This is a genomic window from Paenibacillus sp. PAMC21692 (genome assembly GCF_014303795.1).
Taxonomy (GTDB): domain Bacteria; phylum Bacillota; class Bacilli; order Paenibacillales; family Paenibacillaceae; genus Pristimantibacillus; species Pristimantibacillus agaridevorans.
The window spans coordinates 1733014-1790000 of the sequence record NZ_CP060293.1; the positions used below are offsets into that span (position 1 = coordinate 1733014).

Below are 56987 nucleotides of genomic sequence, written 5' to 3' on the forward strand. Positions count from 1 at the left end.
GAGTAGACATGTTCTTCGGACCTGAGATATCGCAGGGGCGACCGTTCAAGAGCGGTCTATAGTCCGCACGCAAGAAGAGCCGCTTCCTTCACGGGAGCGGCTCTTCTTGCGATTGTTGCGGATATTATGCATGCTGTTATAATTGAATCAAAGTTTCGATTTTTGAATTCACAATAGAACAGGATGGGATCCTTTGGATAAAAATGAAGTGGAAAATGAGTTGCCTCCCAATTATGATCAATTAAAAACATCTGCGAACCGGACGTCCAATTGGAGAGAACGACTAGATGCGGTTGAAGAATTAGGCAAGTGGAAAACGAAACAAACCATTGATGTACTATTGCACAGAATGAACAACGATAGCGTGTATAGGGTTCGAGAAGCTGCCTTTGGCAAGCTCAAACAATTCGGTGAGGATGTCCAGCTTCCGCCAAGAAAAAAAGGCGACTTAAGCAGAGAGGTTTCCAAAATTCTGGTGAGAATAAAGAAAAGCTTGCCGAACGGTCATGCTTATCAGGATTTCAAAGAGAAGTTCAAAAAGATGAGACTTGATATATATGATACCTGCGAGGGCGAAAAAGGCGACGACTTCGATAAGTGGCTTGAAGACGCGTGGGCTTCGTTAGCGACAAGGTAGTCCGGAACTGGTGTGATATACATGGATATGATCCTGCAGCAGAATGAACATCTTGGACTATGGTCGCATGCGTTTATTCGAATATCTCATATGGAGAAGTTGTCGCTTCGGCCGGGGGCGCAAGGTGTCAGCGTTGCTTTCCCGGCAAGCGGCTTCTTCTGCATAAGCGGCGGCAGCGCGCTGATGCTGCTCAACAATCGGGTATATTCGCCGAACGGCATGCATATTTTCCATGTGCCGCCCCATAGCAGGATGGAGCTGAATGCCGGAGCCGACGGGCTCGATTGCAGTATTGTCCTCTACGAAGCGGAGCTGGACTCTCGTACGCCCGCGGACTTGAAGGAAGAGATGCAGAAGTGCAATCCGTTCCACGCCGCTTATCATTACGCGCCTGCCCAACAAGGAATGGTGTTCACGTTATTGGAACAAATGTTTGAATTATGGGGAGACGTGCAGCCGCAAGCCGGCATGCGGTTGAAGGGATTGGCTTATCAGTGGATCTCTTATGTCGTAGAGCAGTATCATACCGGGCAGGAGCCGCAGAAGACGATTAGTCCCGTGCAGTTGGTGACGATGGCGATGGAGTATATGCTGGATCATTACGCCAACCCGCTGACGCTGGAAACATTGGCCGCCGCCGTGGGGCTGAGTCCGGGCCATCTATCCAACCGCTTCAAGCAGGTGCTCAATCGCGGCCCCATCGATTGTCTGATTCGTCTGCGGATGGAGAAGGCATGCAGACTGCTGGAAGAGACGAAGCTGCCGCTGAAGCCCATCGCGGCTTCGGTCGGATATCAGGACGTGTATTACTTCAGCAACGCATTCAAGAAGCATGTCGGCTGCTCGCCTACCAGATACCGGCAGCAATGGACTGCGCGCGATCTGCATAGCGCACAGGACAATGTTACATCCGAAGGAGGAAGATATCCCATTGTTGAGGCCCACCCACGGGACTATACTGATAACAATTATTATTATCAATTAGTTGACGGAGGGTCAGAAGAGATGTTTAAGAATACAAAAATGGTGCCCGCAAGCCTCTTGATCGCGTTTGGTCTGCTGCTGGGCGCTTGCGGCAACGGCAGCACGGAAGTAACGACAGGCGGAGCAGGCAATGGCGCTCAGACACAAGCGGAGGCTACAGCCCCGGCCAAGGAAACGGGGGGGAGCACGGGGGCCGCTACAAGGGTCGTATCGACAGCCAAGGGCGATGTCGAGGTTCCGGCCAATCCAGAGCGCGTAGTAACCGACTTCTACTTGGGATACCTGCTTGCGCTGGACGTGAAGCCGGTGGGCACAAATAAAATGTTTTTGGAGAATCCGTATCTGATTGATCAGGTCGAAGGCATTGTCGATGTATCCGATAATCTGGAGGCGATTCTGGAGCTTGAGCCGGACTTGATCGTTACAGGAAGCGCCGACCAATATGAGGCTTATACCAAAATCGCGCCGACCGTATTTATCGAGAATGGTGATGATGTACGGGAGCAGACGAAGCAGCTGAGCATTATTCTGGGCAAGGAGGCAAAGGCAGAGGCCTGGCTTCAAGAGTTCGAGGAACAGCTTGCGGAAGCCAAAGAGCGAGTAGGCAAAATCATTAAAGAGGGCGAAAAGGTGACCGTATTCGACGGAGGCATCGCCAAGAATAATTCGCTCTACGGCAGTGCTTACACGGGGCGAACGTTCCATGGCCATTTGGGTTTGCCGATGAATGAAAAGGTAGCGCGCGATATCGACCCAGCTGTCGGCTGGTTAAGCCTGTCGAACGAGATGATTACCCAGTATGCGGGAGATTACATTTTCATGGCTGTCAGCGCGGATAAGGAAACCTTCGATTACGCAGGCGATCCGATTTGGAGCACGCTTGAAGCCGTCCAGGAGAATCGATTGTACGAAATCGACGGTTATCGCTTCTACTTCTCCGACCCGATCTCCGTTACGGGACAAATCCGGGATATTACAGAAATGCTGGAAGCAAGAGCGGCGGAGTAATAAAAAGTGCAAATAGCGGTGCAGGGATTTTCAATCCTGCACCGCTATTTGCATGTAGGCGAGAGGTTTGAACAATCAGGGTCCTCTCCGATCTTACCTCAGATCAGTCTCTTATCTTGACCTTTAAACTCCCAGCGTTCTTCACCGGAAAATATGCAGTACATATTACATATCGCTAGTCTATTATTAAGATTTCGTTTGTTTTAGCCAGTTAAGCAAAGGATTTGCGGCTGACGGGTTGAATTACATTGTCTTACCGGGAGGCATGGTTAAAACAACAGGTAATAGTGAGGGGGAGAGATAAAACTATGCTATCGAATAGACGAAAAAAATTTAATCGCATGAATGTCTTCGCAACGTTAATGATCTCTTATATCCTGGTGCTGCTAATTCCGCTCAGCATAGGGGGAGGTTTATACAGCCAAGTAGAAGGAATTATGATCGAGAATGCCAATAATGCCAACTCGGCATTAATTGAACAGGTTAAACAAGTGGTGGATGGCAGGCTGGAGGAGATGGGGCAGTTGGCTAGACATATCTACACGCACCCACAGTTGCCAAGTCTGCTCAGGCATCCATCTCCGCTTGCAGGAAAGCAGTCCTATGATTTTATACAGTTCAAGGATGAGCTGGAACGCTTCAGTAGCATAAGCACTTTCATCAGCGACTTTTATGTTTATTTCCATAATAGCGACACGGTTCTTACGCCTGCCATGAAAACCAACAGCCGCCTGTTCTATTCCAACATTTATGGATATGAACAGATGAGCTACGAGCAATGGCTGGAGACACTGCAAGAGGGGCAATTCAATCGCTTTTTGCCATCCGCGAGCATAGGACAAGGCATCTCCCAAAGAAATGTGGTGACCTATATTCAATCTTTGCCGCTGGGAGAACGTACAGCCCCTGCCGGCGCGCTGGTTTTCCTTATTAATGAACAGGAGATCCAACAGTTGATGGCGGAAATCATCAAAGCCAATAACGGAGCGCTGTTTATCAAGGATGCTACCGGCCAAGTGTTGCTGAGAACAGGAGATCCCGGCATTGAACTGGCGGAGGACGCGGCGAAGCAAAAAAATACGATGACCGTATCCACCCTTTCGCTGCAGAGCGGCTGGGAGTATATATCCGTTGTTCCCAACGATGTATTCTGGGACAAGGTCAATATAGTCAAGATGAAGGCGTTTAGCATGTTGATCCTATGCCTTGTTGCAGGAGGATTTGTATGCAGTCTGATGAGCTATCGCGCTTACCGGCCGGTGAAGGAAATCATACAGTCCATCGGCAGCCGCAAGCCGCATGAAGAGAAACAATACCTGGATGAATATGATTACATCAAATCGTCCGTCATTCACTCCATGGAAAAACATCAAGAGCTGGAGGGACAGTTGTTAAAACAGACCCCGGTCATTCGGACCAACTTTCTTATCAGACTACTCAAGGGATACGTAGAATGGGACCAGTTGACTCCGGAGACGCTGACTTTTATGGGCATCTCGTTCCCCCACCCCTATTTCGGCATTATTCTAATCCGATTGGATGACGCCAGCGGGTTCAGACGCGGTGACACGGAGAGCGAATGGGCTTTGATTCGTTTTGTCGCCGGCAAGATCTCGGAAGAGATGACTTCGCTGCCCTCCTATTCCGTGGAGATGGACAAGCATACCATTGCCGTCATTACGAATCTGCCCCTGGAGCACAGCAGACAGGAATATTACGAATGGGCGGAGCGGTTGAACTCCATTCTTGAAGAACGGTTTAGGACCCTTACTACGCTTGCGGTCAGCGAAGTCCACACGGGGGCGCATTCCATCCCAACCGGTTTGAAAGAATGTACGAAGGCATTGGATTACTCCATCTTTGCCAACCACAAATCCGTTCTTCTATATGAGGAAGTGAAAAATACAAAAGGCGTCTATTATAATTTCCCACTCGAAACCGAGGTAAAGCTTATCAATGCCACCAAAAGCGGCGATGCGGCCAAAGCCATCGAGGTTATCCGGAATTTGTATACCAGCAACTTCGAGGGTAACCAATTGACGCCTGAACTGGGCAAACTGCTATTCTCCAATCTTATCAGCACCTTGTTCAAGCTGCTCAACACATTAAGTTTGCAATACGAGGATATTTTCGGACAGACTCGCAGCCCAATGAGCAAGCTTTGGGAGGTTGGCTCGATAGAGGAGCTCTATCAGGATGTGGTCGCCATGTATGAGCAAGTATGCATGCATGTCAACACCCATCGCGGAGATCCGGCGATCCTGATGCTGGAGCGAATGAAGACTTACATTAACGAGCAATATGCTAACCCGATGCTGAGTCTCGCATATATGGCGGAGCAATTTCAAATTACTCCGCAATATCTATCGACCTTCTTCAAGAAAAACGCCGGTGTAACACTTACCGATTATTTGGCTCAGGTGCGATTGAAACATGCCAAAGCTCTGCTCCGGAATGATGATCACACGATTGCGGCGATCGCTATGAAGGTCGGTTACTCCAGCGATATTGGATTCACCCGGATGTTCAAAAAGTATGAAGGTATTACTCCCGGAAGATATAAAGAAATGCATAAATCTTAAGCATGGCCTGCGCCCATTAACATTGTCCTGTACCCGCAACTTTTCCGGCGCCGAGAGTAGTGCTGTCGCGGTTTATAGCACTTCCGGACTTGGTTAACCTTAACATGCGCCTGCCGACCATTAATATGTACTATGTACGAATAGGACGGACTCTACGTACAATTGGCCCAGAGCAATCACCCTGCGACAGCATGGTAACGGCAGCGCATGGTAGACAACGCTCTGTTCATTTCGTACACAAAAAAAGGAGGAGTCTGAAAGTGACAACAAAAAACAAGTCGAAACTGAATGGGTTTATCGCATCCGCACTACTGGCAACACTTCTAACCGGCTGTGCTAGCGGCAACGGAAATAACGCCGCGCCCGAAGCATCAGCCGAGCCGGGAGCAAGTGCTGCTTCTGACAGCGCCCAGGTTGCTTATCCCAGCCAATTGACCTACTGGGTAGCGCTAAATCCCAACGTGTCGGCAACGATGAAAAATGCCGGCGAAATTGCCCTCTATCAGGAGATTGAGAAAGCTACGGGTACGAAAGTGACCTTCCAGCACCCGCCGCAAGGACAGGAGATCGATGCCTTTAATCTGATGGTGTCCTCGGGTAATGTGCCGGATATTATTCAACATACCTGGTCAGGCGTTGCAGGAGGCTCGGACAGAGCAATTGCGGATGGCACGATTCTTCGTCTAAATGAGTTGATTGATGCGCATGCGCCTAATCTGACCAAGTTGCTGAACGACAATCCGGAATACCGGAAACTCATTACGACGGATGACGGCAATATCTATGCGTTCCCGTTTATCAGGGGCGACGACTACCTGCTCACCTACAACGGGTTGGTCATCCGTCAGGACTGGCTGGATGCGCTGAATCTGCCCATGCCCGAAACCATTGACGAGTGGTACGAGACCTTGAAGGCATTCAAAACCGGAGATCCGAACAAGAATGGACAACCGGACGAGATCCCGTTTCTCCTCGACATTCCCATGACTACCTTGAATCAGGCTTTTCTCGGGGCATGGGGAATTACGGACGCTTTTTATCAATTAGACGGCCAGGTCCACTATGGACCGATCCAGCCGGGATTCAAGGAATATTTGACGACGATGAACAAGTGGTATCAAGAAGGGCTGATCGATGCGGATTATGCGGCAACGGACGGCACATTAAAGGATGCGAAAGTAACGAATAATCAACTGGGCGCATTCGTCGGCTACTCTGGCAGCAGCCTTGGCCGATATACGGACTTGATGAAGGAAAGCAACCCGTCCTTCAAGCTGGCAGGCGCTCCCAATGCCGTTCTGAACAAGGGCGACAAGCCGCTACTGGGACAGAAGGAAGCCCCGTACGCCGGAATCGGCGCAGCGATTACCAAGAACCATCCGAAGCCTGAAGAGGTGGTGAAATGGCTTGACTACAACTATGGAGAAGAAGGCCATATGCTATTTAACTTCGGCATTGAGGGCGTCAGCTATGAAGTTGTTGACGGGTATCCTACTTATACAGATGAAGTCATGAAAAACCCTGATCTGCCGGTTACTCAGGCAATGGCCAAATACATGATGGCCAATTATTCCGGTCCATTCGTGCAGGATCGCAGGTACATGGAGCAATATGCCGTTCTGCCAACGCAGAAGGAAGCTATCTCCACGTGGATGAATGCAGAGAACGACCGCTGGATACCGACCCTCTCGCTGACATCCGAGGAGAGCTCCAAGTACGCCTCGATTATGAATGACGTCAAAACCTACTACGATGAAATGGTCAATAAATTTATAATGGGCGTCACCCCGCTTGATCAGTTCGATCAGTTTGTCAACATCATTCAATCGATGGGCATTGAAGATGCGATACAGATTCAGCAAGCAGGACTGGACCGCTTCAATATTCGGGATTAACTAGGAATAGAGCGTGTCGGTAGATCTTGGACGGTTTGCCGGCACGTCCGTTCAAATACTGAAGAGGAGAGCTGAACATGCAGCCGCTACACACAACCGCAGCCAAAGATGCGTGGAATAGGCCGTCCTTTCGTCGGCGTGCGGCAAAGGACTTTCGCAGAAATACCATGATTTATTTTATGCTGCTGCCTGTTATTGCGTTTTACGGCATTTTTCATTATGGGCCGATGTATGGCATCCAAATAGCATTCAAAAACTTCTCTGCCGGACTCGGAATTACAGGCAGTCCCTGGATCGGCTTCGCGCATTTCGAGAGTTTTTTCTCCAGCTTTTTTTTCGAACGCATTATCGTAAATACGATTTTACTCGGCTTGTACGATCTTATTTTTGTGTTCCCGTCCTCTATTCTATTGGCTTTGCTGCTTAACGAAGTCAGAAACCGCATGTTCAAACGAACCGTCCAGTCCATCACCTATTTGCCGCATTTTATTTCAATTGTGGTTGTGATCGGCATGTTGGCGGATTTCCTGTCCATGGACGGTTGGATCAATCAGCTTATCCAATTTTTTGGCGGCAATCCCACGCCTTTCCTGCGCTTGCCGGAGTGGTTCCGATTCTTGTACACCTCGTCTGCCGTCTGGCAGGGCATCGGCTGGGGCTCGATCATCTACCTGGCTGCCATCTCCAACATTGACCCTTCGCTCTATGAAGCCGCCAAGGTTGACGGGGCAGGACGTTTGCGGCAGGTATTGAGCATTACGATTCCCAGCATTATGCCGACGATTATTATTCTTTTTATTTTGCGGATCGGTTCGCTGATGGCCCTCCAGGATGAGAAGATTCTTCTGATGTACAATCCGATGACCTACGAAACAGCTGATGTTATCGGCACGTACGTTTACCGCAAAGGGGTGCTGGAAGCCAGTTACAGCTTTAGTGCCGCCGTTGGCTTGTTCAATTCCCTGATTAATTTTGCATTGCTGTTCTCGGCTAATTATATGAGCAAGCGTTTCAGCGACACCAAGCTGATGTAGGAGGACAGAATAAACGATGAACTATTCGAAATCATTGGGCGAACGAACGTTCGATCTGTCCAATGTCGTCATTTTAATTTTATTATCCATCGTCACCATGTATCCGTTTATCTATGTCCTGTTCGCTTCCGTCAGCGAATCTGCCGCTTTTGTCCAGCATCGGGGCATTTTGTTATGGCCTAAAGGATTTTCGCTGGAGTCGTATAAGATGGTGCTCCAGAATCCCAATATCGTGACCAGTTACATCAATACAATCTTTTATGTGCTGGTCGGTACATCGCTGAATCTCGTGATGACGGCGCTAGGCGCTTACGGATTGTCTCGCCGCAATGTCATGTGGGGTACGACCATCATGGTCCTGATTGTATTAACGATGTTTTTCGACGGCGGCTTGATTCCCAAGTACATGCTTATGCTGGACCTGGGCTTGCTGGACACCCGTTGGGCGCTGATTCTTCCCAGCGCCATGACGACCTGGAACCTGATCATTATGCGCACCTCCTTCCAAGCGGTACCGCCTGCACTGGAGGAATCGGCGCGAATCGACGGTGCAAACGACTTCTCCATTTTGATTCGCGTCATTATTCCTCTTTCGCTGCCTGTCATTGCCGTCATGGTTCTGTTCTACGGCGTATGGCACTGGAACAAATGGTTCGACGCCTTGCTGTACCTTCGGAACCGGGATCTGTTTCCGCTGCAGCTAATTCTGCGCGAGATTCTGATCCAGAATAATACGGACAGCATGATGACTGGCGTAGGTGGGGGCGACAGAATGCCGGTGGCGGAGACGATCAAATATGCGACCATTATGGTAGCTACATTGCCGATTTTGTTCTTATACCCTTTCCTGCAAAAGTACTTTGTCAAGGGCGTAATGATTGGCGCGATTAAAGAATAGAGGTGTTTACGGATGTGGCAGCAAGCGATTGAAGATGCGGTCAGGAAGACAAGACAGAATATCGAGCAGTTTGGTCTTCGTTTCCCTCACATTACCACGGAGAACCGTTACGACTGGGGGGAGAACAACGACTGGATTGAAGGCTTCTACACCGGCATGATCTGGCTCTGTTACGAATATACCGGCGATGCCTTCTTTAAGGAGACAGGTCTCAAGCATCTGGACAGCTACCGGGAACGGCTCTCTGCCAAGCGGGAGCTGGACCATCATGATATCGGCTTTCTCTATCTGCCGTCGGCATTGGCTGCATGGATCGTAAGCGGATCGGATAAGGGCAGACAGCTGGCGCTGGATGCCGCCGATCATCTGATGATGAGATGGCGCCCGGATGGCGGTTTTTTGCAGGCCTGGGGGCCAGCCGGTCATCCGGAGAACGGCGGCCGCATCATTATCGACTGTATGATGAACATTCCCTTGCTCTACTGGGCGTACGAGCAATCCGGGAATGAAGCCTATCGAGAAGCGGCGATTTGTCATGCGGACAAAAGCAGGCGTTATCTCATGCGGGGGGATGACTCCACTTATCATACCTTTTATTTCGACCCGGAGAGCGGTAAACCAATCAGGGGCGGGACTCACCAGGGATTCCATGACGGTTCCACATGGACCCGCGGTCAGGCATGGGCGATTTATGGCTTTGCGTTGTCTTACCGCTACACCGGCAACAAGCCATATCTGGAGACGGCGAAGCGGGCTGCCCGCTTCTTCATCGCCCATCTGCCCGAGGATGAGGTTGCGTATTGGGATTTCGACGTGCCCGCGCAACCCGGCACGCCCCGAGACAGCTCCGCTTCGGCGATTGCGACTTGCGGCCTGCTGGAAATCATAAGTCATCTGAGAGAGGGAGATGACGAAAAACAAACGTTCAAGAATGCTGTAGAAGGCACTATGTCCTCTCTGGTCAAGCATTATGCAACCATCGGCAAGCCGGACGAAGAAGGATTGCTGCAGCATGGCTCCTACTACGTTCGCGGGGGACTGGGACCGGATGATTACATGATTTGGGGCGACTATTACTACCTGGAGGCGCTCCTCCGCATGACCAGCAACATTCCCGGATATTGGTATGAGCGTGTTCGGGAGCAAGCAAGATAGGAAGGAATGGAGACGCAACGATGAAACTGGGAATAAGCACTTACAGTTTATTTCAAGCGACGAAGACGGGGGAGATGTCCTTACTGGATGTCATTGATTTTATTGCTGACATTGGCGGCGATCATGTCGAAGTCGCACCGCTCGGAATCGATTTGACAGACGAGCCAGAAATGGTGCAAGCTATTTGCCAACGAGCTGCGGATAAGAAGCTGGAGATATCCAATTATTCCATTGTGGCTGAATTCGGGAACAAGCAACCGGAGGAGTTGGAAGAGGAGATTCGCAGAGTGAAGCGCCATGTAGACATTGCGGCTGCGCTTGGCGTGAAGCATATGCGACATGATGTCGCCTCGTCCCGTGATACATCCATCAGGAACTTCTGTTCGTTGCTACCTAAGCTGGCGGATGCCTGTCGCCAGATAGCTGACTACGCGGCACCGCTGGGCATCACGACAAGTGTAGAGAATCACAGCAACTTGATTCAGGCAAGCGACCGCGTTCAAATGTTGGTACAGGAGACAGGTCGGGGGAACTTCAAAACGACGCTTGATATTGGCAACTTCATGTGTGCGGACGAAGACCCAGTAGTAGCTGTGGCTAGCAATCTTCCATTTGCATCGATGATTCATCTTAAGGATTTCTACCTGCGGCCGTCCAGCCACAATAAGGGCGAAGGCTGGTTTCCGACTATACATGGCAACTATTTGAGAGGCTCCATCCTCGGCGATGGGGATATCAACATGAGAGAAGTACTGCGTTTGATTAAGAAATCCGGCTATAATGGCTATTTCTCCATTGAGTTCGAGGGCATGGAGGAGTGTAAGCGCGCAACTGGAATTTGTTTGGATAATGCACGCCGCATATGGGATGAAGTATAGTGGGCGAAATAGATTTAGCAGAGTTCCAAGTAAGAGTGTTGAAGGAGTACCAGGGGAGCAGAGCTGTTAAAAAGGCGGTGTTCTTCCCTTAAGGTACTGTTCCCCCAGCGATATAGGGAGCGGTACCTTTATCTAACCACAATAGGGTTTAGTTCGATTGTGTGAATGGTGACGCCCGGATATGATTACAATTTAAGGAGGAATTAGCATGATAAAATGGAAGCGCTTCACAAACGAGCTGCGGAAATCATTTATCGTTTTGCTGGCAGCGATATTGTTGAGTCCCAATGTATCTTTTCTTTCCGGGGACGGGAGCAAGGGGGTGGCATTTGCCGACGCGGCAACCGTCATAACAAACGGAGGATTCGAACTCGGCAGCCTGGAAGGCTGGTCCAAATTCGATTTTACGGGAACGGCCGACATCGCTTCGGATCAAACGGTATCGCGCAACGGAGCGCACGCGATGCGCATTCATGCCGATCAGCAGTATCGAGGCACCGTGCATCAGAAATTCCCGATTGGCATGCAGGAGCAAGGGAAACCAGCCGTCTTGCAGCAATGGGTTCGCACCGACAACTTTACAGGGGATGCCTATTTTCGCTTTCAATTTTACAGCGGCAATACGGCCCTGGGGACAGCGATCTATTCCAATATCGTGAAATCCGCGAATCATTGGACGGTGCTGGAGAGGCAGGCGCAAATCCCTGCGAACGCTACGCATATCAAGTGGGAATCCTTCTATGAGAATGGCACGGGCACCGTCTGGTATGATGACAGCAGCCTGGTCATCGTCGCGGATGAGGCTGGCCCGAACAACTCCATTTTGGCCAATGGCAGCTTTGAGAGAGTCACGGGCGCGAAAGCAGACAACTGGGAAAGCTATACGTTCAGCGGCAGTCCCGCATATGTCGTCGACCAGTCCGAGGCTCGGACAGGATACCGCTCCTATCAGATCAGCGCATCCGATAACAGTCGGGGCGCGATGATTCAGCGGGGACAATTTACCGCGGAACAGAAAAACAAAACTTATACTCTGCAGCAATGGGTAAAAACAGCGGACTTTGCAGCCGAGTCCTACCTTCGCATTCAGATTTATACGGATAGCAATGAGCGAATCTCGTATTTGGAGTCATCCAGAATCAGTACAACTACAGACTGGACCAAGCTGGAGATTAACGTGCCTGTAGCAGACAACGCTCATCGGTACGTGCTGGAAAGCTTTCTGGAGAACGGAACGGGCACATTATGGCTGGATGATGTAACCATGACGGAAATCGTTGCGCCTGCAGAGCTTCTCTTGAATGGAGGGTTCGAGGGAACGGGGGCAATAGCGCCATGGGGGACGTACACCTTCCAAGGCACCCCGCTTTATGAACTCGACAATACGACTTATCGAAACGGCAATCAGTCCCTGCGCATCTCGACGAATGAATACGGACGAGGAGCCTTTAATCAAAATATCGCGATTTCGGCCGCCCAAGCCGGGAAGACATATCGGCTCCGTCAATGGGTGAAAACGGCGGACTTTACCGGTGAAGCTTACTTTAGAGTCGTCATTGTCGATCAAAACAATCAGCGGATTGGATATATAGAGTCGAGCAGGCTCAAACAGACGGATGACTGGACATTGCTGGAATTGATGGTGAATCTGGCGCCGGAAGCAAGGCGAGTTACTTGGGAAAGTTTCTTCGAGAACGGAACGGGGACGGTATGGTTCGACGATAGCAGCTTTGTGCCCTTTATACCTCTTGCCGGTTTGCAACTGGAGGCAGAAACCTTGAACCTGAATCCGGGCGGCAGCGGTACAATGGTTGTACGGCCACTACCTGAGAATGCAACCGAACAGGATGTCGCTTGGACGACTTCTTCTCCTGCCATCGCCACTGTAGATAACGGCGTTGTCACCGCCCATCAGGACGGGGTGGCCGTGATTACCGCGACAGCCGGCAATGGCGCCATCCGCATAAGCGGACTTGTTATTGTGGGGCAACTGGCAAACATAAGCGTAGAGGATACGTCTGCCACGGTGACCGCCGGCCAGCAGACCAGCGGGGCAATAACCGCCCAATCAGGCATCGGCGGCCCGTTGGCTTACGAGAAACTCGCCGTTCCGGACAGCGGCATTGCCAGGGTTGATGTCAACGGCAATTGGACGTATTATGCGCCGGAGCAAGGAGCTTCGGCGGACAAGTTTTACGTCCTGATACGGGATGCGTCTGGCGGGCTTCAAGTGGCCAAGGTAGCGATAACCATCTTGCCTCGCGCATTGCCGCCAAAGCTTGAAGATGTTATCCAGCCGACGGACTTCAACAAGCCGGTATCGGGTAAAATGACCGTGTTGCAGGCAAACGGGACATTACTCTCTTATGAGCTGGAAAAACCGCCGGTATCGGGCAGTGCCGTTATGGATCCGGCTACCGGGGCATGGCAATACACGCCGAATGTAAACTTTACGGGCAGCGATTCGTTTGGGGTACAAGTGACGAACGAGCACGGATTAAGTGCGTCCGCGCTGGTTCAGGTCTATACGGCGCCTACGGCCGATGCCATTATTGCAGAGTTGAAAACCCGGCATCCGAATAACAATCATCCGCGGCTGCTGGCGACAGAAAACGATTTTGAACGCATTCGTACATTGCTGGCGAGTGGCGACGACCGCGTCGCAAGCTGGTTGGATCGAATAAAATCAGAGGCCGAACAATATATGCAAGTACCGCCAAAGCCCTATGCGAAACCGGATGGGCTGCGTCTGGACACGACCTCCAGCGAGCGGATCTCTACCCTTGCTTTTCTGTATCAAATTACGGGAGAAGATCGATATCTGGAACGCGCCTGGGAGGAGCTGGAGTATGTGTCAGGCCCGGCCTATCCGGATTGGAGCCCGGGTCACTTTCTGGATACGGCAACGATGACCAACGGGATAGCCCTGGGTTACGATTGGTTATACCATGGGCTGACGCCGGATCAGCGGGCTACAGTAAGAGAGGCCATCAAGGTAAAAGGACTATCCCCGGCGGTGCCGATGTATCTGGACAAAACCTATTGGTGGGTGTACAACCGCAACAACTGGAATTTCATCGGCAATACAGGCATGTCCTTTGGAGCGCTGGCAATTGCCGAGGAGGAGGAAGAATTATCGGGGCTTATTTTGCGAGAGGCATTTAAATCCATTCAATACGGATTGCCGCAATACGCACCGGACGGCTCCGCGATCGAAGGACCCGGCTATTGGGAGTACGGAACCGTCTATCTGGTCCAGTTTCTATCGGCGTTGGACACCGCGCTCGGCCATGATCACGGCTTTTCGCAAGCAGCAGGCTTGAAGGAAACGCCCCTGTACCCGATTCAAATCTATGGTCCGCAGGGGACGTTCAATTACTCGGACAACAGCAGCTTGCCTATTCCTGGCCGCCTTCTGCTCTGGTTTGCCGATAAATTCGATGAACCGTCCTATACCTGGTATCACAACCATACGGTCGATACCGGGGCCACGGTGCCGGGGATGTACGATCTACTCTGGTATCGACCGGAAATATACGGAAATATCAAGCCAACGAGCTTTGACAACCATTTTGTTGTGCCCCAAGCAGTAACGATGCGCAGTAGCTGGGGAGATCCGAATGCATTGTTTGCAGGCTTTAAGGGAGGCATCAATGGCGCGCCCCACGGCGACCTGGATACAGGTTCATTCGTATTCGATGCTTATGGCGTTCGCTGGGCTCTCGACAGCGGCTCCGAAAATTATAATTTGCCGGGCTACTGGGATATGGGAGAGCATTCGCAAAGATGGGCGTATTACCGCAAGCGGACCGAAGGGCACAACACTTTGGTCATGAACCCACGCGCTTCGCGTGTGGCTGAGCAGGACGTAACGGCTGTATCGGAAATTGTCCGTACGGCTTTCGAACGCCCGGAGGGGGCGTTCGCGATTGCGGATTTGACACCTGCTTACAAGGCAGATGCCGCTTCGGTCAAGCGAGGTACGGCACTGCTCAATCATCGTCGACAGTTTCTCGTACAAGACGAGATCGCGTTCAAACAACAATCCGAGCTGTATTGGTTCATGCACACCTCCGCCAAGATCGAGATCGGCACTGGCGGGAAGGACGCGTTGTTGTCGCAGAACGGACGTTTGCTGCATGTACAATTGCTAGAGCCTGCTCATGCCAGCTTTACGGAAATGCAAGCGGAGCCGCTGCCGTCTTCGCCTAATCCGGCAGGACAAACGCCAAACCGCGGCATTAAGAAGCTGGTCATCCATTTGGAGAACGAACTGGATACGACCATTCGTGTTCTGATGACGCCGCTCATGGCAGATGATCTTCTCAATACGAGCATTCCGGATTATGTGCCGCTTAATAACTGGAGCATTGCGGAAGGCCCGCCTGCCGCAAGACCGTCTGCATTGCATATCGGTGGCGAGCTGCTTGCCCAATTTGATCCTTTGCGTCATGTGTATGAAGTGGCATTGCCGTCAGGAACTGCTGTTCCGTCCGTATCTGCGTCAGCGCCGGGCTTCAATGCTACAGTTCAACAAGCAACGGGCATTCCGGGGGTAGCCAGAATCGATGTATCTGATCCCGGACATGTGAAGTCTGCTTCACGTTATTATATCCAATTTTCGTATGAAGAGGCTCCGCTTGAGCAAGAGCATCGTTTACGGTATATCCCTGTCGCTGTGTCCGCGAGTGCCCATGATGGCAATGTGCCGGAAAACACGCTTGATGGAAACATGGCTACGCGATGGTCTGCCGAGGGGCAAGGGCAATGGATACAATATGACCTCGGAGATAAGCGTGAGCTAGAATTACTCCAAATCGGCTTTTATCAAGGGCATGTGCGTACCACCTACTTTAATATTGAGCTTTCCGAGAATGGTACGGATTGGACGACTGTATATGAAGGGTTCAGCTCGGGCACAACATCGGAGCTGCAACGATTCCCGTTCACTGCTACGAACGCGAGACATGTCCGCATTGTAGCGTTCGGAAATAGCGCCAACCAGTGGAACAGTATTAACGAGGTGGAAATTTACGGATTAAAGCTTGAGGAAACGGATACGGAAGAGCCAGGCGCCGGTGGACCGGGCACAAGCGAATCTGGAGGCGAGCAAGGCCGAGAAGAGGAGGAAACAGAAGATCAGACGGACACTGAGATAGAAAACGAGGATGGTACTGAAGCTGGAGGCGTAACAGAGGGGGGCGCTCCTTTCCGAGATATCGCGGGACATTGGGCATTCGATGCGATAGCCCGTGCGTCTAAGGCCGGCATCGTGCAAGGATACCCTGACGGAACGTTCCGGCCGGAGCATACCGTGACCCGTGAACAATTCTTGCTTATGGTCATCAATAAGCTGCGAGGGGAAGGGAAGCTTGCAGCGCTTTCTGGAAGTGGCAATCCGCAGAGCTTCAAGGATGAAAACGAAATTGCCCCTTGGGCGGAGGAGGCAGTACGAATAGCTCTTCATAATGGCATTATTACGGGTTTTGCCGATTATACTTTCCGTCCATCCGCGCCTATCACTCGTCTTGAAATGGTTGTTATCGCGGCAAGAGCCTTTTCAGCCGAACCGAAGCCTGACAGTCTTGAAACCGGGTTGCCTTATACGGACATTAACCTGTTACCAGGCTGGGCAACTGAATATGTCGCCGCTGCTCACCAAGCCGGCTGGATCAAGGGCAAAGGGAATGGCCAATTTGATTTCCATGCCTTTTTGAAAAGGTCGGAAGCAGTGACCGTACTTATGAATATTCCATCCGATTTTTGATCCATATTAAAAAAGAAACCGGCATCCGGATATCGAATAGGTTTGGCCGGCAAATCAAGAGGAGCAGATAAGCTTTGAGCTTATCTGCTCCTCTTGCATTCGTCCATTTTGACTTACCGCAGCGGCAATGCGACAGAACGTTTCTCCGCGCTCGAGCGGATGACGGCGTCCAGCACCTCTTGATTGCGATACCCGTCCATGAAGCCCGGAAGGCCGTCCGGGGCGAGGCCGTCCAGCAGCGACAGGAAGTCGCCGTACTGCGACACTTTGCACCGTTCGGGAACGTCGATGACCGCCTTGGCAAGCTGTCCCGGAGCTTCTTCGCGAATCCATACGAGCTGATCGGGATTTAGCGTGGACGCATGCAGCGTTCCGAGATCGCCATAGACCGATACCTCATGCTGATTGCCCGAGCCGATCGCGTTGCGCGACGATTGGAAGATGCCGACGGCATCGCCGGTCATCCGCGCCTGAAAGCTTACGAAATCATCGACCTCGACCTTGACCATCTCCCCGGTAGCGGGATCCCGCCGCTCGGGAACGAAGGTGCGCAGCTGCGCCGACAGCTCCTGAAATTCGCCGAACAGAAACCGCGCCAGATCGATCATATGCGAGCCCAGATCGCCGAGCGTTCCCGTGCCGGTGATGTCCTTGTCGAAGCGCCACAGATACGGCGTGTCGTTCGGGACGGCTCCCCAGCTTTGCAAGTACTGGATCGAGAAGCTGCGCACCGTGCCCAACTTGCCTTCCCGAACGAGCTCGCGCGCATAGCGGAAGGCCGGCGTGTAACGATAGCTAAAACCAACCATGCCGGGCACCGGCTCCCGTTCGTACAGCTCCAGAAGCTGCTCCGCTTCAGCGAAGACGCGGGTGAACGGCTTCTCCGCGAGATAAGGTTTGCCTGCCGCAAGACAAGCGCGCAAGATATCCGAATGGACGTTGTTCGGCGTTACGGAAACGATCGCGTCGACCTCGGGGTCTTCGATGAGCCTTACAAAATCAGGGTACCTTTTGCCGGCCTCAATGCCGAGCTGTTCTCCCTTCTCCGCCAACGCCCGCTCATCCACGTCGCTTACGGCCACAACCTTATAGCGGCGCTCATCCGCCATCCAACGGATATGCGAATGCGCCATGCCGCCGAGTCCGATCAATCCGATTCGATATGTCCTCATAGCTGCTCCTTTAACTGGCTGAGTATTTTCATTACTGTATATTGTCGTAACGCTCGTAAGCGTCCGTATAAATCTGAATCAGCTTCTGCAAGCCCATGTCGTTAAGCTTTTCGACGTAAGCGTCCCATTCTTGATCGACGCCGCCTTTGGTAATCCACTTGGCGCGCGTGCTCTTGATATAGCTCTCGATATCGGTGGTCAGCGTCGGAAGCTCCTCGTACTCCTCGACCGTGTACATGACTTCCGGATAGGGCTCCGTCACATAGTCCTTGCTCAGGCCGTCGAGCTGGAGCTTTAAGCCGTCGCCGCTTGACGGGTCGAGCTTAATGTTTTTCTCGAACTCGGGGCTGACGTATTTCGGGCCGAAGTCGCGCAGGGAGCTGTCCCAGTACCAGGCGTCCGCGCTTGTGCCGTCCGGCGGATCCATAAGCGTGTACGTGCCGTCGGCGTTTTTCTCGATCGAGGTGCCGATGGCGCCCCAGAAGTTCTGGATGCTGGCTTCGCCGGTGTAGAACTGATCCGCCCAGCGCGCGGAAATTTCGGGATATTTGTTGCTTGTCGTAATAAGCACCTCGTTGCGACGGAAGCTGAGACCGTTGGGGTCGCCAATCTGATATTTATTTCCGTCCGGTCCGGTAATCGGCACGATCGTTTCGTATTGATCGCTCCACTGGCCGAATACGGCATCCGGCGTCCACTGGTAGGAGAAGCCGACCAGCGCCGCGTCGGGATTTTGGCGTTTGGCCGTCAGCATCGTGTTGTCCTGAGTAAATGTTTCCTTATCGATCAGCCCTTCGGAGAACAATTTGTTCGCCCACTCGATTCCCGCTTTGTACGCTTCGGAGGTTGGGAAATATTCCAGCTTGCCGTCCTTGACGATCATATGATTGCCGCGAATGTCGGTTATGCCGAACGGCGAGAACAGATTCATGTCGACATCCTTGGAGTCGCTGTACGGAATTTCGTCCGCCTTGCCGTTGTCGTTCGGATCCTGCTCTTTAAACGCCTTCAGCACATTGTACAGGTCGTCAAGCGTCTCCGGCGCCTTCAACCCCAATTTGTCCAGCCATGCCTTGTTGATGACCGGCTGTACGGAGGAGTAGGGGCGCGACGGCAGCCTTGCGGGCAGCGAATAGATTTTGCCGTCCGGGAATGTGCTCAGTTTTTTCATATCCGGCATTTCGGCCATCGCCGCTTTCAGATTCGGCATATATTGCTCGATGTAGTCGTCCAGCGGACGGAACAAATTGAGGTTGTTTACGATATCGGAATCGCCGAAGGCCATGTTGCCGATAATGATGTCCGGCATTTTGCCGCTTGCCAGCATGACGGATTTTTGCGTTTCCCAATCGCTGTTGGAGATGACCTGCCAATTGATCTTGACATTGGAGTTTTTCTCGAGCTCTTGCAGCCAGGTGTTTTTTGTAAACGTATCTCCCATATTGCCCCACCGAATCGTCAGAGCATTCAACGTCACCGGTTTGTCCGTAATCGGCAAACCTTCTTTGTTAAAGCCGCTTCCGGGCTCGCTTGTCGATTTGCCGCCAGCCTCGTTCGATCCGCCATTGTCGGGATCCGCTCCGTTGCTGCAGCCTGCAAGCACGGCCGTTCCCAATACGGAGATTAGAGCCAAACCGGATAACATTTGTTTCATCTTCGCCATGTCGAACTCCCCTTTAATAGAATTAGTGTAACACGCCATGCATTCCCGCTGCTTATCAACTCTTGACGGCGCCGATCATCACCCCCTTGTTAAAGTGCTTCTGCACGAACGGGTAGAGGCACATAATAGGGAGCGTCGCGACGATAATGACGGAGTAACGAAGCAAATTGGCCAGGCGCAGCGCGATTTGGGCCGCTTCTCCCGTACCCAGCGCGTTCTGCATCTGATTGGTGACCAAAATGTCCCGCAACACGAGTTGAAGCGGATGAAGATCTTTATTTTGCAAGTAGATAAGCGCGTTGAAGTAGGAGTTCCAATGGCCGACCGCGAACCATAAGGCGAGCACCGAAATGATGGCTTTGGACAACGGCAGCACCATGAGCGCAAAGAATCGAAGATTGCCGCAGCCGTCGATCTGCGCGGCTTCCCATAGCTCGGCCGGTATACCCGTGCGGAAGAAGGTGCGCGCCACGATGATGTCGAATACGGCGACCGAGAACGGAAGCACCATGACCAGGAACGTATCATACAGATTGAAATCGCGGATCGTCAGAAAGGTAGGCACCAGGCCGCCGTTAAAGAACATGGTGAAAATAAAGAAAAACGACAGCGGCTTGATGCCGACCAGATCCTTCCTCGACAAGGCGTAGGCCGCCGACAGGTTGACCGCGAGCCCGATTGCGGTGCCGACAACCGTGTAGGCTATCGTGTTCCGGTATCCGATCCATATATTCGAATGATTGAACAACTCCTTGTAGCCGTCCCATGTAAATCCTTGAGGCCAGAGCCACACTTTCCCGTTGCCTACGGCCGACGGATCGCTGAAAGACGCGATAACGATAAAATAAAGCGGATATAATACAAGGATAAGCACAATGACGGACCAGGTATACAATAACGTTTCCAGCAGCTTGTCGTTATCGCGCTTTCTCTTAATAGCAGGCAGAACATGATTCGTTGCAGTCTCCATGGCTGTCTGTCCTCCTTTCTGTTACCAGAGACTATTCTCCGAATATTTTTTGGCTATTTGGTTGACCAAGATGAGCAGCGCAAAGTTAATGAGCGTATTAAAGAGATTAATGGCTGCCGAGAAGCTGTACTGCGAGCTGAGCAATCCGATTTTGTACACGTACGTCGAGATGACCTCGCTGCCGGAAATATTCAAATTGTTCTGCAAGAGATACGCCTTCTCGAAGCCGACGCCGAGCAAGCCGCCGACTCTCAGGATCAATAGAGTAACGATCGTCGGGATGAGCATCGGGATGTCGATATACCATATTTTCTGCCAGCGCGTTGCGCCGTCCACCGTTGCCGCCTCGTACAGGCTTGGACTGACCGCCGACAACGCCGCAAGGTAGATAATGCTGTCCCAGCCCGTATGCTGCCAGACGTCGGACCAGACGTAAATGCTGCTGAACAGACTCGCCGAGCCCATGACGTTGGGTGCCTCCGCGCCGAATAGTCGGAACAGATTGCCCATGAGACCGTTGCCGGGAGACAGCAGAATCATCATGAGACCCGCGATTACAATGGTAGAGATGAAATGCGGCATATAAGTGATCGTCTGGAATACCCGCTTGTACCGGTTCGCTCGCAGTTGATTCACCAGGATGGCGAATATAATCGGAATCGGAAACATCGCGAAGCTGTACAAGCTGATCAGTACCGTATTTTTGATCGTGATCCAGAATTGATAGGACTGGAAAAACTTTTCGAAGTATTTGAGTCCCACCCAGGGACTCTCCATAATCCCCAAAGCCGGCTTAAAATCCTTAAACGCGATAATGACCCCGTACATCGGCTTATAAGTAAAACATAACAGCAGCGTGACTGCCGGGAGCAAAAGCAAGTACAGCCCCCAGTTTTTGCCGATTCGGAGCATATACCGCTGCAGATGGCCCTTCGATGAATGATTGATCAAGTGTCCGAACCTCCTATTGCTGTGTGATGGGTCATCCCTGTTCGATTTCTTCCCCTCGCCCTTGATTATACGGACCCCTGGCGATACGATTTGGACCATCTAAAGGACATATCTGGACCTTTTGCGGAGGCGGATTCCCTTTTCTCGCTACGGTCCGGCATGAAATATAGCCTAATCCAGACTTTTTACTGTCCATTCCGGACATTTCGCGGCAGGAGCGGAGCAACCGGGTTGCATTTTCGATTTCCGGTATTATAATCATCTGACAACGCTATACATGGCGGTGACGCGAGGACGATCGAAGGGAGCTGCGAAGCAGGTGGCGGAACGGGCCGAGAACAAGCTGTATCCGATCAAACATTATGTCAGGATCATTATTATCATCTCCATATCCGCGCTGATTCTGGACCTTATCATCAGCTTCGCGACGATCGCGATCGTCAAGCAGCAATCCGCGCGGGATTTGCGGGACACGGCGTATTTGTACATCAACAGGATTAACGGAGATTTCTCTTATATCAACCACTTCATGGGATGGACGCTGGCCAACGACGACAATGTCAATATCATGAGCACGCATGAGTTGAACGACACCGAATTCATCAAAGCCAACGATATGTTATTCCGAAGATTCGTCGAGCTTCAAAAAAGTTACGACCGCAATTACAACTTTTTTCTCTTCTTTAGCGAGAAGGACATCATGCTCAACGTGGCGCCGATGGGCTTGACGTACAAGGAATTTCAAGAGCTGAAGGGGCAGATGAACACTTACATGGATAAGAGTGTCGGTTACGATCCGTTTTATTCCCGCTGGTCGACTGTCCAACTGGACGGGACATTTTATATCCTTAATGTTTTCCTTTACCACGGCAACTATATGATCTGCCTGATTGCGGCCGACGATCTGATTGAGCCGCTGCGCCAAATCAATCTGGGCGAGAAAGGTTACGCCTCCTTATGGACCGAGGACGGGAGCCTCGTGACGAGTCCGATGTCGAACAACGGAAAGCGTGCCCATGTCGAGGAGGGGCGTTACGCTTGGCTTATGCCGTTCCAGACCAAAACGACCGTTAAAGGCGAGTTCGACAACGCATCGTTTTTCGTCAGGCTGGTCATCCAATTCGGCGCTTTCGAAAAAATCATGATCGCCCAGCTGCTTATCATGTTGATGGCCGTTATCGTGGCCTGCTCCTTAAGCTTTATCATGCTTTATTTCCGAAACAAAGTGCTGCAGCCGATCAAAAGCTTCTCGTACAATCTGGCCTTTTGGACCGAGGATGGCGAACCGATCGACATCGCGAGCAATAATATCGCCGAGCTGGAGAAAGCCAATAAGCAGTTCACGGGGCTGGTTCAGCAAATCAAAACGTACAAAATAGATATTTACGAACGGGAAATCGAAAAGCAGCGCATTCAACTGGATTATATGAAGCTGCAGATCAAGCCGCACTTCTTCCTGAACTGCCTGACGACCATACACAGCATGGCGCAGATGGACATGACCGAAGAGATCCAGCAGATGGCGATGTCCACGTCGATCTACTTCCGATACATCTTTCAGAACGGCCAGGACTTTGTCCGCATGGAAGACGAAATCGAGCATGTCCGCATCTATCTCGAAATTCAGAAGAATCGTTATCGAGACGCCTTTCTTTACCAAATAGAAGGAGCGGAGCAGGTGCCGGAACTGCCGATACCGCCGCTTGTGCTGCAGACCTTTATCGAGAATGCGATCAAATACGCGGTCTCGCGGGATCAGAAGTCGCTCATAACGCTGATCGTCAGACGCCGCCGGATCGGGGGGGAGCTCGCGACCGTCATCCGGATCACGGATACGGGCCCGGGATTCCCGCCGCATGTCCTGGAGAAGCTGCGCCAAGGACAGCCGCTCGACCAGACGCATGGAACGCGGATCGGCATCATGAATACGATTCAGCGACTGGAGTCCCTGTACGGCGGACGCGCGGCCGTGCGCTTCCGCAACCGCGCCGGCGGCGGAGCCGGCGTCACGCTGTACCTGCCGGAGCTTCCGGCCCATCCATCCGAGACAGGAGGTCAGCCGAATGCAAGCATTGCTCGTAGATGACGACTACTTTGTGGTGACGGCGCTGGAGAAGAAGGTCGATTGGGCCTCGCTTGGCGTAGACACGGTGCACACGGCCCATAATGTGGCGCAGGCGCGCGACATTTTGCAACGGCATCCGATCCAAATACTTATATCCGATATCGAGATGCCGCAAGGGAGCGGGCTTGAGCTTCTTGCATGGATTCGCGAGGAGCGTTACAACGTGCAGGCTATTCTGCTTACCAATTACGCCGATTTCAACTATGCGCAGAAGGCGATCGAGCTGCGCAGCTTCGAATATTTTTTGAAGCCGATTCAATTCGACAAGCTTATGCTCATTATTGGGAAAGCGGTCGACCGGGCCAAGGAGCAGCAGCGGGAGGAGGAAGCCATTCAGGAGGGGTATTACTGGAAACGCAATCAGGCGAAGATGCTGGAGCACTTCTGGCGCAAGCTGATCAGCGACAGCGTTTCCGCCCCTTTGAGGCCCGACGACGTTGCCCGCGCGGCCCGGGAACAAAATCTGTCATACGGCATGGATGATTTTGTTCAGCCGGTGTTGCTTAATTTTTTTCATGCGGCGGGCAGTATGGGGATGGAAGAAAAAAATCTGTTCGATTTTGCGCTGCTAAACGTTTTATACGAGCTTTACCAGCATGCGGAATTTACGGTGGAGACGACGCTGGAATACAGCGAAAATAATTGGATTGCCGTGCTGAAATGGAAGGGGGCGCCGAATTCTCGATTGCTCGAGGAGTTATGCGCATCGTTTATCCAGCAAGCCAATCGCTCGCTGAAATGCGATGCCTGCTGCATCATCGGCATGCCGTCAAGTCTTGAGGAGTTCGGCGCAAGCATTAGGCAATTGCTGCAACTGAACAAAGGGATTGCCAAGCGGCGCAATCGGGTTTTTGCCGCGAGCGACGTTATTGATCCGGCTGAGGAAGGTTACACGCCTCCGGATCTGCCTCGGCTGGAGGGGCTGCTGGAGATGAGCCAGCCCGATGTTTTTTTGCGGGAGACGTCCTCGTATTTAAGCTTTCTATCCTCTCGCAACTATATCACTGTCTCCATCCTGGGCCTGTTCCAGCTCGATATGATGCAGCTCGTCTACGCCTTTCTCAAGTCCAAAGGCATTCAGGCGCATCAATTGTACAAAGGCAAGACAGGCGAGCGGCTTTTGGCCGAATCTTTGCATTCGATCGAGGATATGGAGGCTTACCTGCAGCATTTGGTGACGACGGCCTTGTCCTACCGCGATTTCGCCGAGCAGCCTACAACCGTTGCCGAGGAGATCAAACAATATATACATTCGCATTATGGCGAGGACTTGACCCGCCTTAGTCTGGCTGAGGTCTTTTACCTCCACCCCGACTATCTGGCGCGGATCTTTAAAAAGGAAACGGGCGTATCGCTGGGTACCTATGTCATCAGCGCCCGAATCGCGGCAGCCAAGCAATTGCTGCGTACGACGACGATGTCGGTGTTCGCCGTAGCGAAGAAGGTCGGTTATGCGAACTACTCCTATTTCGCCAAAGTGTTCAAGCAAGAGACCGGCATGTCGCCGAACGAGTATAAGCAGGGAGGTCGAGAGGGCTCGATTTGAAATCCCAAGTCTCTTTATCATAATACCTCTTCATAAAGAATAGATTTAGGGAAGGCATGTCTTATTTCTATTGAAGAGGGGTTGAAATACGATGCATCTTTCTGCGGCAACGATTGCGATGTTAGGCATTGGCACAGCCGTGCCCCGATATGTACTCGATCAGACCGACACGGCGCAGCGTTTGACGCACGCCCTTAGCGGGGCGCCGGACGCCGCACGCTGGGCCAAACGGATTTTTAAGAAATGCGGGGTCCAAACCCGCTATACATGCGAGCCCGATTTGCTCGAGCCAGCCGAGAACAACCGTTATTTCGCCCAATTGTCCGGATTGCCGGTTCCGACTACGGCCGATCGAATGGCGACCTATAAGCAAGAGGCGATTCCGCTGGCGCTGCAGGCGGCCAAGAAGGCCATGACCGATGCCGATATCGGACCGGAGGCCGTTACCCATCTGCTCACGGTCAGTTGTACCGGGCAATTTCTGCCGGGACTTGATGCGACGCTCGTTCGGCAGCTTGGCCTTCCCCTTTCGGTCAACCGCATTCCGCTGACCTTTCTCGGCTGCGCGGCCGGTCTTAAAGCGATCGGCATGGCGCGGGACATCGTCGCCGGACATCCGGACGCCGTTGCGCTGATCGTCAGCGTGGAGCTGTGCACGATCCATATGCAATCGACATCGGATCGCGAGGCGCTGTTTGGAGCATCGTTTTTTGGCGATGGCGCTTCCTCATGCGTCATCGGGAGAGCGGAGTCGGGGGATGGTCCGGTCTTCGCGCTTGGCGAGGCGCGCAGCAGCCTGATGCCGGGTACGGCCGGCGAGATGATATGGGAGGTCGGCAATCACGGATACGATCTGTTTTTGTCCCCACGCATTTCCCAGCTGATTGGGGAGAGGATTCCCGGCCAGCTTGCTCCGCTTATGCAGGACGGGGAGCCGTTTCCGGGAGTTTGGGCGATCCATCCCGGGGGGAAGGGCATTATCGACGAGCTTGAAGCAGCGCTGGAATTGTCCCCGGACCATACCCGGTTTAGCCGCGACGTGCTGCGCGATTATGGAAACATGTCCTCAGCGACGATCTTGTTCGTGCTTAAGGCGATCCGTGACACGTTTATTCGGGAAGGAGCCGATAGAACGGAGGGATTTTGTCTTGCCTTTGGTCCGGGACTTTCTTGCGAAATCGTACCGATTGCCTATCTGCCTGGTTCGGAGGACGGTGCGGCGATCGGCGCAAAAGCAGGGATGAGCGCCTATGTTTAGGACGTTTCGCGAACGCGCCTCGGCTTACGAGCTGATGGACGACCGGTCGCAGGGCGGAGAGGAGCTCAGGGAGGCGCTGCGGCATCTGCGCAGGTTGAACCGACTCTTTAGCGCGGCGGCCCCTACCTTGTTCGGAGTTAGCCGCTTATGGGCGGAGGCGGGCAAGCCGCGGCGATTGGAGGTGCTCGATATCGGGGCGGGCTCCGGCGACGTCAATGCGGCTTTGCTCCGGTGGGCCGATGCGCAGGGCGTCGAACTGACGGTGACGCTCGCCGATCGGACGCCGGAGGCCTGCTCGGAAGCGGCCGCCTATTTTGCGGACGAGCCCCGGGTCTCGGTAATATGCCGCGACTTGGCGGATCTTGATGCGCGGGGGGCCGACATCGTGACGGGCTCGCAGTTTCTGCATCATTTTGCATCCGAGGAGCTGCCGGAAGTCGCTTCCGCCATGCTGCGGGCCTCCAGAATCGGCATCGTTATTCAGGATATTCATCGGCACTGGCTGCCTTGGGCGGCCGTATGGCTCGCGGCCCGACTGGTATCAACCAATCGGTATATTCGCAATGATGGCCCATTATCCGTTGCCAAAGGGTTCCGCGCGGAGGACTTTGAGCAATTGGACAAGGCGCTGGGCTCGCCCGGGCTGACCTGCAACTGGCGGCCTTTGTTTCGCTATGTTGTTACCATTGCGGCAAAACCGGGGGGCGTCGCAGATGAGTGATCGCGGGACGTTGGACGTTGCCATTCTCGGTGCGGGAATAGCCGGCAGCTGCATGGCGATTCTGATGGCGCGGAGAGGCTGGAAGGTGGCGCTCATCGATCGCCGGACGTTCCCGCGCCATAAAGTCTGCGGGGAGTTTCTATCTCCCGAGGCGGTCGACTCGCTGATCGCCTTGGGACTTGGAGACTGCCTGCAGTCACTGGGGCCGGCGGTCATTGGTCGTGCCCGGCTAATCCTCGGAAACGGCGCTTCGATTGTCGCTCCCTTGCCTGGTCCGGCATGGGGCATCAGCCGCTACCGTCTCGATGAAGCTCTGCATGAGGAAGCGAGGCTTGCGGGAGCCGAAGTCGTGACGGAAACCGCCGTTGCTGCGGCCCACTTGGCGAGCGACGGGTACGAGCTGCAGACGCGGCAAGGCGCCAAGTCGGCCCCGATTCGATCGCGGACCGTAATCGGCGCATGGGGAGGGAACGGCCGCGTACCGGATTTTCCGGACGCGGTGCGCCGGCGTCCTGCGCCATGTCCGTACATGGGCATCAAGATGCATGTGTCCGGCATCGAGATGGACGGGGATTTGGAGCTTTATTTTTTTGAAGGCGGTTATCTGGGGCTGTCTTCTGCCGGGCAGGGCATCGTTAACGCAGCGGCGCTGTTGGACAAGCGCGCCTTCCGGCATTCGCCCTCGACGGTGATCGGTTGGCTCAAGGAAGCCGAGGCTCGTCACCCTGCGTTAGCAAGAAGGATGGAAGAGGCCCTCCCCCTTGAGGAATCGCAAGCGGCGATTGCGCCAGTGCGCCTCTATGACGCTCCGCTCGCCTGGAACGGCATCCCCTTGATTGGCGATGCTTGCGTGACGATACCGCCGCTGTGCGGGGACGGCATGTCGATGGCGATCCGTTCCGCGGAGCTCTGCGCGGAGTCGGCCGATCTGTTTTTGAGGGGCGAAGCGACGCGAGAGCAGTGGAGGCGCGATTATGAAGGGGCGATCGCCCGGCAATTTCGAGGACCGCTCAGGTGGGGACGGTTGCTTCAGCGCACGGCAGGCCATCCTGCGTTTTCGATGCTGGCCGCCACGGCCGCAAGTCGACTGCCGGGGGTCGTTCGACAATTAGTTAAAGCTACTCGGCTTGGCAAGATGAATACGCCTCCGTCGTAGGCTCCCGTTTTAACGGGATGCCTTTTTGTTTTTGATCGAAGGGACGTTCCAAATGCGTATGGTTAAGTAATCTTTTCGCGAAATTCTTGGGGGGTCATCTTAGTGTTCCGTTTGAAAATTTTGATGAAATACCCCGACTCCCATCCGATTTGACCGGCGATCTCATGGACTTTTAAAGAGGTTTGTTTCAAGAGGTCCATGGCTTTCTCCAGCTTTTTCTCCGTAATATATTCCGCAAGTCCATGACCTGTAACCTGCTTATACAGTCTGGATAAATAAGACGCATTCAGATGCACAACTTTCGATAACATGTTTAGGGAAAGGTCGTCTCCGAGATGATTGAGGATGTAACGATGCAGACGATTGATGATAAAGTGATTGTTCTCGTCACGTTCCAGGTTTCGGTTGTCGAACAATTGCTTGACGATGTCCTGTAAACGATAGGAAGCTGCTTCCCACGTCGGTTGCTCTTCAATTCGCAACAGTCCTTCGAGATCATAGCCGGATACGGTCTCCTGCGAGATATTCATGCGGGTCACATAGGACAAAATCAAGGAAGAGATTCCATAATACATATCCATGTAATCGTAATAGTTGGAGGTTGCCTGCCGCAAAGCGGAATGGCAGAGGACGCAGAACGGTTCATACGCGCCTTCATCCAAATATTGTTCCAGCAGTTTCAGCTTGCTGCGAGGGTTCGGCAATTGGTCGGAGGCTTCAATGGTCAACGGGATCGGCGCAGCATAACCGTCGGTCAACAGCACTTCTTTGCCCAGACCCAAACCGCGCCGCAATAAGCCGAGCAGTCGGAAGAATGTCGAAGGGACTTCTTCCCAGGAACAGTTGTTATCGTGTGAGGCCATGGATATGGATAATTTCAATAATTGCTTATACGTTTGCTGAATCGCGTCCAATGTTTCATGAATACCGACAATCAAACCTTCCCAATCCTCGTTGGAAATCTCTTTAGGCTGGAGCAGCCATACGAACTTAGCAGAATCGTACATGACGGGGAAAACGATGCTGTGCGTCAAATATTCTTGAGCGATGTTATGCACCGCAAACAGCATCAGAAGTTGATCGGCGGATGAGTATTTTTCCAGTCCTTCATCTATTCTCCCTAGCACGAGCAAAATCGGCTTCTCGTATTTCAACGGAATCCCGAGCTCTTCCAAATGCAATTGCGCGACTTGCCGCTCGCCATCCAGAACGCGAATCATGAATTGTTTCTGCAGAAGGGGTTTGGCTAATTCCATATCACGTTTTGCATCCGTAAGAAAACGATGTTTCTCGTTGGCCTCGTGGATGCTTGCAATTGCGGTTTTTAAAGCTTGCAGAATCCGTTCGTCGCTTTCCGATTTCAGGATGTAATCCATTCCACCGTTTCGCATCGCGGCCTGTACATAGGTGAATTCGTTGAATCCGGTGAGGAAAATCACCTTACATCGCGGCCAGCTTTCTTTTACTTTCTGCTGAAGCTCGATTCCATTCATCCCGGGCATATGAATATCGGCAAAGATAATATCTACTACATGCCTATTAAGCTGTTGAATGGCATCGGCCGCGGAATAAGCCTTCAGAACATCGAGCTCCAGTTCCTCCGCTTCACAAAACAAATCAAACAAGCCATCCACAATGATCGGTTCATTGTCGACAATTAAAACTCGGTGCATAGGGGTTACACATCCTTCTATGAAGTGGGACTACCGATTGGCAGACGTACAGTGACTTTTAATCCGCATTCCGATCCCATGGTCAAGGTGATGCCGTATTCCGAACCGAAGCGATAGACTAGCCGACGATGCAGATTGATCAGCCCTGTCGTTTCCTGCGACAGATTGAATTCGTCCAGCACCTTTTGCAGCCGTTGAACGGTAATCCCATCGACATGCTGGCCGTTATCCTCGATATAAATAAGGGCATCGCTTTCATTCGTCTCGAACGATATCGATAAGCGGGCTCCGCTCTCGCGACGCTCCAACCCGTATTTGTAGGCGTTCTCCACAATCGGTTGAAGAATCAGACGCGGCACCAGTATAGATTCCATTGCCAGCGGCAGGGGATCGAAACGAACCTGTATCAGATGCGAGAAACGGATCGTTTGAATATCGACATAGTTTTTGGCGTGGGCCACCTCTTCGGACAGAGGAACTTCGCTACTGGAGTTGCGGGTCAAAAAATGAAAATAATTGGATAAGTACTTAGTGAAATCAATTTGAACCTGATCTTTGCTTTTCTTCGCCAGTCTGTTCAGGATAAATAGGCTATTGTATAAAAAGTGAGGGTTAATTTGGGACTGCAACTGCCGTAACTCGGCATGCTGCGCACGATATTTTTGCTCGTAGACTTCGTTAATCATCTGTTGCAGGTTTTGAACCATGGCATTAAACTGCCTGTACAAATATTGAAATTCATCACGCCTGTTATCGTTGAACGCAACATTAAGATCCCCGTGCTCTACCTTCTTGAATCCACGAATCAATACTTTTAGCGGCCGATGAATCAATCGATAGATAAGGAAGGAGACAAAGAGAACGACGATCAACGATAGGACGGACAGGAGCCAGAACCATACCCGGTAAAGCCGCAGCGGTCCAAGAACGGTTTTCTCCTGCTCATACATGAGCAAGGTTGTACTCAGAACGCGAGATTCCTCGGTGGCCAACAAATAATTATCGCCTTGCAGCTTGATCGGTTTGAGTCCTTGGAATGAACTTATAGAGTCATAAAGCAAATTGGTTTCGTTTGCTAGGCCAATCCGATTGTTCGCGGGAATTTGCCACCCGTTATCGAAGTTGATCCACAGCATGCCGCTGCTAGACTGACCCGCGAATTGCCGAAATTCCTCTTCCAGTTGATCAATCGATATTTCCACGTCCAAAACAAAGGAAGGGTTGAGGTTATTCGACTGAATTGGATACGGCAGGCTGATAAACAAGCGATCCTGCCAATGTATGAAAGGGGATTCATAAATATTGGCAACCTGATTCAACGCTTGAAATCGCTCCTGCTCGATTGATCCGAAGCTGCTCTGGGAGATCGTCCGGTCGATAGCCGGAATATGAACTTCGGCAGTCAGGATATAGTTGCTGGCTGCTTTGATGAAGGCCAATTCCTTTTGGATACTTTTGATGGTTACTCTCCGTTCATCATAACTTGTAATCTCGCTTCGATTGCTCAGCAAGTCCAAATCGTCATGGCTCGTCAGCTCCTTCATCAAATTTATGATGCGGGTAAACTCATTTTCCAACGTGCGATTATAAAAGTGAACCTTGGATTGCATTGAATTGGTGATCTCGTTCCTGACTGTAGCGGAACCGTACCCGTTCATAAATAGACTTAGCGTGAACAAAGGCGTAAGAACCAGGAGGAAAGTCGCGATCAGTTTCAAATGGATAGGAAAGCGGCTGGGAATGTAGTTTCGAATTGAAATCACCTGGTTTCTGTTTCTCTAATGCTGGAATACCTTTCGACAAACCTTTCTCCTATCCCTTCAAGCCGTTTCAAGACGTAAATAAAAACCCGTAAAAGTAAATAGTGTTCTATATCTCCCTTGGAACAGGCTCTTTATAATGAAATTGTACAAAGCGGATGTCCGGACATCCAATGAACAAGAGGGCAAAGGGGAGGCAGCAAAGTGGAAAAAGGTACATGGAAGAAAATATCGCAATTCGCACTTGTTTCCTTGATAGTTTTGGCTACGGCATGCTCTAACGGCAAGCCGAATACAACGGAGCCGACGCAGCCGGCGCAGAACGATACGAATGCGACGGAGACGGGATCGAATCAAAAAGAAGATATCGCCGACCCGTTTGGCAAATACGATCCACCGATTAAATTGTCTACGGTCAAAATTTTTAATGCTTCGGATAAATTTATGCCGGGGGAAACGCCGGAGAAAAACGTTTGGATCGACGGTTATTTGCGTGATTTAGGCATTGAAATGAAGGTCAATTGGTCGGTTGTGGGCGACGAGCCGGGGGGCCCGGGAGAGCAGAAGCTCAATGTCAGCATTGCTTCGAACGATTTGCCGGACATTATCCCGGTAAATTCCAAGCAGTTGAAGCAATTGGTAGATAACGATATGGCGGAGGACTTAACGGAAGTAATCGAGAAGTACGCTTCGCCGCAATTGAAAAAATTTCTGGCCGTAAACGACGGCTTGGCGTTAAAGACAAGTACATTTGACGGGAAGGTGCTGGCTCTCCCTTACGTGGCATCGAGCATTGACAACGCCTCCATGATCTGGGTACGCAAGGATTGGCTGGACAAGCTTCAATTACCGGAACCGAAAACGATGCAGGACGTTCTGCAAATCATCGACGCATTTACAAACCGGGATCCGGATGGCAACAACAAAAATGATACTTTCGGAATTGGCTTGAACAAGGATGTATACAGCGGCGGCTTATACGACTTGACGGGCTTCTTCGAAGGCTATCACGCTTATCGAAATCTGTGGCTTAAGGACGATAACGGAAAGCTGGCATACAGCGGTATTCAACCGGAAATGAAAACAGCCTTGGCAAAGCTGCAGGAAATGTTTAAATCAGGGCAAATCGATCCCGAGTTCGGCGTAAAAGACGGAACGAAAGTAAACGAATCCGTAGTAGCGGGAAAAATCGGTTTATTTTACGGACAGCACTGGAATGCCTTCTATCCGCTGCCGGACTCGTTCAAACAGGACCCGAGCGCGGTCTGGAAACCTTACCCGATCGTATCGGTAGATGACGAGCCGGCTATTCCTTCCGTTGGAATTGGCGTAAACCCAGAATCTGTAAACTCTGGTTATACAGTCTTCAAAAAAGGCTCCAAACATCCGGAAGCGCTGATTAAGCTGGTCAATTATTATGTAGACAAAGAGTATGGTTGGGATACGGGAGGGTTTGATACAAACTTTCATCAACCCGACCCGAATCCGGATGGCGTAATCCGCTGGAGACTTGCGGCCGCGTACATGTCCGATCCCGGACAAAATCTTACTATCTATCGCGGCGTAAAAGCGGCTGTGGAGAACGGAGATCAGGATGCGTTGAAAAACTTGCAGGTCAAAAGTAATTACGATATTTATCAACGTTTTTTGACGGACAACGATCCAGCATCTTATGGTAACGCAATGTGGGCAGGACCTAAGGATACAGCTCTTAGCATATTGGACTTTTATGAGAACAACAAGCTAGGATTGGCGGATCTGTACTATGGCTCCAAGACGGATACTATGGTCCAGAAGCAGTCTACATTGGATAAGCTGCAACTGGAAACCTTCACCAAGATCATAATGGGTGGACTGCCGCTGGATGCCTTTGATCAATTCGTCTCTGATTGGAAAAAGTTGGGCGGAGATGGGATTACGCAGGAAGTGAACGAATGGTATGAGGCGTTAAAATAGTTTATTGAGATGAGGGAGGATGTAGAAAGGGACACCTTTTTGCACCTCTCCTTTATTTTCGGGAAGTTGATTACGGAGGTGGAAAGATATGTTCTCGCCAAAATGGCTGCGGGTGATCCCGCTGCATTTGATGCTTGTCCCTGCTTTATTGCTTGTTTTGGTTTACAGCTACGGACCCATTGCTGGTATATATCTTGCTTTCGAGAAGTTTATGCCGTCCAAAGGATTATTCGGGTCGCCCTTCATCGGATTGGACAACTTCAGATATGTTTGGGACTTGCCGGATACGAATCAGGTATTAATCAATACTATCGTCATTGCCGGCATGAAGATTGTGCTGAATGTAACGGCGCCTATTATATTGGCATTGCTGTTGAATGAAGTACGGCTCAAATTTTTTAAGAGAAGCATTCAGACGATTGTATATTTGCCTTATTTTTTGTCTTGGGTACTGCTGGGCGGCATATTAATCGATATTTTGTCGCCTTCTCAAGGCATTGTTAATCAGATCCTTCAATCCATTGGTTTGAAGCCGATTTTCTTCCTCGGAGACCCGGCTTGGTTTCGTTTCACGGTAATTGTCACCGATTTGTGGAAGGAAATCGGATTTAATACCATCGTATTTCTCGCTGCGATAACGAGCGCAAGTCCATCCCTGTACGAGGCGGCGGTGATCGATGGCGCAAATCGTTGGAAGCAGACGCTTAACGTTACGTTGCCATCGATGCTTCCGATTATCGTATTAATTGCCACCTTGAGCTTGGGGAACGTTCTGAACGCGGGATTCGATCAAATCTTTAATCTATATAGCCCGCAGGTTTATTCGCAAGGAGATATTCTGGATACGTTTGTGTACCGAATTGGCATTATTGACACGCAATATGGCGTAGCAACCGCAGTGGGTTTATTTAAATCGGTCATTTCCTTTCTTTTTATATCTATCTCCTACTTGCTGGCATACCGTTTTGCCAACTATCGAATTTTCTAAGAAAGCGGTGTGAAGGATTATGGTTGGTAGAATGTCAGCTTCCAGAATCGTGTTTAATGTATTTAATTATGGATTTCTAACGATGGTTTCCCTGATAGCGCTTTTTCCGTTTCTTAACGTACTGGCGCTATCTTTGAGTGATAAGACTTCGGCAGCTGCGGGAGTGGTCAAACTTTGGCCGGTGGGCCTGACGTTTAACTCTTACAAATTCGTATTTCTTCGCGACGAGTTTTTTACGGCATTCGGAGTATCGCTCGTCAGGGTTTTGTTAGGAACGGGAATCAGCATGCTGATGACGGTACTGGTGGCTTACCCTTTGTCGAAGGAGGAGAAGTCCTTCCCGGGGAGAACGCTGTACGCCTGGATATTCGTCTTTACGATTCTGTTCAACGGCGGCTTAATTCCCTGGTATATGACGATCAAGCAGACGGGTATCATGGATACGATTTGGGCGCTTGTGCTGCCAGGCGCGGTGCAAGTATTTAATTGCATACTGCTGCTTAATTTCTTCCGCGCGCTGCCCAAGGCCCTGGAAGAAGCGGCATTCGTAGACGGAGCGAAACATTGGAAGATTATGTGGAGTATTTTCATCCCGCTTTCTACGCCGGCTTTGGCTACAGTGGGCTTATTTACGATCGTATGGCATTGGAATTCGTGGTTCGACGGCATGATTCTGATGAACTCGCCGGACAAGTATCCGCTGCAGAGCTACTTGCAGACGGTCGTCGTTAAACTGAACACCTCTTCGTTTGCCAATATCGATCCTGTTCAAGCTAAGCTGCTCAACGAAATTTCCGATCGTACGGTAAAAGCAGCGCAGATTTTTATGGCTACGATTCCGATTATGCTTGTGTATCCTTTTCTGCAAAAGTACTTTATGGCGGGCATTGTATTGGGCAGTGTAAAAGAGTGATAAACGGGAGGGAATACAGTTGACGAAAAATAAGTGGTTTTATCGTAACTGTCTTATCGTTGCATGTCTTGTTGCAATTCTAATACTGATGACACAATCTTTAGGCATCGAAAAAGCTGCCGCGGATACTTCGGGTGATGGATATGTGACTTACGATTCGAATACCCAAACATGGTCGTTTGGGACAGCGGAAGTGGAAAAAAAGATACAGTTGAATGCAAGCGGGCAATTTCTTCTAACCAGCTTCAAAAATAAAAAGACGAACCAGGAATACATTCAGGGCACACAACATTCGGACGAGTTTCAAATAAAGACCGGCAATACCGTCTATAGTGGTTCGACGGCCGGTTGGATTTACGATACCCATTCGATCAGCACTTTATCGCAAGGGGAACTTGAACTGCAGGTTACGTTCCACAACAGCGTGCTGCTTGTGACGCGCCACTATGTGGTGTACCCTTCGACTGGCGCGATTAGAGAATGGACAGATTTCAAGAACATATCGGGCAGCTCACAGTATTTTTCCTCCCCTTATATGTTCAAGCAGCGCGTTATGCAGAATGATATCGACAATGTGGATTTACATTACATGACTGGAGGCGGGAACTTTACCGGATCGGGGATGCTGAAGACGGTTCCCATGACGACAACGTATGCGCGGACATTCGACTCCTACGATTATCCGGAAGTAACTACGGTGGACGGACATTACGAATTTGGTCTGGGCAGTTATGAACAAGGAACAGCAGTGTACGATTCCTTATTCGTCTTTCGCAACCACTCTTCTTCAGAAGGGATATGGCTGTCCTTCGATTATAACGGGCATTTGAATCCATTAACTACAACCGCTACGTAGGCGGACACACGGTTCATATCGATGCGAACTGGTACAACAACAAGGGAGACTGGCAAGAGAATATCGACAGTGACGATCTGGCTAAAACAAATGATTTTTTGCAGAAAAGCGGGATGATGCTTAAGCTGTGGTCTCCGCTTTGGCAAGCAGATTACGGTTCGCAGGTCGTGAACGATCATCCGGATTGGGTAGCCGATGGAGACGGCGTAGGGTTCTACGGACTCCATCTTAACCTGGCCAAGCCGGATGTGTACAATTGGATTTTGAATAAGGCCAATGAAATGCAGTCGGCATGGGGGCCATACCAATGGCGATACGATGGGATGCCGGCATGGAAGGTGGGCGGCAGCGACAATGACATGCTGATGCAGTCGCAAAACTTCTTCCAGTTGCTGAAGGCATTTAAGGATGCCAACCCGTTAGCGTGGATTAACGGCTGTTCCTCGGGCGGCGAAACGCTGCTAATGGAAGCCTTGCGCTTCTCCGACACCCAACAGGTTACTGACGGCAACGCCTATCATTATGCCGGGTATTATCAGTCGTTGAAGCTGCCGATCGATAAAATCGATTGGCCCGCCTCCAGACCGGAGATATCGTCGGATTTTAACACCTTTGATCCCAAGGATCCGGTCGTGAAGGAAAATACGCGGAAATATTACGAATTCAACCGCTATCTGGCTTCGGAAGGGCTTATAGGCCGCTGGGTCAAAGTGTTTCGCCCAACCATAAGCAGCGGCGATTCTACCCATATTCTGCAAAAGACGAACGGGAATCAGTCGAAATCGACGATTCAGTTCAGCTCTTTCACGCCGTATTTTAATGCTGACTTCACCGTATACCCCAAAGGGCTGGTCAACGACGATAACTATACGCTGCGTTGTTACATGGGAGGATGCACGCCTCAGACGCATACCGGCTCCTACTGGAAAACCAATGGGGTTGCGATTACGAACCTGCAGCCTGGCGAGGTCGTTTTGTTTAATGTTACCGGTTATCCGGGAGCCGGAACGGACGATACTACTCCGACGGCGCCAAGCCATGTAATCAAAAAGACTGCGTACAACATGGACCGTTATGGAGTGGAATTGACTTGGACTGCGGGAGCGGACAATCGATGGATCTCCTATTATGAAATCGAAAGAAACGGCATCGTCATCGACAAAGTTTCGAAGGGAGTCTACGATTTCGTCACTGACGGCAGCATCAGCGACACGTACAAGGTGAGAACGGTAGATGGAGACGGCAACATATCCGGCTATGCAACCGCTTCGTTCCAATCCGGCGGTCCTTCCGCGCCCGGTCCCATAACCGTACCTAATATATTCCGCGCATCTACTGACTTTGGTTCTTCCCAAGGCCTGAACAATTGGGCGTATTTTCAGCAATATACACCGTACTCCAGTTCCATGTATCTGACGAACATGAATTGGGACGGGACGAACAACCGCTGGAGGGGCAATGAGGACTATGCGTTGATCGCGGGTAATTGGATGTCGCCGGGAGAGACGTACAATGCCGTGCGCAAATGGATTGCGCCGAAGGACGGAACCATTCTGGTCTCGGGCAATATTGCTCTCGGACAGTCCAGTCAAGGCGGAGACGGTGTCGAAGTTCGAATCAAGCGAAGCGGAGCCTATCCTTTCCTGGAAAGCGATGTGTGGGGACCTTATACAATGAACGGTAACGACATTGCGGGCTTGGAGCATCATTTTGTCCTCAACGTAAAGCGGGGAGAAGCGCTCTACTTTAACGTGAATAAACGCGGCAATCATTATTACGATGTGACGAACTGGGATCCGAAGATTACATACGGGACGCCGTATCTCGCATCCGCCGGCTTCTCGGGCGCGCAGGGATCCAACCAGTGGTTGTATCAGGAATGGGACGGAAGTGTGTACCACGACATGTCCGCTTACTTGTCCGATATGGGCGTCTGGAACGGGAGCCAGACCTATTTACGAATTGGCGCGGGAACCCAGCACCCCGATGCGCATGATTCCGTGCGGACATGGGTAGCCCCGACTACGGGAACTGTTGTCCTGGCCGGCACAGTGAGAATGGGCGGAACTGGCGGGGACGGCGTTATCGCGACGATCAAGAAAAATGGTTCAATGATATGGGGGCCAACTACGATAGCCGGAATGGATACCGTCACGGGCGCAAGCTATGATTTTCAAGTTTCGGTCAATGAGGGAGATAAGCTTTATTTTATTGTTAATAAAAACGGTAACCATTACTATGACGCCACGATGTGGGATCCGAGTGTAACGATTCTTCCCTGACATCGATATAAGAACAGAAGGAGAAGTGGAGTTGCATGACAAAGAAAAGACAGGATGAGTACGAAATCGCGGCTTATTATTTCCCCAATTATCATGAGGACCGGAGCAATATCGAACGACACGGCAAAGGGTGGACCGAGTGGGAGCTCGTCAAACGGGGATCGCCGCGATTCCCTGGGCATCAACAGCCTAAAGTGCCGGTTTGGGGGTATGAAGACGAGGCGGATCCCGACGTTATGGCCAAGAAAATCGATGCAGCGGTGGATCATGGACTAACTTCATTTATATTCGATTGGTACTGGTACAAAGAAGGTCCTTTCCTGCAACGGGCACTGGAAGAGGGGTTTTTGGGAGCAGCCAATAACGATCGACTTTCCTTTGCGCTGATGTGGGCCAATCACGATTGGGAGGACCTGCATCCCGCCAAGCGGAATCCTCCGCATGCCAAGCTGTCTCAGGGTGCCATATCGGAAGAAGTGTTCATCCAGGCTACCGATCATATGATCGAGCATTATTTTTCCCACCCTTCTTATATGAAGGTGAACGGAGGACTGTATGTATCCCTATACGAGTTAATGAGTTTGATAAAAGGGTTCGATGGAAGTCTGGAGAAGACGCGCAACATGCTGCAGGATTTCCGCAGACGCGTGCGGGACGCCGGTCTCGGAGAATTACATCTTAATGCAATCGTATGGGGAATACAGGCGTTGCCGTCGGAAGAAATGATTGTGGATGTTAACGGTTATATGGAACAGCTCGGATTCGATAGCGTCACTTCGTATATTTGGGTGCATCACAACCCGATGCCAAACTTTCCCGCAACGGATTATGCTTCATTTAGGGAAGTTAACCAAGGGGATTTCAGGAAGTTCACCGATGAATATCAGGTTCCATATTTCCCGAACGTAACGATGGGCTGGGACCCCAGTCCGAGGACGGTCCAATCGGAAGTATACGATGAAGTCGGTTATCCCTACACGCCGGTTCTGGTCAACAATACGCCGGATGAATTTCGAAAGGCACTTGAGGCGGTCAAGCTATTCCTTGATTCATCGTCGACTGTTCCGAAGCTTTTTACGATTAATGCATGGAACGAGTGGACGGAAGGCAGTTATCTAGAGCCGGACTCAGTGAACGGTATGGAATACTTAGAAGCGATTAAGAATGTTTTTCAAAGCAAAAATGCGAAGTGAAGAAATTACCATTGTGCAAAGGAGTCGTGCAGACCATTGATAACGATGGATGGACCGTCGAATCATCGCGTTTATCAGCGTGATGAAATCGGGCAGGCGGATATTTCATACAAGCTGACCCTCTCGGGGGAAAGTCGGGGAGTGATAGAGGTTCTACTGCTGTCCGCAGCAGGACGACGGATCGGCAGCGCGAGATGGGAAACCGATGGGCCGACGTACAAGGGTTGTTTTCGAGAAGTCCACACAGGCTCCTACAGGATAGAATGCCGGTTCACTGACGGAGGACTGAGCGGCTCCATCGTTGCGGATCCCGTCCATGTTGGAGATTTGTGGGTGTTGGCAGGTCAATCCAATATGGAGGGCTGCGGCAAATTAATAGAAGTCGAAATGCCGCAAACCGGGGTCAGCTGCTTTTACATGGGGGACAAATGGGATATTGCGCACGAACCGCTGTGTTGGTTAAACGAGTCGCTGGATCGCGTGAATTGGAGAGTGCCCGAGAATGAGCGTGGAGAAGCTGCCGATCGCGAAAGACGTGATAGAACCATTGGCGCCGGGCTTGGAATTCCGTTCGCGAAAACGATGCTGCGGCATACTGGAGTCCCCATTGGATTGATCATGTGTGCACATGGAGGATCGTCTATGATCCAGTGGGGGAAGACGCCGAACGGAGATGACGATGCAGGATCGTCCTTGTACGGGGCCATGCTTCGCAAAATTATTAAGCTGGGGGGCAAAATAAAAGGCTGCTTGTGGTACCAAGGGGAGGCTGAGGCAGACGGCGAGAATGCACCCAGGTATGCGGACCGAATGAAAGCGTGGGTGGCCGATCTCCGCCACGATCTCGGGGATCGGCGGATTCCTTTCATCTACGCCCAATTGTCCGTGGTCTATTTTATGGATTCCGATGCCGTTTGGTGGAACCGAATTCAAGACGAGCAGCTTAAGCTTGAAGAAGCGCTTGTCCCGGCGGCAATGGTTCCTACAATAGATGCGGAGCTGTCGGATATCATTCATCTAAGTACCCACTCACTCCGTGAAATCGGCCATCGGATGGCGCTGCAGGCTCTTAGAACCTCTTATGGATATGAGGGATATTCGACAGGACCGCGCCCGGATCGCGTTCAATGGAATAACGATCGTACCGAGCTGTTAATTGTCATAACGGGGACAAACGGCTATTTAATAAACGAGGAAAGGATTTATGGGTTTTCGGCAGAGGCTAATGGGTTAAGGCTGCCTATTAGCGCGGCAATAACACCTGACAGGCAAGGGATAGTCATTCGCTTCGAAGGAGCGGTTCCACGGGACTGCCGGCTCATGTACGGCTCCGGATTTAATCCGACAACGAATGTAAAGGATGCCCTCGGAATTCCCTTGCCTGTATTTGGTCCCATGTCGGTGTAGAAGTACTTGCACGAAAGGTATAGCAATATCAAAGGAGGAATGGACCTGGCGGTCAGTTCCTCTTTTCTTTTGTACAAGACAAAATAGGTGTCTGATTACTTGCTATAATGAATTTACAAAATAGATTAATAAATGAGGGATTATGATGTCAATCTCGATCGTGAGCCTACTAGCTTCTCAATTAAGTCGAAACGATGAGGAGCCAAACATTGAACTGGCCCACAAGTTAGCTAACGAAGAAGATCAAGCAGGTATAGAAGTCATAATCGAAAACCTGTCTGGCAAGGACAAAAGGATTCAATACGATTGCATTAAAGTAGCGTACGAGATCGGGCAAGTTAAGCCCGAACTCATAAGCAAGTATGCATCGACTTTCGTAGAGCTGCTGAAGAGCCGCGATAACCGTTTGGTATGGGGCGGCATGACAGCGTTATCCACGATTGCGGGGGTAGCTTCGGAATCCATAATGGCTCATCTTAACACTTTAAAAGAAACTATGAAATCAGGCTCGGTTATTACAATTGACAAGGGCGTCCTAACGCTTGCGAAGCTGGCAGCCGTCAGTAAGAAAAACAATGACGAGATTTTTCCGTTTTTGCTCCAACACCTGGAAACTTGCAGAACGAAGGAAATTCCGCAGCATTCCGAAAGCACGCTTGTTGCCATAACGGATGAGAATAAAGAGAAATTTTTGAATGTTTTACGAACAAGAGAACCATATTTAACGGCTCCACAACTCAAAAGAGTCAAACGAATATACAAAGAATTAGGTTCTTGATTCAATACCCTTGTGATAATAACAGACACCAGGAGGCTGTCTATTCATTGTGCAAGGTGAAATTGCGGGCAAGTGTCCGGTAAGAAATGAACGGGAGCAACTGTAACGGAAATGAAAGGCGTTATTTCAGCAAAAAGCGGCACTTTGCAAATCTAACGGAACTGACAGCCCTTATGATGGGCAAAAGTCCACGGTTTGCCTGGATTTCTCACGAATAACGTCGCAGACTTCCGTTAGATTTTAAAATCACGCCAAACGATCCATATAAGGGCCCTCACTTCCGTTAACAGGTTTGCGATGATTGATTGCAGCTTCATTTCCAGTTTTGCACGCAATGAATCAACGGCCTCATTATCGACCCTTAGCCGCCTGTTTTCGTTAGTCGCGATTGTAACGGACATACGCGACTCTTAGATGCTTAAAAGGGGAGAAATGCCTCAGATTTGAAGATGTAAGAGTCGCTGGTGTCCATTACAATCGCGGCAGCAGGGCGTGGACTTCGACGGGGCAAATAGAAACGCCGTAGAAACGCAGAAGAGACGCCGAAGAGACGCCGTCGACAGGCGTTTTTCTCACCCGTTTAATATGAAAACAAATCAGGTAAATTCAATAGAGTGAGCACTCGGCCAGCGAGGGAAGAGCGCAGTGAGGTCGGGGCTAATCGATAGGTTTATCAATGTGATCCCGATAGTAGTCAAAATACAACTGATATTGCGTACCTCTCACGGCATAGAACACGTCGGATACGGACTTCTTCCGCTTTTGCAGCACCTGCTCCAGCCATTGGACGGTCAGCCCGTTTTGGGCAAGATTGTCTTCCATGATTTTACCGTCCATAATCAGCTCGACAGGGAACGACTTGACGGCCGCGGTATGCAGCTTCATATCCTTGCGCGTCACCCACTCATACTCGCTTTTTTTCTTGACGGACAGCTTCCCATGATCCTCCAGGCACGCGTACTCAACCTCCTCCATATTGAAAATATCTTTTTCACGCAAAGATTGGGCCAGAGAGTCCAATGTGTAGCGGATTTTTCGCATGTTGTCCTCGAGAATTTTGCCGTTTTCGATAACGACGGTCGGAGTGCCGGATACTACCCGGTTCCATGCCCGGTTTTTGAGCGCGATCTTGGACACGAGGAAAGAGATGCCGAAGAACATAAGAAGCGATACGACGATGAGCCAATGGTTGAGCTTATCGTTAAACGCCAAATTCGCCGCAATGGCGCCCAGCGTGATGCCGCTCACGAAGTCATGGAAGGTCATATTGGATATCGTCTGCTTGCCTAGAATTCTCGACGTGATCATTAGGAGGATAAAAGCGGCGATCGTTCGAAAAATAACTTCTACGTATGCTTGCAATGGGAGGACTCCTTGTTCCAATTTGTGGGAGCTGTCGTAAGGCTCGATAATATCACTATTGACGATTATAATGAAAGGTAATCATGGTTTACGGAAAGGTTGCCGGCATCATGCGCAAAAAAAGCTTGCTAAAAAAAATGATTCTTCTTGGAAGCGTACTCAGTATCCTGCCCGTCGTCGCGATCGGGCTGTTCGCCTATATCCAGTCCTCCAAACAAGTACAAGAGAGGGTCAATCAAGCCGAGGTTCAATACCTGAGCCAATTAAACGCGAGCATCGAGCAAGTGCTCAAAACGGTGGAGCATACGCTGACGAACCTTTCGGAATCCCGCGTTATGGAGGATGCGATGTACAGCGAGATGGAGGCGCCCAGCTTCCAGCTGTACAACAATCTCAAGAGCGAGATTACTCACCTGCAGTCTTTTGATACGAAGGTAGAGGACGTTATCATCGTTAACAAACAGCGCAACTGGCTGATCAAAAATTCGGGCATCAAGCGGCTGAACGAGCATCCCGACGAAGCAACGTACCTTGCTAAATTCGATTTGACTCCGCATACCTCATGGCAGCTTGTGGCTAAAAGCGACTACAAGGATCCCATCTCGAGCCAAAGCTGTCCCTATATGATTAGCCTGATTAAGCAGCTGCCTCATATTACGATTCACAAATACGCGCTGGCCATCGCGAATATCCCGGCGTGCAGCATTACGGGTCTTATTACGGACGGAGAGGGGCAAGAGGAAATCCTCGTGGTAAACGAGGACGGTCAAATTATATTGCACAAGAACAGAACGATGATCGGCCAGCCGCTCTCCGGACATCCGGTTGCCCAGGCGGAGCTTGCGATGAAGGGCGCTTCCGGCCAATTGCATGCGGAGCTGGACGGCCGCCCCTATACGGTGACGTATATGAAATCCGCCTTTAACGGCTGGACGTATATGTCTGTCGTATCCATCGACAAGTTGACGTCGGAATCGCGGCAGATCGGCTGGTTTACGCTGGCGGTCAGCCTGTTTATCCTGCTGCTGTGCTTCGGCATCGTCTGGTTGTCCACGAACAAGCTGTACAGGCCGCTCAACCGTTTGGTTACCGCAATCGAAGGCGGGAGCGAGGGCAGCGAACCCTCGTCGCGCAATGAGGTCCAGGTTATCGAGGATCATATCAAGCAGTTGTTCAACTCCAACTCCAAGCTGGAGAACGAGATGCGCAGCCAGGCGCAGCAGGTCGGCGCGCTGTTCTTGCATCGGATGCTCAGCGGCAGTCTCAAGGAGACCGAGATTCGAGAAAAGCTGGAGCATTTCGGACTGAGCCGCGCTTGGGAGCATATGGCGGTCCTTGCCATACAGGTCGACACGCTGGAGAATACGCATTACGAATCCAAGGATCTGGAGCTGCTGCTATTCGCCGTGTCCAATATGACGGAGGAGGTCGTGCCGAAGGAACAGCGTCTTCCCGTCCTGCTGATGGACCGTTCCGTCGTTGTGGTTACCGGTTACGAGGGCGGAGGGCGCGAAGCGGCAGACGAGCATGTCTACCGGCTGACGGAGAAACTGAAGGATCTGATCGCCCGTTATCTCGGGTTATCCGCCAGCATTGGCATCAGCGGCATCTTTTTTGATATGAAGCATGCCGCGCGCGCCTACGAGGAAGCGCTGGAGGCGCTGACCTACCGAATACGGCTCGGCAAAGGGATTATCGTGCCGTATGGCAGCCTGAACGCGGGCAAGTCCTCGATCATTGCGGAGTATCCGGTCCGGACGGAACACGATTTGGTGCAGGCGATCAAGCTTGCGGAGCAGGAGGAGGCGCTGACGCTGCTGCGCGGCTGGATGTCGGATGCCATCCACCAGATCGAGCTGCCGGATCACTACCAGTTGTCGCTGGTTCGGCTGCTCAACCGCATTCTGCTGCTTGCCCAGGAAGAGGGAATCACGCTCGGCAAAAGCGGCGCCTATCGGATGTCGTTATACGAGGAAGTTCTGGCGCTGCATGTCAGCGAGGAGATCGAGGAGTGGTTCAAGGAGAAGCTGGTGCTTCCGATGCTCCGTCAATTCGGCGAGCGCCGCAGCTCGCAGGATCAGAAACTGTCGGAGCGCATTATCGATTTGATCCGGAATCATTATGAATCCGAGTTTACGTTAGAGGATTGTGCCGCGCGCCTGCATTATAACGCAAGCTATCTCAGCAGCGTCTTCAAGAAGGAGACCGGCCACACGTTCAGCGAGTATTTGGCGGGCTACCGGCTGCAGATCGCCAAGCAGTGGCTGACGGAGACCGATATGACCGTCAAGGATATCGCCGAGCGGCTGAAGTACAACAATTCCCATAATTTTATCCGGGCCTTCCGCAAGCAGGAGGAGATGACGCCGGGGCAGTATCGCGCGCAATACGGAGGCAAGTAAACGGGGGGCGCCATATCCTGCATAATCATTTCATTAGAAACCCCCGCAATCCCTTGCGTGGCAAGGGAACTGGCGATATGAGTATAGGCGATACGCCTCTCGGCAGCTTACGATAATGGAGCAACAACCACTACAGATCGAGGAGTTGAAGAAGCGTGAAGCGGAGAGCTGCAATCGGCATGTTTATGACGCTGACGCTGCTTGCCAGCGCATGCGGCAACAGTAATGGCAACGATTCAACGGGGGGAAGCAACAACGCGGGAACAGGAGGTACGGAAGGAAAGGCCGCGCCGGCCAAAATATCCATTATGACGCCGCTGCATATGGCGGAGACGCCGGATCCGAAGATCGAGCAGCTCATTGAAGAGAAGCTGAACGTCGAGCTGGACATTCAGTGGATTCCGGCATCGACCTTCCAGGACCGGATGAATGCGGCGTCCGCGACAGGCAGTCTGACGGACATCGTGAACATCACCATCACGGGCGCGAACAGAGAGGCGATCCGGGACGGTCAATTCTGGGATATTGCGTCATACATCGATCAATATGAGAACCTGAAGAAACTGAAGCCGGAAGTATTGAACAATACGAAGGTGGACGGCAACCTGTACGCGCTGTATCAAGGACGTCCGCTCTCCCGCCAGGGCATGATCTACCGTCAGGATTGGGCGGAGAAGCTTGGACTGTCCGCGCCGCAGACGCTGGACGAATTGTATGCCATGATCGAGAAGTTTACGAACGAGGATCCCGACGGCAACGGTCAAAAGGATACGCTGGGTCTGGCCGATCGAGGAGATCTGGCTTCGGGCGCCTTCAAGACGGTCGCTTCGTGGAACGGAACCCCGAACGAATGGGGCGTGCTCGAAGGAAAGCTGGCGCCAGCCTTCCTGTTCCCTTCGTACAAGGAAACGATGAACTTCTTCAAGAAGCTTCGGGAGAACGGCTACATCAATTCGGACTTCCCGGTAACGAGCAAAACCGATCAGCAGAATATGATCAGCAACGGCAAAGCCGGCGTGTACATTGGATGCATGTGCGACGTGCAGCAGCTGTACACCGGCTTGTCGCAAGTGCAGCCGGACGCCAAGCTGGACGTTCATAATCAGGTGAAGGGATCGAGCGGCGAGTTTACCGTATTTTCCGGACCGGGCTTCAACCACCCGTATCTGTTCCCGAAATCGGCGATCAAATCCGAGGAGGAGCTCAAGCAGGTGCTCGCGTTTATGGATGGTCTGATGAGTCCGGAAATCGCCAATCTGCTGTATTGGGGAATCGAAGGCGAACATTATACCGTCACAGGCGGCAAAGCGGTGCCGGTATCCGATCAGGCCAAGATCGATCGCGACGTCAAACCTTATAACACGATCGAAGTAGGCGATCCGGCGACGAACGGACGTCTGGAGGGAAGCTACGATTATGCGCCGATGCAGAAGGCGCAGGACTTGTTCGCGGACAACGATTCGTATGTCGTGTCAGACCCAACGCTAACGCTGGACTCCGACACGTTTACGAAGCATAAGGACCGTCTCGCTCAGATCATTACGGACGCCACATACAACTATATGCTGGGTTCGCTGGACGAGGCTGGCTTCGACAAGGAAGTGGAGCGCTGGAAGTCGGAGGGCGGCGCTCAAATGATCGAAGAATTTAACGCCGCGTACGAGCAGAGCAAGTAAGAAAACACACTAACAGTTTTGAACTCGCACTACCGGTTTGCCGCGGCTGCTCCGCCCGGAGCGGCCTGCGGCAAACAGATTCATCAATCGCTATATTTAAACCATGTTTTCCGGACGGATAACACGGGTATTTGTTATGCGAAATTAACGCATTACGGCGACACTAGCGGCAATTGGGAGGGCGGAAGAGATGAACAACCAGCTGACGACGTCATCGGGCGGGAGAGGCCGCTTTATGCGAAGCCTAATGAAAAACAAATGGCTGTACCTGATGATTTTGCCCGGCTTGCTCTACATTATCATCTACAAATATATTCCGATGTACGGCCTTATTATTTCGTTCCAGAACTACAAACCTTATCAGGGCATTATGGGAAGCGAATGGGTCGGCTTCGAGCATTTCGAACGATTGTTTCAGTCTCCGGATTTTTGGATGATTTTCTCCAACACGCTTATTTTGTTCGCTTTGCAGCTCGTTATTTATTTCCCGATTCCGATTATCCTGGCCCTTATGCTGAACGAACTGAGATCAGAGGGCTACAAACGGACTATTCAGACGCTGGTTTATTTGCCTCACTTCATGTCGTGGGTCATCGTTGTCTCGATCAGCTTTGTCATCTTTACCGTGGACGGCGGCATCGTCAACAGCGTGCTGGAGATGCTAGGTTTCCAAAAAATCAATTTCCTGCTTCAGGCGGAGTGGTTCCGTCCGATGTACATTCTTCAAGTGATTTGGCGCGAAGCGGGCTGGGGCACGATTATTTTCCTCGCTGCGATCGCGGCGGTGGATCCGCAGCTGTACGAAGCGGCCAAGATGGACGGAGCGGGCCGCATCCGACAAATGATAAGCATCACCTTGCCGGCGATTCGGAGCGTGATCGTCGTGCTGCTCATTCTGAAAATAGGCGATGTGCTGGAGCTGGGTTTCGAGCATGTATATTTGTTGCTCAATTCCGCCAACCGGCATGTTGCGGAAATATTCGATACGTACGTGTACGTATCCGGCATTCAGCAAGGCCAGCTCAGTTATTCGACGGCAGTCGGCTTCTTTAAGGGCTTCGTGGGACTTGTCCTGGTCATCGGGGCGAACAAGCTGGCCAAGAAATACGGCGAGGACGGCATCTACTAGAGGCCGTGCGGGAACCGGGAGGAGGAAATCATATGGTTGGCGACAAAACATGGAGCGGCCGATTGTTTAACGGAGTTAATATGGTGCTGCTGGGCCTGATCGGGCTCGTGACCGTGCTGCCCTTCGTTCACGTATTCGGCAGTTCCTTCGCGACGGCGGGGGAGATCGCCTCGAAGAAATTTTTGCTGGTGCCGACGGAATTTACGCTGGATGCGTACCGCTACATCTTTTCAACCAGCACGTTGCCGAAGGCCATGCTGGTATCTCTTGGAGTGACGGCGGCAGGCACGCTTTGGAGCATGTTGATCTCCGTATTGACGGCCTACGGGCTGTCGCGCAAAGATTTGATGGGACGCAACGGCATCATGTTTTTGTTCGTGTTCACGATGCTGTTTAACGGCGGGATGATCCCGACGTTTCTGGTCGTCAAAGAGACGGGACTGCTGGACTCTTATCTTTCTTTAATTGTTCCCGTTTCTATTAATGTGTTTAATATGATTATTCTCAAGACGTTTTTCCAGGGGCTGCCGGACGCCCTCGAAGAATCGGCGAAGATCGACGGCAGCAACGATGTCGGCATCCTGTTCCGGATTATTATCCCTTGCTCGTTGCCGGCGATTGCGACGATTTCGTTGTTCTACGCGGTAACGTACTGGAATACGTACATGCACGCCGTCCTCTACTTGAGCGATGCCGGCAAGTGGCCGGTGCAGGTGCTGCTGCGTCAAATTATCGTGCTGGCGAGCGGGTTAAGCTACGACAACGCGGTATATACCGACGCGCCGCCGCCGTCCCAGGCGGTCAAGATGGCGGTCATCGTCGTCGCGACCCTGCCCGTGCTCGTGGTGTATCCGTTCCTGCAGAAGCACTTTGCCAAAGGCGCGCTGCTGGGCTCAGTGAAGGCTTAAAGGAGGAGAATAAAATGTCCGCAAGAGATTGGGCCGTCCGCACGGCGGATTCGATCATGAGGCAGTATCCGACGCTGTCCATGCATCCACATTTGAGCGACTGCTGGAATTACGAGAGCGGTTGTCTGCTGCTCGCGCTGGCGCGGCTCTACGAGGAAACGGGCTCGGAGGCGTATTTGAACTACATCCGAAGCAATATCGACCTTTTCGTGGATGAGGAGGGGCGCATTCGCAGCTATGCGCTGGAGGATTACAACCTAGATCAGGTCAATCAGGGCAAGGTGCTGCTGTTCTTGTACCGCGCGACGGACTCGGAACGTTATCTAAAGGCCGCGCTTGTATTGCTGTGCCAGCTGGAGGGGCAGCCGCGAACCGACGAGGGCAGCTTCTGGCACAAGAAGATTTATCCGTACCAGGTATGGCTGGACGGGCTGTATATGGCGGGGCCGTTTCTGGCCGAGCTGTCCCGCCTGCTTAATCGCCCCGAGCTGCTGGACGACGTCGCTCGGCAACTGTTGATTGCCGAGCGGCGCACGCGCGACCCGAGAACGGGCTTGCTGCATCACGCCTACGACGAGAGCCGGGAGCAGGAATGGGCGCATCCGGAGCATGGAAGGTCGCCCCATCCGTGGTTGCGCGCGATCGGCTGGTACGGCATGGCGGTCGTGGATACGCTCGATTACATGCCCGAAGAGCATCGGCTGCGCGGACAACTGATCGGCACATACGAGCGGCTGTTCGCGGCGCTGGCCAAGGTGCAGGACCCGCCGAGCGGACTTTGGCATCAGGTGCTTGGCCAGGCTGGGCGAACCGGCAATTACGTGGAGAGCTCCGGCTCGGCGATGGTTCTGTATGCGGCTCGCAAGGCGCTGAACCGTGGATATTTGAGCCGGTGCTACGAGGAGGTCGTCGAGCGCGGCTTCCACGGCTTGCTGCGGCACGCGGCATCCGTCGATGGCGACGGGAACGTCCATGTGAGCGGCATCAACCGCGTGGCGGGGCTTGGAGGAGAGCCTTACCGGGACGGCTCCTTCACCTACTATATAAGCGAGCCTGTTGTTGCCGATGACGCCAAGGGGGTTGCTCCGTTTATTTATGCGTGTCTGGAGACGGCCCTTTGCGAGGTTTCGGCAGTTATTGGAGAGGAAGGTAGTCATGACAACTAACATAGATGAGACAGAGCTTGCTTCCTTCCGGGCCGCCTTCGCCGATCTGGATGCAGCGGAACGGGTCGGCGAGCTTAACAAATCTGAAGACAAGTCGACGCTGGGATACTTCGTCGATACGGGCGTCAAGTTCTCGGCCTCCTCGCCGCTGCTGGAGAACGCTTATTACGAAGCGGTGCGCAGGCTGCTGGATTGCGTCAAGCCGAACGGAGAAGGACGGCCGATTCTTCAGGAGGGCGGCGTCTATTACGGATGCTGGCTGGAGAGCACGGGCACGATCAACGCGGAGCTGTGCGCGCGGTTTATGCCGACTGTAACGGAGGCGACGTACAGGCAGTTCGCGGAACTGCAGCGCGAGGACGGTCTGCTGCCGTACAAAATAACGGCGACGGGAGCGGCTTTCAAGCAAATACAGCTTGTGACCCCGCCTGCGAGAAGCGCATGGAACTACTATGCTCTCCATAAGGGGCGCGTCGCGGACGACTACCTGCCGCTCATGTACGGGGCGCTCTCCCGTTACGACGACTGGCTCGCACGGCATCGCGACACGAGGGGAAGCGGCTGCGTGGAGGCTTTCTGCGCATTCGATACGGGCCATGATCTGTCGCCGAGGTTCTGGCATGTGCCGGATACGCCGCATCTTGACGATCCGGCTTTGCCGTACCCGGACTCGCCGCTTGTGCCCTTTTTGGCGCCGGATCTTACGGCAAGCGTCTATTGCAGCCGCCGTTATCTGGCGCTCATGGCGCGCGAGCTCGGGCTGCCGCATGAGCCGTGGCAAGAGAAGGCCGAGGCCAGCTTTGCCAGTCTGATGAAGCATTGCTTCGAAGAGGAGGATCATTTCTTCTACGACGTTGACAAGCAAGGACGTCACGTAAAGGTGCAGTCCGACGTTCTGCTGCGGGTCATGGCAAGCGAAGTGGGGGACCGGGATTTCTTCGATCGCATGCTGAGGCTTTATTTGCTTAATACGTCGAAGTTTTTCGCCAAATATCCCTTTACGTCGCTCGCGATGGACGATCCGCGCTTTGATCCGTTCGCCAGCTACAATACCTGGGCGGGAGCGACGAATTTCCTGAGCTTAATCCGGGCGCCGCATGCGTTCGAGCATCATGGACGCTACGTCGAGCTGACCTGGGTGCTGCAGCCCATCGTTTCCGCGATGGCGCGGATGACCCGGTTCGGTCAGGTTCTAAGTCCGTGGACGGGCAAGGAAGGTTTCGCCGAGTCGTATTCGCCGGCGCTGTTGTGCATGCTGGATTATGTGGAGCGGCTTAGCGGCATCCTGCCGACGACGTCGGGGGAGCTGTGGTTCACAGGGCTGCTGCCGTATCCGTTCGACCACGGCGAGAAGCTGGCCGAACGTACCGCCTACAGCCGGGAGGTCGACGGTAAGAGCTTCGAACTGATAAACGGGGAGGAAGAATGCCGCGTCTATATGGACGGCAAGCTCGCCTTTTGCTTCCCGGCGGGCATCCGGCTTATTACAGATCGCGCCGGACAGCTCACGGGCCTTATCGGCATGAGCGCAAGACGGATAGAAGGCGCCATCCAGATCGGCGACGTCGGGGAGGGAATCCCGTTCGGCGCGGACGGAAACGAGGAGCTGGCGTTTGAGGCCGGCGCGTTCCGCTCCGTATCCGCACCCGGAATTGTATACCCGACTTACCGGTGACTGCGTGCGCGGATGTCGCTCTCGGATACAACTTTGATTTAACAGGAAGAACATGCGATAATGTTGCGACATGATTCCTGGAGGCAGAACCAACTTTGAAACAGTATCCTTTCGAATACGATCATTCCCGTCCCTTTCTTCAGCAAGTCGGAGAGTGGGTTGCGGATGTGTTCTACGACATATTGCCGGAAGCCGGCTTCGAGGTTCGCGACGAACAAATTTATATGGCTTACCAATTGGAGCGGGCATTTGCCGAAAAGCAGACGATCTTCGCAGAGGCAGGCGTAGGAACGGGCAAAACGCTGGTGTATCTGTTGTATGCGATTTGCTACGCTCGTTATACCCGTAAACCTGCGATTATTGCCTGCGCGGACGAGTCTCTCATTGAGCAACTTGCGAAGCCGGAAGGCGATCTTGCCAAGCTGGCTCATCATTTGAGCCTCACGATCGACGCCAGAATGGCGAAGTCCGCGGATCGTTATCTATGTTTGGCCAAGATGGACCAAGTAAAGACCGGCGACGAGGATTACGATGTGTATAGCGCGGTACGGGCCGAATTGCCGGCTTTTGTTCATCAATATAAAGCTATGCAATCCTTCCATCCCTATGGAGACCGCAAACAATATCCGCACTTGGACGACCATCAATGGAACAAAATCAGTTGGGACACGTTTCAAGATTGTTTCTCTTGCGATCAAAGACATCGCTGCGGACAGACATTAACCCGCGAACACTATCGGAAGTCTACGGATTTGATTATATGCTCGCATGATTTCTATATGGAGCATGTGTGGACATACGAGGGGCGGAAGCGGGAAGGCCAGCTCCCGTTATTGCCGGATCACTGTGCCGTTGTATTCGACGAAGGACATCTGTTGGAATCGGCAGCGCAGAAGGCGTTGACTTACAGCTTGAAGCATTCGGGGTTCGAAGAATTGGTCTGCCGCTTGTTGAAAGGCGAGATCAGGGAGTCTTTGGCCGTGTTGATTGACGAAGCGATTGACCGCAGCGAGTCCTTATTCTACACGCTTTCGGCACATTGCGAGGATATTCCCGGCTCCGAGCGCAAACGGATTATTCTGGGCGAAACTTTGCAAGAAGAAGTGCGCCTGTTTCGTCTAGTAATCGAAGCCATCGAAGAAGAGCTGGTTTTCGAGAGCGATCTTTATACCTTGAACGAGTATCAGCTGCGGATTGTCGAGGAGCAATTGGAGACGATCCAGAAAGCCCTAAGTTTGTTCCAGAGCTCCGACGCATTGATAAGTTGGGCAACCGAAGCAGAGGATGGACTCACCTTGGTCATCATGCCCAGAGCGGTTAAGGAAGTGCTCCGCGAAAGGGTATTTGCCCTAAATATGCCGATTGTTTTTTCGTCCGCGACGTTATCGGTGGGCGGTTCATTTGACTATATAACAAGCAGTCTGGGAACGGATCGTTATTTGTCCTTTAGCACCCAATCTCCTTATGATTACGAGAACCAAATGAAAGTCGTAGCTCCGCAATGGACGCAAAGGGCTTCGGCCGAGGAGAAAATGAAAGCTGCGGCGAGCCTGCTGGCCGAAACCGGCGGCAGGGCGTTGGTTTTATTCAACGGCAGGGAGGAAATGCTCCAGTTCAAGAAGCTGCTTCCTTCCTATCCGGAACTCGCGAACATGCGATTTTTGTTTGAAGGGGACGCGGAAATCAGCCACCTTATCGGCTATTTCCAACGGGACGAAACAAGCGTGCTGTGCGCTTTAACTCTGTGGGAGGGCCTCGATATCCCTGGTCCTTCTCTGTCGAACGTCATCGTCTGGTCTCTGCCATTCCCGCCTCAGGACCCGGTGTTTATGGCGAAGCGGGAAGCCGCGGCGGCTCCGTACGAAGAAGTAGACCTGCCTTATATGCTGCTTCGTCTGCAGCAAGGCATGGGACGACTAATCCGCTCCAGCGCCGATCGGGGGATCGTAGCGATCTTAAGCGAGGAAATCCACCATGACGCGAAGCTTCGAGAGGCAATCGAGAAATTATTGCCGCAGGGAGTTCAGTTGCAAGATGTGGAGCCGGGACGCGTATCGTCAACGGGCAGCCATTTTTGATCGACAAACGGAACTGAAAGGCTTTATTTCATCAAAAAGTGCCATTTTTGCAATTCTAACGGAACTGACAGCCCTTAAGAGGGGCATAAGTTCGTGGTTTGACTAGATTTCTCACGAATAACGTCGCCCAGTTCCGTTAGATTCTACTATCGCGCCAAATGATCAAAATAAGACTTCTCAGTTCCTTTACGGGTTGTCCATGATCGATTATAGTTTCATTTCCAGCTTTGCACACAATGAACATAATGAATCGAAAGTCCCTTATATTTTGATAAGTAACCGCAGTTCGGTCATGCCGGCTGCGGTTATTTATGTTGTCCTTTCAGGCAAGCTCTGCTAAAATGAACTCAACTTATTAAAGTGATTTAATAAGTCTTCGATTTTTGTTGGAAAGGTTGTGGACGTTATGACGAACGAGTCGTTCCTGTACCGGATCCGGGCAGGACTTATAACGATGGGAAGCGCGACGAAGGCGGAGCTCAGCCAGCGACTGGGGATCAGCTTCCCGACGATCAGCAAATTCATGGCTCAGATGGAGACGGACGGCGAGATCAGTTATACGGGCGACGATGATTCCAGCGGCGGTCGCAGGGCCAAGCGTTATGCCTACGATCCGGAATACATGCTGGGACTTGCCGTCTTCCTCGAGAAGGACGAGACAAGCTACTCTATCTTTGATTGCATCGGCAAGATCAAGGAGCAGGGAGTCAAGCCGAGCGTGATCGAACATGACGCGGACCTGCTTGCCAACCTTATCGAGTCGTTGATTGAGCGGTATCCGCGGCTTCGATCGATCGCCATTGGAGTTCCCGGCGCCGTTAATAACGGCAAGATTATTTTCATCCCTCCGTATCAGCAGTTCCTTGACTATGATCTAAAAGAGGAATTCGAGTCCCGGTTCCAGATACCGGTTGTGGTCGAGAACGATATGAACGCCTCGGTACTTGGGTACGCATCGAACTTCGAGATGGAGGGCGAATCGCTTATCTATCTGTATTTCGGTCAGAACGGACCTGGCTCCGGCATTATGATCAACGGAGATGTCGTGCGGGGAAGCACGTTTTTCTCCGGGGAGATTTCTTTCGTGCCTCAGTATGACAAACAATCTTTCCTTCAAGCGCTGCGAATGGAAGAACGCAATAGCCGTATTCAATTGACGGGAGAAGGGCAGATCGATGCCGTCGCTCGTCTGATCGCGACATTTGCAGCCATTCTTAACCCGCGGGCGGTCATTTTTTGCGATGATGAGGTGGACGAAGCGATACTGACCAAGATCGCGGAACGCAGTTCAACTTATATTCCTCAAGCGCATTTGCCCATACTCACGATGAGCGGCTGGAGACAGGATTATCTGACCGGCTTGCAACAGCTGGCGCTTCATGCCATGATATCGAACTGACAACCGAAGGAGCAGCATGATGGCAACTTTATTTCTAATTATTATCTATCTAGCATTTATTAGCCTTGGCATTCCGGATTCCCTGCTCGGGGCGGCCTGGCCGATGATGCGGCCCGACTTGGGGGTTTCGTTCGGTTACGCTGGCATTTTGTCCATGATCGTAGCCGGCGGCACGATCGTATCCAGTCTCGCAAGCGGAAGCTTGGTGCAGCGTATCGGGACGGGAAGGCTGACCTTGATCAGCTGTTGTCTGACGGCAGGAGCGCTGCTTGGATTCGGATGGGCGCCATCGGTCGCCTGGCTTGCCGTATTGGCGATTCCTCTGGGGTTAGGCGGGGGAGCGATCGATGCCGCGCTTAATCATTATGTAGCAGACAATTATAAGGCTCACCATATGAATTGGCTGCATTGTTTCTGGGGCGTAGGCGCGACTGCTGGGCCTATTATCATGTCGTTTTATATGGCGGAACATAACTCTTGGAGAGAAGGTTACACGGCCGTAGCCCTGATTCAATTCTCGCTCGTGGTGGTCTTGCTGATCACGTTGCCGCTGTGGAAACGCGTTGCGGCGGTCAGGGAGAGAGAGCAGATTGGCAATCCGGTCCCTCCGGCGCAGGCTGAAGCCGAGTCGAAGGAGTCTTCAGGCAGCTTGAGCAAAAATGTCCTCCGGATCAGAGGAGTCAAGCCGTCGCTGGCCGCCTTCTTGATCTACTGCGGAGCAGAATCCCTCGTAGGATTGTGGGGGGCGAGCTACCTGGCAGGAGCGCGGAATATAGCAGCCGAAACGGCAGCGCTTTGGATATCCTTGTACTATGGCGGAATAACCGTCGGCAGACTTGTTACCGGTTTTATTACGCTGAAGGTCCGCAATACCGTGTTAATACGTTGGGGGCAAATCGTGGCGGTTGCGGGCGGCGTTATTTTGCTGCTCCCCAACCCGTCGTTCATGCTTGCGGGGCTTATCCTTATCGGGTTGGGGCTCGCCC

Annotated in this window: 39 protein-coding genes (2 of these 39 only partly in view); 32 read left to right on the forward strand and 7 right to left on the reverse strand. The window is 51.9% G+C overall.

The genetic code is table 11. The features are described 5' to 3' along the window. From H7F31_RS06970 to H7F31_RS07015, 10 genes are all read left to right on the forward strand, one after another. Window positions 1–6, forward strand: the 3' portion of a protein-coding gene (locus H7F31_RS06970; protein WP_187103540.1) for a carbohydrate ABC transporter permease. 867 nt of this gene lie to the left of the window's left edge; 6 of the gene's 873 nt are visible here — the last part of the coding sequence; its start codon lies off the left edge, out of view; the stop codon is at window positions 4–6. 187 nt (window positions 7–193) lie between these two features. Then, the gene (locus H7F31_RS06975; protein WP_187103541.1) at window positions 194–637 is read left to right on the forward strand and encodes a HEAT repeat domain-containing protein; all 444 of its coding nucleotides are present in this window, start codon (window positions 194–196) and stop codon (window positions 635–637) included. 21 nt (window positions 638–658) lie between these two features. Then, window positions 659–2629, forward strand: coding sequence for an AraC family transcriptional regulator (locus H7F31_RS06980; RefSeq protein ID WP_187103542.1), 1971 nt, complete (start codon window positions 659–661; stop codon window positions 2627–2629). Between the two features lie 308 nt (window positions 2630–2937). Beyond that, on the forward strand, window positions 2938–5211 hold the full coding sequence (locus H7F31_RS06985) for an AraC family transcriptional regulator (RefSeq protein ID WP_187103543.1): 2274 nt from the start codon (window positions 2938–2940) through the stop codon (window positions 5209–5211). A gap of 191 nt (window positions 5212–5402) precedes the next feature. Then, complete coding sequence (locus tag H7F31_RS06990) at window positions 5403–7106, forward strand: extracellular solute-binding protein (RefSeq protein WP_187105244.1); 1704 nt, start codon at window positions 5403–5405, stop codon at window positions 7104–7106. Between the two features lie 77 nt (window positions 7107–7183). Next, window positions 7184–8140, forward strand: a complete 957-nt coding sequence (locus H7F31_RS06995; RefSeq protein WP_187103544.1) for an ABC transporter permease — start codon at window positions 7184–7186, stop codon at window positions 8138–8140. A gap of 16 nt (window positions 8141–8156) precedes the next feature. Beyond that, window positions 8157–9038: a carbohydrate ABC transporter permease gene (locus H7F31_RS07000; RefSeq protein WP_187103545.1), complete on the forward strand. Its 882-nt coding sequence runs from the start codon at window positions 8157–8159 to the stop codon at window positions 9036–9038. A gap of 12 nt (window positions 9039–9050) precedes the next feature. After that, entirely contained in the window at window positions 9051–10193 is a 1143-nt protein-coding gene (locus H7F31_RS07005; protein WP_187103546.1) for a glycoside hydrolase family 88 protein, read from the forward strand. 20 nt (window positions 10194–10213) lie between these two features. After that, window positions 10214–11071, forward strand: a complete 858-nt coding sequence (locus H7F31_RS07010; RefSeq protein WP_187103547.1) for a sugar phosphate isomerase/epimerase family protein — start codon at window positions 10214–10216, stop codon at window positions 11069–11071. A gap of 208 nt (window positions 11072–11279) precedes the next feature. Continuing rightward, complete coding sequence (locus H7F31_RS07015; protein WP_187103548.1) at window positions 11280–16838, forward strand: S-layer homology domain-containing protein; 5559 nt, start codon at window positions 11280–11282, stop codon at window positions 16836–16838. Window positions 16839–16951: 113 nt separating this feature from the next. Here the strand turns inward: H7F31_RS07015 and H7F31_RS07020 are convergent, their stop codons facing one another. The 4 genes from H7F31_RS07020 to H7F31_RS07035 all read right to left on the reverse strand — a co-directional run bounded on the left by H7F31_RS07020 (window position 16952) and on the right by H7F31_RS07035 (window position 21555). Continuing rightward, window positions 16952–18010: a Gfo/Idh/MocA family protein gene (locus H7F31_RS07020; protein WP_187103549.1), complete on the reverse strand. Its 1059-nt coding sequence runs from the start codon at window positions 18008–18010 to the stop codon at window positions 16952–16954. A gap of 31 nt (window positions 18011–18041) precedes the next feature. Further along, complete coding sequence (locus tag H7F31_RS07025; protein WP_397374664.1) at window positions 18042–19664, reverse strand: extracellular solute-binding protein; 1623 nt, start codon at window positions 19662–19664, stop codon at window positions 18042–18044. Between the two features lie 64 nt (window positions 19665–19728). Beyond that, on the reverse strand, window positions 19729–20643 hold the full coding sequence (locus H7F31_RS07030) for a carbohydrate ABC transporter permease (protein ID WP_187103550.1): 915 nt from the start codon (window positions 20641–20643) through the stop codon (window positions 19729–19731). A gap of 21 nt (window positions 20644–20664) precedes the next feature. Next, window positions 20665–21555, reverse strand: a complete 891-nt coding sequence (locus H7F31_RS07035; protein WP_087572162.1) for an ABC transporter permease — start codon at window positions 21553–21555, stop codon at window positions 20665–20667. Window positions 21556–21913: 358 nt separating this feature from the next. On the opposite strand from H7F31_RS07035, the gene H7F31_RS07040 reads away from it, so the two are divergent. The 5 genes from H7F31_RS07040 (at window position 21914) to H7F31_RS07060 (ending at window position 28400) form a co-directional block, all read left to right on the forward strand. Then, window positions 21914–23680, forward strand: coding sequence for a sensor histidine kinase (locus tag H7F31_RS07040; protein WP_261800333.1), 1767 nt, complete (start codon window positions 21914–21916; stop codon window positions 23678–23680). Further along, window positions 23658–25265, forward strand: coding sequence for a response regulator transcription factor (locus tag H7F31_RS07045; protein ID WP_187103552.1), 1608 nt, complete (start codon window positions 23658–23660; stop codon window positions 25263–25265). Before H7F31_RS07040 ends, H7F31_RS07045 begins: the two co-directional genes overlap by 23 nt. A 91-nt stretch (window positions 25266–25356) precedes the next feature. Then, window positions 25357–26523: a type III polyketide synthase gene (locus H7F31_RS07050; RefSeq protein ID WP_187103553.1), complete on the forward strand. Its 1167-nt coding sequence runs from the start codon at window positions 25357–25359 to the stop codon at window positions 26521–26523. Next, a complete protein-coding gene (locus H7F31_RS07055) occupies window positions 26516–27244 on the forward strand; it encodes a methyltransferase domain-containing protein (protein WP_187103554.1) in 729 nt (242 codons plus the stop codon). Before H7F31_RS07050 ends, H7F31_RS07055 begins: the two co-directional genes overlap by 8 nt. Next, complete coding sequence (locus tag H7F31_RS07060; RefSeq protein ID WP_187103555.1) at window positions 27237–28400, forward strand: NAD(P)/FAD-dependent oxidoreductase; 1164 nt, start codon at window positions 27237–27239, stop codon at window positions 28398–28400. Before H7F31_RS07055 ends, H7F31_RS07060 begins: the two co-directional genes overlap by 8 nt. A 62-nt stretch (window positions 28401–28462) precedes the next feature. Here H7F31_RS07060 and H7F31_RS07065 read toward each other — a convergent pair whose 3' ends face one another. Further along, a complete protein-coding gene (locus H7F31_RS07065; RefSeq protein WP_187103556.1) occupies window positions 28463–30073 on the reverse strand; it encodes a response regulator transcription factor in 1611 nt (536 codons plus the stop codon). A gap of 17 nt (window positions 30074–30090) precedes the next feature. Continuing rightward, window positions 30091–31683: a sensor histidine kinase gene (locus tag H7F31_RS07070; protein ID WP_187103557.1), complete on the reverse strand. Its 1593-nt coding sequence runs from the start codon at window positions 31681–31683 to the stop codon at window positions 30091–30093. Between the two features lie 354 nt (window positions 31684–32037). Here H7F31_RS07070 and H7F31_RS07075 point away from each other — a divergent pair, with 354 nt between their 5' ends. From H7F31_RS07075 to H7F31_RS07110, 8 genes are all read left to right on the forward strand, one after another. Then, window positions 32038–33789, forward strand: coding sequence for an extracellular solute-binding protein (locus H7F31_RS07075; protein ID WP_187103558.1), 1752 nt, complete (start codon window positions 32038–32040; stop codon window positions 33787–33789). An 88-nt stretch (window positions 33790–33877) separates the two neighbouring features. Then, window positions 33878–34777: an ABC transporter permease gene (locus H7F31_RS07080; protein WP_187103559.1), complete on the forward strand. Its 900-nt coding sequence runs from the start codon at window positions 33878–33880 to the stop codon at window positions 34775–34777. Window positions 34778–34796: 19 nt separating this feature from the next. Beyond that, window positions 34797–35690: a carbohydrate ABC transporter permease gene (locus tag H7F31_RS07085; RefSeq protein ID WP_187103560.1), complete on the forward strand. Its 894-nt coding sequence runs from the start codon at window positions 34797–34799 to the stop codon at window positions 35688–35690. A gap of 19 nt (window positions 35691–35709) precedes the next feature. Beyond that, the gene (locus H7F31_RS07090) at window positions 35710–36546 is read left to right on the forward strand and encodes a hypothetical protein (protein ID WP_187103561.1); all 837 of its coding nucleotides are present in this window, start codon (window positions 35710–35712) and stop codon (window positions 36544–36546) included. A 113-nt stretch (window positions 36547–36659) separates the two neighbouring features. Next, a complete protein-coding gene (locus H7F31_RS07095) occupies window positions 36660–38828 on the forward strand; it encodes an alpha-amylase family protein (RefSeq protein ID WP_187103562.1) in 2169 nt (722 codons plus the stop codon). 35 nt (window positions 38829–38863) lie between these two features. Continuing rightward, a complete protein-coding gene (locus tag H7F31_RS07100; protein ID WP_187103563.1) occupies window positions 38864–40021 on the forward strand; it encodes a glycosyltransferase WbsX family protein in 1158 nt (385 codons plus the stop codon). A 45-nt stretch (window positions 40022–40066) separates the two neighbouring features. Continuing rightward, window positions 40067–41428, forward strand: coding sequence for a sialate O-acetylesterase (locus H7F31_RS07105; RefSeq protein WP_261800483.1), 1362 nt, complete (start codon window positions 40067–40069; stop codon window positions 41426–41428). A gap of 145 nt (window positions 41429–41573) precedes the next feature. Further along, window positions 41574–42206: a hypothetical protein gene (locus tag H7F31_RS07110; RefSeq protein ID WP_261800334.1), complete on the forward strand. Its 633-nt coding sequence runs from the start codon at window positions 41574–41576 to the stop codon at window positions 42204–42206. A gap of 657 nt (window positions 42207–42863) precedes the next feature. Here the strand turns inward: H7F31_RS07110 and H7F31_RS07115 are convergent. After that, entirely contained in the window at window positions 42864–43568 is a 705-nt protein-coding gene (locus H7F31_RS07115) for a DUF421 domain-containing protein (RefSeq protein ID WP_187103566.1), read from the reverse strand. A gap of 110 nt (window positions 43569–43678) precedes the next feature. Here H7F31_RS07115 and H7F31_RS07120 point away from each other — a divergent pair, with 110 nt between their 5' ends. From H7F31_RS07120 to H7F31_RS07160, 9 genes are all read left to right on the forward strand, one after another. Continuing rightward, entirely contained in the window at window positions 43679–45970 is a 2292-nt protein-coding gene (locus H7F31_RS07120; RefSeq protein ID WP_187103567.1) for a helix-turn-helix domain-containing protein, read from the forward strand. Window positions 45971–46149: 179 nt separating this feature from the next. Further along, window positions 46150–47646 carry an extracellular solute-binding protein gene (locus tag H7F31_RS07125; protein WP_187105246.1) on the forward strand — a complete coding sequence of 499 codons (1497 nt, stop codon included), beginning with the start codon at window positions 46150–46152 and terminating at the stop codon, window positions 47644–47646. A 190-nt stretch (window positions 47647–47836) separates the two neighbouring features. Next, a complete protein-coding gene (locus H7F31_RS07130) occupies window positions 47837–48775 on the forward strand; it encodes an ABC transporter permease (RefSeq protein ID WP_187103568.1) in 939 nt (312 codons plus the stop codon). Between the two features lie 32 nt (window positions 48776–48807). Next, window positions 48808–49683 carry a carbohydrate ABC transporter permease gene (locus H7F31_RS07135; RefSeq protein WP_187103569.1) on the forward strand — a complete coding sequence of 292 codons (876 nt, stop codon included), beginning with the start codon at window positions 48808–48810 and terminating at the stop codon, window positions 49681–49683. Between the two features lie 14 nt (window positions 49684–49697). After that, window positions 49698–50849, forward strand: a complete 1152-nt coding sequence (locus H7F31_RS07140) for a glycoside hydrolase family 88/105 protein (RefSeq protein ID WP_187103570.1) — start codon at window positions 49698–49700, stop codon at window positions 50847–50849. Continuing rightward, window positions 50839–52524 carry an MGH1-like glycoside hydrolase domain-containing protein gene (locus H7F31_RS07145; protein ID WP_261800335.1) on the forward strand — a complete coding sequence of 562 codons (1686 nt, stop codon included), beginning with the start codon at window positions 50839–50841 and terminating at the stop codon, window positions 52522–52524. Before H7F31_RS07140 ends, H7F31_RS07145 begins: the two co-directional genes overlap by 11 nt. A 95-nt stretch (window positions 52525–52619) precedes the next feature. Next, on the forward strand, window positions 52620–54602 hold the full coding sequence (locus tag H7F31_RS07150) for an ATP-dependent DNA helicase (protein WP_187103571.1): 1983 nt from the start codon (window positions 52620–52622) through the stop codon (window positions 54600–54602). A gap of 406 nt (window positions 54603–55008) precedes the next feature. Further along, window positions 55009–56001, forward strand: coding sequence for an ROK family transcriptional regulator (locus H7F31_RS07155; protein WP_187103572.1), 993 nt, complete (start codon window positions 55009–55011; stop codon window positions 55999–56001). A 16-nt stretch (window positions 56002–56017) separates the two neighbouring features. Continuing rightward, window positions 56018–56987 carry the 5' portion of an MFS transporter gene (locus H7F31_RS07160; protein WP_397374021.1) on the forward strand. 254 nt of this gene lie beyond the right edge of the window, so only the first 970 of its 1224 coding nucleotides appear in the window; the start codon lies at window positions 56018–56020; its stop codon lies off the right edge, out of view.

What these genes read in the sequence shown, in the direction of transcription:
- H7F31_RS06980 (WP_187103542.1), top strand. Translation starts at nt 659, where the DNA reads ATGGATATGATCCTGCAGCAGAATGAACATCTTGGACTATGGTCGCAT.
- H7F31_RS06985 (WP_187103543.1), top strand. Translation starts at nt 2,938, where the DNA reads ATGCTATCGAATAGACGAAAAAAATTTAATCGCATGAATGTCTTCGCA.
- H7F31_RS06990 (WP_187105244.1), top strand. Translation starts at nt 5,403, where the DNA reads ATGGTAACGGCAGCGCATGGTAGACAACGCTCTGTTCATTTCGTACAC.
- H7F31_RS06995 (WP_187103544.1), top strand. Translation starts at nt 7,184, where the DNA reads ATGCAGCCGCTACACACAACCGCAGCCAAAGATGCGTGGAATAGGCCG.
- H7F31_RS07000 (WP_187103545.1), top strand. Translation starts at nt 8,157, where the DNA reads ATGAACTATTCGAAATCATTGGGCGAACGAACGTTCGATCTGTCCAAT.
- H7F31_RS07005 (WP_187103546.1), top strand. Translation starts at nt 9,051, where the DNA reads ATGTGGCAGCAAGCGATTGAAGATGCGGTCAGGAAGACAAGACAGAAT.
- H7F31_RS07010 (WP_187103547.1), top strand. Translation starts at nt 10,214, where the DNA reads ATGAAACTGGGAATAAGCACTTACAGTTTATTTCAAGCGACGAAGACG.
- H7F31_RS07015 (WP_187103548.1), top strand. Translation starts at nt 11,280, where the DNA reads ATGATAAAATGGAAGCGCTTCACAAACGAGCTGCGGAAATCATTTATC.
- H7F31_RS07020 (WP_187103549.1), bottom strand. Translation starts at nt 18,010, where the DNA reads ATGAGGACATATCGAATCGGATTGATCGGACTCGGCGGCATGGCGCAT.
- H7F31_RS07025 (WP_397374664.1), bottom strand. Translation starts at nt 19,664, where the DNA reads ATGAAACAAATGTTATCCGGTTTGGCTCTAATCTCCGTATTGGGAACG.
- H7F31_RS07030 (WP_187103550.1), bottom strand. Translation starts at nt 20,643, where the DNA reads ATGGAGACTGCAACGAATCATGTTCTGCCTGCTATTAAGAGAAAGCGC.
- H7F31_RS07035 (WP_087572162.1), bottom strand. Translation starts at nt 21,555, where the DNA reads ATGCTCCGAATCGGCAAAAACTGGGGGCTGTACTTGCTTTTGCTCCCG.
- H7F31_RS07045 (WP_187103552.1), top strand. Translation starts at nt 23,658, where the DNA reads ATGCAAGCATTGCTCGTAGATGACGACTACTTTGTGGTGACGGCGCTG.
- H7F31_RS07050 (WP_187103553.1), top strand. Translation starts at nt 25,357, where the DNA reads ATGCATCTTTCTGCGGCAACGATTGCGATGTTAGGCATTGGCACAGCC.
- H7F31_RS07055 (WP_187103554.1), top strand. Translation starts at nt 26,516, where the DNA reads ATGTTTAGGACGTTTCGCGAACGCGCCTCGGCTTACGAGCTGATGGAC.
- H7F31_RS07060 (WP_187103555.1), top strand. Translation starts at nt 27,237, where the DNA reads ATGAGTGATCGCGGGACGTTGGACGTTGCCATTCTCGGTGCGGGAATA.
- H7F31_RS07065 (WP_187103556.1), bottom strand. Translation starts at nt 30,073, where the DNA reads ATGCACCGAGTTTTAATTGTCGACAATGAACCGATCATTGTGGATGGC.
- H7F31_RS07070 (WP_187103557.1), bottom strand. Translation starts at nt 31,683, where the DNA reads ATGCAATCCAAGGTTCACTTTTATAATCGCACGTTGGAAAATGAGTTT.
- H7F31_RS07080 (WP_187103559.1), top strand. Translation starts at nt 33,878, where the DNA reads ATGTTCTCGCCAAAATGGCTGCGGGTGATCCCGCTGCATTTGATGCTT.
- H7F31_RS07085 (WP_187103560.1), top strand. Translation starts at nt 34,797, where the DNA reads ATGGTTGGTAGAATGTCAGCTTCCAGAATCGTGTTTAATGTATTTAAT.
- H7F31_RS07095 (WP_187103562.1), top strand. Translation starts at nt 36,660, where the DNA reads ATGATGCTTAAGCTGTGGTCTCCGCTTTGGCAAGCAGATTACGGTTCG.
- H7F31_RS07100 (WP_187103563.1), top strand. Translation starts at nt 38,864, where the DNA reads ATGACAAAGAAAAGACAGGATGAGTACGAAATCGCGGCTTATTATTTC.
- H7F31_RS07105 (WP_261800483.1), top strand. Translation starts at nt 40,067, where the DNA reads ATGGATGGACCGTCGAATCATCGCGTTTATCAGCGTGATGAAATCGGG.
- H7F31_RS07110 (WP_261800334.1), top strand. Translation starts at nt 41,574, where the DNA reads ATGTCAATCTCGATCGTGAGCCTACTAGCTTCTCAATTAAGTCGAAAC.
- H7F31_RS07120 (WP_187103567.1), top strand. Translation starts at nt 43,679, where the DNA reads ATGCGCAAAAAAAGCTTGCTAAAAAAAATGATTCTTCTTGGAAGCGTA.
- H7F31_RS07125 (WP_187105246.1), top strand. Translation starts at nt 46,150, where the DNA reads ATGTTTATGACGCTGACGCTGCTTGCCAGCGCATGCGGCAACAGTAAT.
- H7F31_RS07130 (WP_187103568.1), top strand. Translation starts at nt 47,837, where the DNA reads ATGAACAACCAGCTGACGACGTCATCGGGCGGGAGAGGCCGCTTTATG.
- H7F31_RS07135 (WP_187103569.1), top strand. Translation starts at nt 48,808, where the DNA reads ATGGTTGGCGACAAAACATGGAGCGGCCGATTGTTTAACGGAGTTAAT.
- H7F31_RS07140 (WP_187103570.1), top strand. Translation starts at nt 49,698, where the DNA reads ATGTCCGCAAGAGATTGGGCCGTCCGCACGGCGGATTCGATCATGAGG.
- H7F31_RS07145 (WP_261800335.1), top strand. Translation starts at nt 50,839, where the DNA reads ATGACAACTAACATAGATGAGACAGAGCTTGCTTCCTTCCGGGCCGCC.
- H7F31_RS07155 (WP_187103572.1), top strand. Translation starts at nt 55,009, where the DNA reads ATGACGAACGAGTCGTTCCTGTACCGGATCCGGGCAGGACTTATAACG.